Origin of the sequence: Pedobacter sp. GR22-10, from assembly GCF_026239715.1 — a bacterium.
Taxonomy (GTDB): Bacteria; Bacteroidota; Bacteroidia; order Sphingobacteriales; family Sphingobacteriaceae; genus Pedobacter.
Genome location: NZ_JAPIVR010000001.1, coordinates 1,499,459 through 1,557,129, shown reverse-complemented (window position 1 = coordinate 1,557,129; position 57,671 = coordinate 1,499,459). Strand labels below are relative to the sequence as shown.

At 37.9% G+C, this 57,671-nt stretch carries 52 protein-coding genes (1 of these 52 cut by a window edge); 30 read left to right on the top strand and 22 right to left on the bottom strand.

Annotated elements, in window-relative coordinates; genetic code table 11:
- From rpe to OQX64_RS06715, 4 genes are all read left to right on the top strand, one after another.
- Nucleotides 1–468, top strand: partial view of a ribulose-phosphate 3-epimerase gene (rpe, locus tag OQX64_RS06730; protein ID WP_265818140.1) — the 3' portion only. The gene continues 204 nt to the left of window position 1, outside the view; only the last 468 of its 672 coding nucleotides appear in the window; its start codon lies beyond the left edge, outside the window; its stop codon occupies nt 466–468.
- A gap of 74 nt (nt 469–542) precedes the next feature.
- Nucleotides 543–2,954, top strand: coding sequence for a TonB-dependent receptor (locus tag OQX64_RS06725; protein ID WP_265818139.1), 2,412 nt, complete (start codon nt 543–545; stop codon nt 2,952–2,954).
- Nucleotides 2,955–3,373: 419 nt separating this feature from the next.
- Nucleotides 3,374–4,447 carry a 3-phosphoserine/phosphohydroxythreonine transaminase gene (serC, locus tag OQX64_RS06720; protein WP_265818138.1) on the top strand — a complete coding sequence of 358 codons (1,074 nt, stop codon included), beginning with the start codon at nt 3,374–3,376 and terminating at the stop codon, nt 4,445–4,447.
- Between the two features lie 60 nt (nt 4,448–4,507).
- Entirely contained in the window at nt 4,508–5,458 is a 951-nt protein-coding gene (locus tag OQX64_RS06715; protein WP_265818137.1) for a D-2-hydroxyacid dehydrogenase, read from the top strand.
- Nucleotides 5,459–5,651: 193 nt separating this feature from the next.
- Here the strand turns inward: OQX64_RS06715 and OQX64_RS06710 are convergent, their stop codons facing one another.
- Nucleotides 5,652–6,167: a hypothetical protein gene (locus OQX64_RS06710; protein WP_265818136.1), complete on the bottom strand. Its 516-nt coding sequence runs from the start codon at nt 6,165–6,167 to the stop codon at nt 5,652–5,654.
- A gap of 105 nt (nt 6,168–6,272) precedes the next feature.
- Nucleotides 6,273–7,052, bottom strand: a complete 780-nt coding sequence (locus tag OQX64_RS06705; RefSeq protein WP_088301427.1) for an SAM hydrolase/SAM-dependent halogenase family protein — start codon at nt 7,050–7,052, stop codon at nt 6,273–6,275.
- A 103-nt stretch (nt 7,053–7,155) separates the two neighbouring features.
- On the opposite strand from OQX64_RS06705, the gene OQX64_RS06700 reads away from it, so the two are divergent.
- The 4 genes from OQX64_RS06700 to OQX64_RS06685 all read left to right on the top strand — a co-directional run bounded on the left by OQX64_RS06700 (nt 7,156) and on the right by OQX64_RS06685 (nt 10,545).
- The gene (locus OQX64_RS06700) at nt 7,156–8,115 is read left to right on the top strand and encodes a PhoH family protein (protein WP_265818135.1); all 960 of its coding nucleotides are present in this window, start codon (nt 7,156–7,158) and stop codon (nt 8,113–8,115) included.
- Between the two features lie 90 nt (nt 8,116–8,205).
- Complete coding sequence (locus OQX64_RS06695; RefSeq protein WP_265818134.1) at nt 8,206–9,150, top strand: phosphoribosylaminoimidazolesuccinocarboxamide synthase; 945 nt, start codon at nt 8,206–8,208, stop codon at nt 9,148–9,150.
- Nucleotides 9,151–9,193: 43 nt separating this feature from the next.
- The gene (locus tag OQX64_RS06690; protein ID WP_088301424.1) at nt 9,194–9,571 is read left to right on the top strand and encodes an STAS domain-containing protein; all 378 of its coding nucleotides are present in this window, start codon (nt 9,194–9,196) and stop codon (nt 9,569–9,571) included.
- 68 nt (nt 9,572–9,639) lie between these two features.
- A complete protein-coding gene (locus OQX64_RS06685) occupies nt 9,640–10,545 on the top strand; it encodes a ribonuclease Z (RefSeq protein ID WP_265818133.1) in 906 nt (301 codons plus the stop codon).
- Between the two features lie 212 nt (nt 10,546–10,757).
- Here OQX64_RS06685 and OQX64_RS06680 read toward each other — a convergent pair whose 3' ends face one another.
- The 3 genes from OQX64_RS06680 to OQX64_RS06670 form a co-directional block, all read right to left on the bottom strand.
- The gene (locus tag OQX64_RS06680) at nt 10,758–11,711 is read right to left on the bottom strand and encodes an MlaD family protein (RefSeq protein WP_029285558.1); all 954 of its coding nucleotides are present in this window, start codon (nt 11,709–11,711) and stop codon (nt 10,758–10,760) included.
- Between the two features lie 160 nt (nt 11,712–11,871).
- On the bottom strand, nt 11,872–12,651 hold the full coding sequence (locus OQX64_RS06675; RefSeq protein WP_265818132.1) for an N-acetylmuramoyl-L-alanine amidase family protein: 780 nt from the start codon (nt 12,649–12,651) through the stop codon (nt 11,872–11,874).
- 10 nt (nt 12,652–12,661) lie between these two features.
- The gene (locus OQX64_RS06670) at nt 12,662–13,570 is read right to left on the bottom strand and encodes an N-acetylmuramoyl-L-alanine amidase family protein (protein ID WP_253249016.1); all 909 of its coding nucleotides are present in this window, start codon (nt 13,568–13,570) and stop codon (nt 12,662–12,664) included.
- Between the two features lie 29 nt (nt 13,571–13,599).
- Between OQX64_RS06670 and OQX64_RS06665 the strand changes: the two genes are divergently transcribed.
- The 4 genes from OQX64_RS06665 (at nt 13,600) to trxA (ending at nt 19,311) form a co-directional block, all read left to right on the top strand.
- Complete coding sequence (locus OQX64_RS06665; RefSeq protein ID WP_265818131.1) at nt 13,600–16,263, top strand: putative LPS assembly protein LptD; 2,664 nt, start codon at nt 13,600–13,602, stop codon at nt 16,261–16,263.
- A 4-nt stretch (nt 16,264–16,267) separates the two neighbouring features.
- Nucleotides 16,268–17,521 carry a competence/damage-inducible protein A gene (locus OQX64_RS06660; RefSeq protein ID WP_088301419.1) on the top strand — a complete coding sequence of 418 codons (1,254 nt, stop codon included), beginning with the start codon at nt 16,268–16,270 and terminating at the stop codon, nt 17,519–17,521.
- Nucleotides 17,522–17,568: 47 nt separating this feature from the next.
- Nucleotides 17,569–18,906: a dihydrolipoamide acetyltransferase family protein gene (locus OQX64_RS06655; RefSeq protein ID WP_265818130.1), complete on the top strand. Its 1,338-nt coding sequence runs from the start codon at nt 17,569–17,571 to the stop codon at nt 18,904–18,906.
- Between the two features lie 108 nt (nt 18,907–19,014).
- Nucleotides 19,015–19,311: a thioredoxin gene (gene trxA / locus OQX64_RS06650; protein ID WP_088301555.1), complete on the top strand. Its 297-nt coding sequence runs from the start codon at nt 19,015–19,017 to the stop codon at nt 19,309–19,311.
- On the opposite strand, the gene pdeM is transcribed toward trxA, so the two are convergent.
- The 4 genes from pdeM to OQX64_RS06630 all read right to left on the bottom strand — a co-directional run bounded on the left by pdeM (nt 19,312) and on the right by OQX64_RS06630 (nt 25,209).
- Nucleotides 19,312–19,950, bottom strand: a complete 639-nt coding sequence (pdeM, locus tag OQX64_RS06645; protein WP_265818129.1) for a ligase-associated DNA damage response endonuclease PdeM — start codon at nt 19,948–19,950, stop codon at nt 19,312–19,314.
- An 82-nt stretch (nt 19,951–20,032) separates the two neighbouring features.
- Nucleotides 20,033–22,510: a ligase-associated DNA damage response DEXH box helicase gene (locus tag OQX64_RS06640; RefSeq protein WP_088301416.1), complete on the bottom strand. Its 2,478-nt coding sequence runs from the start codon at nt 22,508–22,510 to the stop codon at nt 20,033–20,035.
- A 48-nt stretch (nt 22,511–22,558) separates the two neighbouring features.
- Complete coding sequence (locus OQX64_RS06635) at nt 22,559–24,157, bottom strand: ATP-dependent DNA ligase (RefSeq protein ID WP_265818128.1); 1,599 nt, start codon at nt 24,155–24,157, stop codon at nt 22,559–22,561.
- Nucleotides 24,154–25,209 carry a ligase-associated DNA damage response exonuclease gene (locus OQX64_RS06630; RefSeq protein WP_265818127.1) on the bottom strand — a complete coding sequence of 352 codons (1,056 nt, stop codon included), beginning with the start codon at nt 25,207–25,209 and terminating at the stop codon, nt 24,154–24,156. Before OQX64_RS06630 ends, OQX64_RS06635 begins: the two co-directional genes overlap by 4 nt.
- A 154-nt stretch (nt 25,210–25,363) precedes the next feature.
- On the opposite strand from OQX64_RS06630, the gene OQX64_RS06625 reads away from it, so the two are divergent.
- Both OQX64_RS06625 and OQX64_RS06620 read left to right on the top strand, forming a co-directional pair.
- Complete coding sequence (locus OQX64_RS06625) at nt 25,364–25,972, top strand: SatD family protein (RefSeq protein WP_265818126.1); 609 nt, start codon at nt 25,364–25,366, stop codon at nt 25,970–25,972.
- On the top strand, nt 25,972–26,694 hold the full coding sequence (locus tag OQX64_RS06620) for a DUF3307 domain-containing protein (protein WP_265818125.1): 723 nt from the start codon (nt 25,972–25,974) through the stop codon (nt 26,692–26,694). The genes OQX64_RS06625 and OQX64_RS06620 overlap by 1 nt, the downstream gene beginning before the upstream one ends.
- Here the strand turns inward: OQX64_RS06620 and OQX64_RS06615 are convergent.
- Nucleotides 26,691–27,653, bottom strand: a complete 963-nt coding sequence (locus OQX64_RS06615; protein ID WP_265818124.1) for an alpha/beta hydrolase — start codon at nt 27,651–27,653, stop codon at nt 26,691–26,693. The genes OQX64_RS06620 and OQX64_RS06615 overlap by 4 nt on opposite strands.
- A 125-nt stretch (nt 27,654–27,778) precedes the next feature.
- Between OQX64_RS06615 and OQX64_RS06610 the strand changes: the two genes are divergently transcribed.
- Entirely contained in the window at nt 27,779–28,825 is a 1,047-nt protein-coding gene (locus OQX64_RS06610) for a metallophosphoesterase (RefSeq protein WP_265818123.1), read from the top strand.
- On the opposite strand, the gene OQX64_RS06605 is transcribed toward OQX64_RS06610, so the two are convergent.
- Nucleotides 28,818–29,942, bottom strand: coding sequence for a sensor histidine kinase (locus tag OQX64_RS06605; protein ID WP_265818122.1), 1,125 nt, complete (start codon nt 29,940–29,942; stop codon nt 28,818–28,820). The two genes, OQX64_RS06610 and OQX64_RS06605, sit on opposite strands and share 8 nt — an antisense overlap.
- A gap of 203 nt (nt 29,943–30,145) precedes the next feature.
- Here OQX64_RS06605 and OQX64_RS06600 point away from each other — a divergent pair, with 203 nt between their 5' ends.
- Nucleotides 30,146–31,618, top strand: a complete 1,473-nt coding sequence (locus tag OQX64_RS06600) for a glycoside hydrolase family 130 protein (RefSeq protein ID WP_088301408.1) — start codon at nt 30,146–30,148, stop codon at nt 31,616–31,618.
- 66 nt (nt 31,619–31,684) lie between these two features.
- On the opposite strand, the gene OQX64_RS06595 is transcribed toward OQX64_RS06600, so the two are convergent.
- Nucleotides 31,685–33,976, bottom strand: coding sequence for a glycosyltransferase (locus tag OQX64_RS06595; RefSeq protein ID WP_265818121.1), 2,292 nt, complete (start codon nt 33,974–33,976; stop codon nt 31,685–31,687).
- Between the two features lie 132 nt (nt 33,977–34,108).
- Here OQX64_RS06595 and OQX64_RS06590 point away from each other — a divergent pair, with 132 nt between their 5' ends.
- Complete coding sequence (locus OQX64_RS06590) at nt 34,109–34,879, top strand: Ku protein (protein WP_265818120.1); 771 nt, start codon at nt 34,109–34,111, stop codon at nt 34,877–34,879.
- An 881-nt stretch (nt 34,880–35,760) separates the two neighbouring features.
- On the opposite strand, the gene OQX64_RS22435 is transcribed toward OQX64_RS06590, so the two are convergent.
- The gene (locus tag OQX64_RS22435) at nt 35,761–35,946 is read right to left on the bottom strand and encodes a hypothetical protein (protein WP_323670584.1); all 186 of its coding nucleotides are present in this window, start codon (nt 35,944–35,946) and stop codon (nt 35,761–35,763) included.
- Nucleotides 35,947–36,074: 128 nt separating this feature from the next.
- Nucleotides 36,075–36,257: a hypothetical protein gene (locus OQX64_RS06585; RefSeq protein ID WP_088301404.1), complete on the bottom strand. Its 183-nt coding sequence runs from the start codon at nt 36,255–36,257 to the stop codon at nt 36,075–36,077.
- Between the two features lie 579 nt (nt 36,258–36,836).
- Between OQX64_RS06585 and OQX64_RS06580 the strand changes: the two genes are divergently transcribed.
- The 3 genes from OQX64_RS06580 (at nt 36,837) to dapB (ending at nt 39,533) form a co-directional block, all read left to right on the top strand.
- Nucleotides 36,837–37,736: an MBL fold metallo-hydrolase gene (locus OQX64_RS06580; protein WP_265818119.1), complete on the top strand. Its 900-nt coding sequence runs from the start codon at nt 36,837–36,839 to the stop codon at nt 37,734–37,736.
- Between the two features lie 100 nt (nt 37,737–37,836).
- Complete coding sequence (locus OQX64_RS06575; protein ID WP_265818118.1) at nt 37,837–38,712, top strand: AraC family transcriptional regulator; 876 nt, start codon at nt 37,837–37,839, stop codon at nt 38,710–38,712.
- Nucleotides 38,713–38,726: 14 nt separating this feature from the next.
- Nucleotides 38,727–39,533 (top strand): 4-hydroxy-tetrahydrodipicolinate reductase, encoded by an 807-nt coding sequence (gene dapB / locus OQX64_RS06570; protein ID WP_265818117.1) that lies wholly within the window; start codon nt 38,727–38,729, stop codon nt 39,531–39,533.
- Between the two features lie 178 nt (nt 39,534–39,711).
- Here the strand turns inward: dapB and OQX64_RS06565 are convergent, their stop codons facing one another.
- From OQX64_RS06565 to OQX64_RS06550, 4 genes are all read right to left on the bottom strand, one after another.
- Complete coding sequence (locus OQX64_RS06565; RefSeq protein WP_265818116.1) at nt 39,712–40,635, bottom strand: helix-turn-helix domain-containing protein; 924 nt, start codon at nt 40,633–40,635, stop codon at nt 39,712–39,714.
- Between the two features lies 1 nt (nt 40,636).
- Complete coding sequence (locus tag OQX64_RS06560; protein WP_265818115.1) at nt 40,637–41,002, bottom strand: hypothetical protein; 366 nt, start codon at nt 41,000–41,002, stop codon at nt 40,637–40,639.
- Between the two features lie 325 nt (nt 41,003–41,327).
- Complete coding sequence (locus OQX64_RS06555) at nt 41,328–42,275, bottom strand: alpha/beta hydrolase family protein (RefSeq protein ID WP_265818114.1); 948 nt, start codon at nt 42,273–42,275, stop codon at nt 41,328–41,330.
- A 1-nt stretch (nt 42,276) separates the two neighbouring features.
- Nucleotides 42,277–42,642: a DoxX family protein gene (locus OQX64_RS06550; protein WP_265818113.1), complete on the bottom strand. Its 366-nt coding sequence runs from the start codon at nt 42,640–42,642 to the stop codon at nt 42,277–42,279.
- 96 nt (nt 42,643–42,738) lie between these two features.
- Between OQX64_RS06550 and OQX64_RS06545 the strand changes: the two genes are divergently transcribed.
- Entirely contained in the window at nt 42,739–43,134 is a 396-nt protein-coding gene (locus OQX64_RS06545) for a winged helix-turn-helix transcriptional regulator (RefSeq protein WP_265818112.1), read from the top strand.
- A 47-nt stretch (nt 43,135–43,181) separates the two neighbouring features.
- Here the strand turns inward: OQX64_RS06545 and OQX64_RS06540 are convergent, their stop codons facing one another.
- Complete coding sequence (locus tag OQX64_RS06540; RefSeq protein ID WP_322974932.1) at nt 43,182–43,505, bottom strand: AraC family transcriptional regulator; 324 nt, start codon at nt 43,503–43,505, stop codon at nt 43,182–43,184.
- A gap of 1,346 nt (nt 43,506–44,851) precedes the next feature.
- Here OQX64_RS06540 and OQX64_RS06535 point away from each other — a divergent pair.
- The 4 genes from OQX64_RS06535 (at nt 44,852) to OQX64_RS06525 (ending at nt 46,468) form a co-directional block, all read left to right on the top strand.
- Nucleotides 44,852–45,244 carry a hypothetical protein gene (locus OQX64_RS06535; protein WP_265818111.1) on the top strand — a complete coding sequence of 131 codons (393 nt, stop codon included), beginning with the start codon at nt 44,852–44,854 and terminating at the stop codon, nt 45,242–45,244.
- A gap of 31 nt (nt 45,245–45,275) precedes the next feature.
- Nucleotides 45,276–45,413 (top strand): hypothetical protein, encoded by a 138-nt coding sequence (locus tag OQX64_RS22535; RefSeq protein WP_416240467.1) that lies wholly within the window; start codon nt 45,276–45,278, stop codon nt 45,411–45,413.
- Nucleotides 45,407–45,850: a sensor histidine kinase gene (locus OQX64_RS06530; protein WP_265818110.1), complete on the top strand. Its 444-nt coding sequence runs from the start codon at nt 45,407–45,409 to the stop codon at nt 45,848–45,850. The genes OQX64_RS22535 and OQX64_RS06530 overlap by 7 nt, the downstream gene beginning before the upstream one ends.
- Nucleotides 45,851–45,952: 102 nt before the next feature.
- Nucleotides 45,953–46,468, top strand: coding sequence for a response regulator transcription factor (locus tag OQX64_RS06525; protein ID WP_322974938.1), 516 nt, complete (start codon nt 45,953–45,955; stop codon nt 46,466–46,468).
- Between the two features lie 276 nt (nt 46,469–46,744).
- Here the strand turns inward: OQX64_RS06525 and OQX64_RS06520 are convergent, their stop codons facing one another.
- Complete coding sequence (locus OQX64_RS06520; RefSeq protein ID WP_265818109.1) at nt 46,745–47,236, bottom strand: hypothetical protein; 492 nt, start codon at nt 47,234–47,236, stop codon at nt 46,745–46,747.
- Between the two features lies 1 nt (nt 47,237).
- A complete protein-coding gene (locus OQX64_RS06515; protein WP_265818108.1) occupies nt 47,238–49,070 on the bottom strand; it encodes a hypothetical protein in 1,833 nt (610 codons plus the stop codon).
- 798 nt (nt 49,071–49,868) lie between these two features.
- Between OQX64_RS06515 and OQX64_RS06510 the strand changes: the two genes are divergently transcribed.
- From OQX64_RS06510 to OQX64_RS06490, 5 genes are all read left to right on the top strand, one after another.
- Entirely contained in the window at nt 49,869–50,141 is a 273-nt protein-coding gene (locus OQX64_RS06510) for a hypothetical protein (protein WP_265818107.1), read from the top strand.
- A gap of 23 nt (nt 50,142–50,164) precedes the next feature.
- Complete coding sequence (locus tag OQX64_RS06505; RefSeq protein ID WP_265818106.1) at nt 50,165–50,374, top strand: hypothetical protein; 210 nt, start codon at nt 50,165–50,167, stop codon at nt 50,372–50,374.
- A gap of 13 nt (nt 50,375–50,387) precedes the next feature.
- Entirely contained in the window at nt 50,388–52,028 is a 1,641-nt protein-coding gene (locus tag OQX64_RS06500; RefSeq protein WP_265818105.1) for an SIR2 family NAD-dependent protein deacylase, read from the top strand.
- Nucleotides 52,029–52,369: 341 nt separating this feature from the next.
- The gene (locus tag OQX64_RS06495) at nt 52,370–52,987 is read left to right on the top strand and encodes a hypothetical protein (protein WP_265818104.1); all 618 of its coding nucleotides are present in this window, start codon (nt 52,370–52,372) and stop codon (nt 52,985–52,987) included.
- Between the two features lie 445 nt (nt 52,988–53,432).
- Nucleotides 53,433–55,781 carry an alpha-L-rhamnosidase C-terminal domain-containing protein gene (locus OQX64_RS06490; RefSeq protein ID WP_265818103.1) on the top strand — a complete coding sequence of 783 codons (2,349 nt, stop codon included), beginning with the start codon at nt 53,433–53,435 and terminating at the stop codon, nt 55,779–55,781.
- Between the two features lie 250 nt (nt 55,782–56,031).
- On the opposite strand, the gene OQX64_RS06485 is transcribed toward OQX64_RS06490, so the two are convergent.
- The gene (locus tag OQX64_RS06485; RefSeq protein ID WP_265818102.1) at nt 56,032–57,642 is read right to left on the bottom strand and encodes a GMC family oxidoreductase; all 1,611 of its coding nucleotides are present in this window, start codon (nt 57,640–57,642) and stop codon (nt 56,032–56,034) included.
- Nucleotides 57,643–57,671: the final 29 nt, after the last annotated feature.

Sequence of the window (57,671 nt, the reverse complement as noted above, 5' to 3'; positions counted from 1 at the left end):
ATCGTCGATCCAGATAAATATGTACAGGAATTTGCAGCTGCTGGTGCAGACCGGATAACGGTTCATTATGAGGCTTGTACACATTTACACCGAACTATTCAATTGATAAAGGCATCGGGCTGTAAGGCTGGTGTGGCTTTAAATCCCCATACACCGGTTACTTTGTTGCAGGATGTTATTGAAGACCTGGATTTGGTATTGATCATGTCAGTAAACCCGGGTTTTGGCGGACAGGAATTTATCCATAACACTTACAAAAAAATCAGTGATTTAAAACAATTGATTCAAGGCATTAACGAAGATTTAATTATTGAGGTTGATGGTGGCGTAGGTTTACAAAATATTGTTACATTAGTATCAGCAGGTGCTAATGCTTTCGTGGCCGGAAATGCAATTTTTGCTACAGATAATCCTAAGGAAACCATTTCTAAAATGAAAAGTCTGACGCAAAATAGTTTAAGCGTTTAAGCATACCTTTGGCTTTGGTCAGGTTGATCGCTCGAAATTTCTAATGCCTGATAATTTCATCTTGATACTAAAAAATGCTCCAGATTAGGCTAACCCTTTTAATGTTAATGGCTTGTTGCGGCATTGCAGTTGCACAGCCTTTAGTAAGGGTTTCAGGGGTTGTTTATAATGAGCGTAAATTGCCTTTATCGCAGGTTACGGTTATTGTATTGGGGCAGACGCAATCAACAGTTACCGACGAATCGGGCAAGTATACTGTCTATTCAAAATCAGAATCATTTAGCATTAAATATTCCCTCTTGGGCTATTTGCCACAGGTTTTAAAGTTTAATACACATTCAGGTGTACGGCTAACACAAGATATAAACCTGTTTGCCAATATTAATGAGCTGGAGCAGGTAAATATCACAAACAAACAAAATCAGCTCAGCAATACCACCACCATCAATATCGCCGATGTAACTTCTATGCCAATGGTTTCAGGTAATTTTGAAACGATATTAAAAACTTTGCCGGGCGTTTCTACCAATAATGAATTAAGTGCGCAATACAGTGTGCGGGGGGGTAATTTTGATGAAAATTTAATATATATCAATGATATAGAAATTAACAGGCCTGTTTTAATTCGTAACGGGCAGCAGGAGGGCTTGAGCGCTATTCATGCCGAACTGGTAAGTAAGGCTAAGTTTTCTGCTGGTGGATTTGAAGCCAGGTACGGAGATAAACTTTCTTCAGTTTTGGACATCAGGTATGATAAGCCTGATAGTAACCAGACCATTCTGAGCGCCAGTTTTCTAAATACCTCATTAGCAACAAAACGGATTTTTAAACGGAGTTTTTTCCTAGCAGGTTTTAGGTATAAAAATAATTCAAGTGTGCTGACTAAGCAAGATGAAAAAGGGAGTTACAGTCCTCACTTTGCCGATGTACAACTCCTGTATCAATATGAGTTTTCTCCAAAATTAAGCATCAGTGTTTTAGGTAATTTAAATCTGGGTCGGTTTAAACTTTTACCTACCAACCGTGAAACCCAGTTTGGAACGTTGAACACAGCCCTTCGACTGGATATGGATTATACAGGCCAGGAAATTGATGACTATCAGACATTTGGTACCGCAGTTACGGCAACCTACGCCCCACAACCCAATCTGGTGATTAAGTTAATCAATAGTTACTTTAATACCATCGAGCGGGAACAGTTTGATATTACGAGCAACTATGTTTTTGGTAAAACTGGCCAGGGACTTTTTAATCACTCGGAGCAGAATAAAAGCACAGGAGTTTATTATAACTACGGAAAAAATAACCTGAATACACAGATTTTTGCTACTGAGCTTAAGGTTGATCAAAACTTTAATAACCATTTATTTTCCTGGGGTTTAAAGCTGGATCAGTCGCATTATAAAGATCAACTAAATGAATACAGTTATACCGACTCATCAGGCATCATCCAGCTAAACGCGAACAATAAGGCTTTCAATAATATAGTTAAGGGAGAAAATAATATCAGTATAAAAAATTATAGCGCTTATATTCAGGATAGTTATTCTCTTTCAAACTATGCAGAGTTACAGTTAGGCACCCGTGCTGGATACAACACCTTAAGCGGTCAATTGATCATCAGCCCGAGAATGTTAATCGCCTACCGGCCAAATTCCAACAACAAAATCCTGAGGTTTGCCGCAGGTGTATATAAGCAACCACCTTCATACCGTACACTCCGGGATTTTTCCGGGGAACTGAATACCAGCCAGAAAGCACAAAGTTCATATAATACATCACTTGGGTATGACTATGCATTTGATGCCTTTGGGGCTCGTTTAAAGTTTACTGCCGAAGCATACTTCAAGTATTCGGATCGGTTAATTCCTTATAAAATTGATAATTTAAGAATCAGGTATTTGGCTAATGAAGTATCAAAAGGATATGCTTATGGTGCTGATTTTAGTGTTGGAGGTGAATTTGTAAAAGATTTAATTTCCTATTTCCGGATGTCGGTCATGCAGGCCAGCGAAGATATTATCGGAGATCGTTATATACAGAACGGACAAATCATTTATCCCGGATATATGAAACGCCCTACCGACCAAAGACTGAATTTTTCCATTTTCTTCCAGGATCGGTTATTAAACAGCCCAACCTATAAAGTGCATTTAACTGCAATGTATGGTTCGCGTTTACCCATCGGACCGCCACAAACACCAAAATATCTGGATAAATTTTTTATTCCCTCATACAAGCGTTTAGATATCGGTTTTTCTAAAGATTTTCTAGATGATGTTGCCATACATAAGCCTAAATTTTTAGATCAGAACTTTAGTTCGGTGATCCTGTTTTTTGAAATTTTTAACATGTTAAATATTAACAATACCGCATCTTACCTGTGGTTGAATGATGTTGATAATGTACAATATGCAATTCCGAACTATTTAACCGGAAGGCAGTTTAATTTGAAGTTGATTGTGAAGCTGAAAAATAAAACTTAAAAAACAGCATTAAATATTGTAGAAATCCTGATAATATCGGATCTGATTAATTTAAAGAAAGAGCAGAAATACCTTTTATTTGTAGCAATTTTAAATTAAATTCATGTTGGGTAAAATCTTCGGCAAACGATGAAACAACTGTTTTTAGCAGGCTGAAGTTGCTTTTTGGTCAGCTGCACCAATCTTTGTAAAAGATTAACGCATATATGGCGGGATTGCTTTAACTCAACTGAGACTGCTTTCCTTTTCAAATTGTTAATACACCACTATTTTACCATTTTATATAATTGCAAAAACGTTAATAAAATCATCAATATGGCCACATTTTTTAACAATATTTAATTTTTTATGATACGATTTTATGGATATAACTCCTTTAAAAATTTTACATTTACGGCCATAAAACATTATATAATAAGATGAAGCATAATTTTGGCGCAGGCCCTTGTATTTTACCTCAAGAAGTGTTTAAACAAGCTGCACAGGCAGTTTTAGATTTTAACGATGGATTATCAATTTTAGAAATTTCACACAGAACAACCGAGTTTGAGGCCGTTGTTGCTGAAGCTGGAAAATTGGTGAAAGAGTTACTGAACGTGCCATCGGGTTATTCCGTTTTATTTTTACAAGGCGGCGCGAGTTTGCAGTTTGCAATGGTTCCCATGAATTTATTGGGTGATGGACAAACGGCCAGTTATTTAGATTCGGGCGTTTGGGCTACTAAAGCCTTAAAGGAAGCTAAATTTGTAGGAAATGTAAATGTTGTGGCTTCCTCAAAAGATGCAAACTATACATTTATTCCGAAAGATTACGAAATCCCTGCTGATAGTGCTTATTTCCATTATACCTCTAACAACACCATTTATGGAACAGAGCTTTTCGACGTTCCTGAAACGAAGGTTCCCGTGGTTTGCGATATGTCATCAGATATTATGAGCCGCATTATTGATGTTTCAAAATTCGATTTAATTTACGCCGGAGCACAAAAAAATATTGGTCCTGCAGGTTTAACTATCGCGATTGTAAAAGATGAAATTTTAGGTAAAACAGGACGCAAAGTGCCATCAATGCTTAATTATCAGTCTCATATTGATAATGATTCCATGTATAATACCCCTCCTGTTTTCTCTATCTACGTGGCTTTGCTTAATCTTCGCTGGTTAAAATCTAAAGGTGGTGTAGCTGAAATTGAAAAAGAAAACAAGCAAAAAGCTGAGGCACTTTACAGGGAAATTGACCGCAATCCTTTATTTAAAGGAACCTGTGCAGTTGAAGACCGTTCCAGGATGAATATTTGTTTTGTGATGGAAAATGCTGAATTGGAAAAACCATTCCTGAAATTTGCAGAAGAACAGGGTATAGTAGGTATTAAAGGTCACAGAAGCGTTGGCGGTTTCCGGGCATCAATGTACAATGCATTGCCTATTACAAGTGTACATGCCCTAATTGATGCCATGCAAACTTTTGAAGAAAAACAAGCGAAAGCAAATTAATTAAATTATAATCACAGATTATCAGTATAATCCTGGTAATCTGTGCAATCATAAATAACAATGATTAAGATACTAGCAAATGATGGAATAGATCCTATCGGTAAAGAACTATTAGAAAAAGCAGGTTTCCAGGTAGATACAGAAACCATTCCACAGGATCAGTTGGCGGAAGCTTTAAAAAATTATGATGCCATTACGGTACGTAGTGCCACAAAAGTCAGAAAAGAATTAATTGATGCCGTTCCGAATATCAAATTGATTGGTAGAGGAGGCGTTGGTATGGATAATATTGATGTGGAATACGCACGTAGTCAAGGTGTTGCGGTGGTAAATACACCTGCTGCCTCATCATTGTCAGTAGCAGAATTGGTTTTCTCTCATTTATTTACGGGGATCAGGTTCTTACAGGATGCTAACCGTAAAATGCCAGTTAATGGCTCTACAGAATTTAATAATCTTAAAAAAGCTTATGCTAAAGGGACTGAACTAAGTGGAAAAACCATTGGGATCATTGGTTTCGGTCGTATTGGTCGTGCAACGGCTAAAGTGGCTTTAGGATTAGGCATGAAAGTACTGGCCTATGATTTATATCCCTCTTCATCTGAAATAACTTTGGAATTTCAGGGAGGGCAATCAGTGAACATTCCCATTCAAACCGTTTCTTTTGATGAAGTAATTGCCGGAAGTGATTTTTTTAGTTTGCATACGCCTTTTGCTGATCAACCTATTTTGGGCGCAGAGGAGTTTGCTAAAATGAAAAATGGTGTGGGGATAGTAAATTGTTCACGTGGAGGAACTATTGATGAACCGGCGCTGATTGAAGCTTTAAACTCAGGTAAAGTTGCTTTTGCAGGTTTAGATGTTTTTAATAATGAACCAACACCTTTGGCAGAGATTTTAACACATCCTAAAATTTCTTTAACACCGCATATTGGTGCATCAACCAATGAAGCGCAGGAACGTATCGGTACCGAATTGGCGACTTTGATAATTGAGCATTTTAAGAAGTAATAAATTTTTCATCCTGAGCCTGTCGAAGGACAACTGTGTTTCGACAGGCTTAACATGATATTTTGATTAATCCAAAGCATTCGTTAATACCCAATAACGATAACCCAATATTGCTTTCTGAAAAGTGGTAAGCCTATTTGGATCTTTTTTAAACAAACTTGGTAAAACTACCTTGTTTATCTTTGCTAAAGTTTTAAATATTGCCTTTTTCATATTTTTGAATCTTCTTATTATAAAAATAAAACATAGTTACTAGGATTAGAATCAGCAGGATAATAATGTAAGTAGATATTCCGTAATTACTTTTATTCGATTCTTTTTGAAGTATTTCATTCTGATCCTGTAGCTTTTTAATGGTTTTCATATAACCCTCAATCCTTTCTTGAGAGTGATCTGCAACCGCAACCTTTTGTTGATTCTGCAGGTCTTTATATTCCATTAATACTTTTAATTCCTTAAAGATATTATTATCTGTCAATACCACCTCACGAAGAATTTCATTGGAATTTTTGATATCCTTTTTGGTTTGCCAGCCAAATATTCCGGTTCGTTGGTTTAAGCTCTCATCATATTGTCCGAATTTTGCACTTCGCTCTGCCAGTAAAGCATTTACTTTAACCCGTTGAGCAGCATAAGCCGTGGTATCCTGCTGGGCGTAAGTTTGAAAACTTACGGATAGGACGACAAGCAGATAAAAATATTTTTTCATGAGATATAAACGTGAAAATAGTGGAAGTTGTTTTATTTGCCACTGAAAGATAGAAAGTGTGGGATTAGATTATGAAATCAGGTGCAGCTTTCAGCTTAGCTTTTTTTAAGAATGAAACTCAACCCTCACAATATCGCCCAGATGCAGGCCCAATAAACCACTGGCTTTACCTTTGTTGATGGCAATTTCTAAATGGTTACTGATGCCGAACAAGCAAAGTTTTTCACCTTCCTGCACTTCATTATAATGCCAGCTCAATTGTGTAATGGTTTCACTCTTGCGGAAATATAAGGTGAAATCACGGTTTTTCTGGATGCGCGTAAAAAGATCTTTTGTGATATTGGTAATTACATTGCAGAATGTATCAATGTAAACCACACTTCCACGAATAATATCCCGTTCAATTACAGGGTGAAGTAGCATTTTCTGTTCAATTTGAGCTACAGGTAAACCAATATCCTTTAACCTGCCACCTTTAGCCAGATGCGTGGCCGCTTTAACAAAAATATCAACCAGGGGAAAATGAAGATATTTTAAATCCTGCATGATATTCAGTTCTACCACATCCTCAGGTATATCATCAAAAAGCAAAGAAAAGATACCATTATCAGCCCCTACAAAATAATGATCACGGTGCCTGATGGCAATGTATTTAGTGTTTTCACTGTAAACGGAATCAATCCCTATTAAATGTACAGTGTTCTTTGGGAAATATGGATAGGCATTCTTTAAAACAAATGCTGCATATGAAATATTGAAAGCAGGAACTTCATGGGTAATATCAACTAAATTAACATTAGGCATAAGACTTAGCAGACTACCTTTAAGGGCACTCTGGTAAAAATCTTTCGAACCTAAATCTGTTGTTAAAGTAATTATCCCCATTAAAAATTCATTATTATTGCTTATTCTTGCGTAGAGGCCTAAGCGTCTGCAAATATTCAAATTTTAATTAATATACCCCGATAACTTTTTAAAATACTATAGTTTGAACGAATTAAAATTAACTCTGGATACCGTAAATCCTGCTCACTTCTGGGGAGCAAATAATGAGAATTACGAAATGATTAAAGGTGCCTTCGCTAAGTTAAAGCTGGTGGCAAGAGGAAGTGAAATTAAGGTTCTCGGTGATGAACAGGAACTTAAGGCCTTCCAAGAAAAATTCAGTCAGCTGGTGGCACACCTGGAAAAATATAGTTCACTAACCAATAATGATGTAGAAACCATATTAGGCGCAAAGGCCAATGGTGTAGCAAAAAAAGATGCAGAACAGCCAACCGGCGGAGGTGGAGAGGTGATTGTTTTTGGTACTAATGGTCTTTTAGTGAAAGCCAGAACGGCCAATCAGCGAAGAATGGTAAGCAGTATTGCTAAAAATGATATCCTATTTGCGATTGGTCCTGCAGGAACGGGTAAAACGTATACCGCAGTAGCATTGGCTGTTCGTGCGCTTAAGAATAAGGAGATTAAACGCATTATATTAACACGTCCTGCCGTAGAGGCAGGGGAGAACCTCGGTTTCTTACCGGGCGATTTAAAAGAAAAAATTGATCCGTATTTACGTCCGCTTTACGATGCGCTGGATGATATGATTCCGGCAGAGAAGTTGAAATTCTATATCGAAAACCGAACCATAGAAATTGCACCCCTTGCATTTATGCGTGGCCGTACGTTAGATAATTGTTTTGTAATTCTTGATGAGGCACAGAATGCCACGGATATGCAGTTAAAAATGTTTTTAACACGTATGGGACCAACTGCTAAATTTATTGTAACAGGTGATGTGACACAGATAGATTTGCCTAAAAAACAGATGTCCGGCTTGTTCAATGGCTTAAGAATCCTGGAAGACATCAAAGGCATAGATATTATCTATTTAAGCGGAGAGGATGTGGTTCGCCATAAATTGGTGAAAGATATCTTAAAAGCTTACGGCGATATTCAGTAGGTGAGTCCTGAGTCGGTAGTCTATGGTCTAAATTGACTCTTGACTAAAGACTTTCCGACTTTAGACTTTTTTACTTATTTTTATCCCCTCATGAAAGCACTAAAAGAAACCCGTTTTAATTTTCCAGATCAAAGTAATTTCTATAAAGGTAAAGTACGTGATGTGTATACCATAGCCGATAGGTTAATGGTAATGGTGGTATCAGATCGTATCTCTGCATTTGATGTCGTTTTGCCTGAAGCCATTCCTTTTAAGGGACAGGTTTTAAATCAAATCGCTGCTAAATTTTTAGCCGCTACGGAGGATATTGTTCCAAACTGGGTTTTAGATGTTCCCGATCCAATGGTGACTATTGGTCGCATTTGTGAACCCTTTAAAGTTGAAATGGTAATCAGAGGTTATTTAGCTGGTCATGCCTGGCGGGAGTATAGTGCCGGTAAACGTTCAGTATGCGGTGTTTCACTACCTGATGGTTTGAAAGAAAACGATAAACTACCTCAGCCTATTATTACGCCAACGACAAAAGCATCAGTAGGGCATGATGAAGATATTTCAAAGGAAGATATTTTAGCCAAAGGAATTGTGTCCATCTCTGATTATGAACAATTGGAGAAATATACCTACGCATTATATGAAAGGGGAACTGAAATCGCAGCCAAAAGCGGATTGATTTTAGTGGATACGAAGTATGAATTTGGTAAGGCGGATGGTGTTATTTACCTAATAGATGAAATTCATACGCCAGATTCTTCACGCTATTTCTATGCAGATGGATATCAGGAACGTCAAAATGCTGATGAACCACAAAAACAACTTTCAAAAGAATTTGTAAGAAAGTGGTTAATAGAAAATGGTTTTCAGGGTAAAGATGGGCAAGCTGTTCCGGAAATGACACCAGATATAGTTAATTCCATATCAGCGCGTTATATCGAACTCTATGAACAGATTGTTGGAGAGTCTTTTATAAAAGCTGATGCCGATGCCATTTCCAGTCGCATTGAAGCCAATGTGATCAAGGCTTTGCAATCACTCTAAAAATCGATGGAATTTATACTTTAGTAAAACAAGAAGAACAGAAATGAAATTTTCAGTAGATAAACACGATAAATACGTTACTTTAAAGTTAGAAGAGCCTAAATTCACCAATGATAATGCACCTGGCGTAAAATCTGAATTGTATTTGCTTAATGCAGAAGGATTTAAAAATATTATTGTCGACCTGAGTGATGTACAGGAATGCAATGATGCACAGGATCTTAGCTGCCTCTTGGTTGGCGACAGGCTTTGTAAGTCGGTTGGAGGATTATTTATTGTAACAGGTATTAATGATCAGCTCGAACCGATTATAGAATTGTCAAACATATTTCAATCTGTAACGTTTGTTAATACAATAGAAGAAGCGACCGATTTTATCTTTATGGATGAATTGGAAAAAGAGTTCAGAGGCGATAAATAAACAACGTTTTAATTCAACATTTAGCCTCGTAGTACGAAAACCTACGAGGTTTTTTATATCATACCATTATGAAATTTGAAGTTACTATTCTAGGAAGTAGTTCGGCGACACCTGTTTTCAACAGGAATCCTTCTGCACAGCTTTTGAATTGTAACGAAAAGTATTACCTGATTGATTGCGGAGAAGGCACCCAGCAGCAGCTGACCAAATACAATCTTAAGGCTGCACGGATCGATCATATTTTTATCAGCCATTTGCATGGCGACCATTACTTTGGTTTGATTGGTTTACTTTCCAGCCTTCATTTAAATGGCCGGATTAAACCCATGCAGATTTTTGCTCCTGCACCACTTCTGGAGATTTTAGAAATTCAGTTTAAATATTCTGATACCAACTTAAGGTATCCTATCGAATTTTTTCCAATTGAGGCTGATCAGTCCAGACAAATTTTTGAAAACCAGGACCTGATTGTAAAAACAGTAATATTAAACCACCGTATTCCAACTACCGGATTTATATTTCAGCAAAAACCAAGACAACGTAAGTTAATCAAGGAAAAAACTGAACATATCCCCATGGCTTACTATGCAGCCTTAAAAAAAGGAAAGGATGTAGAGCAGGCTAATGGTGAAATTTTAAGAAGCGAAGACTTTACAACACCTGCCGAGCCACCAAGATCATATGCTTATTGTTCAGATACCATGTATGATGAAAGCTATTTTGCAACCATCAAGGGATGTGATACCTTGTATCATGAAGCTACCTTTATGCACGAACTGCTGGATAGGGCAAATGAGACCCATCATACCACCGCAAAGCAGGCAGGCGAAATAGCCAGTATCAATGGAATAAACAAGTTACTGATCGGCCATTTTTCATCGCGTTATAAAACGCTCCAAATGCTTCTTGAAGAAACACAATCTGTTTTTGAAAATACAGAATTAGCAGTAGAAGGTAGAACCTTTCAGCTTTAAATTTATTCTGCTTTAATCGTAAAGTTCTTGAAATTTAGCGGGTTAAACAAGTCTCTACTGCGGATTTGCCTGTTGATGTATTTTACTTTTTAATAAGTGCTTTTATTATTAATGATCCTTAAATCATTCCTTTATCACGCGCATAAGTAAAATTAAGGCATAAAAAAAGCCTTGCAATATCAATTACAAGGCTTCAAATTTATAAAATCAAATTACTTATCTTTTTTATTCCCACCGCCAAATACAGAGAAATGTACATAACGTTTAGGATTGGCTTTTAAATCGATCATCAACTCATCGAGATTTTTTGAAGCACTATTCAGGTTGTTATACATTTTATCATCATTTAACAATAAACCTAAACTGCCTTTGCCATCTTTAATACCGGAGATCACACCTTGCAAATCTGCAATGGCGTTATTGGCATTATCTAAGGTTTGTTTAAAATTAGCTGCTGCAAACTTATCAGTTACCGTATTAATATTGGTTAAAATATCACTGATTTTTTTGTTGTTATTATTCAGGTTTGCGGTAATGCCTTCCACATTTTTAAAAATAGCTTCGATACGGGCACTTTCAGATCCCACTAAACCATCAACTTTTTTTGAAGTTGTTTCCAATGAAGCAAGTGTTCCGGCAATACTATTGAAACTTTTATCTACATTTTTCTGAAAATTCGGATTTAATATCGAATTTACACTGCTCAGGATCGAATCCATTTTGCCTATGATCAGTTCAGCCTTCTTTTGAACAGGTTGAACCTGTTCCATCAAACCCTTTTCAACATTAGCATTTAAGGTAAAACCATCTTCAGCAATTTTCTTTGAATTTCCAAGCGACATTACGATGGCTTTACTTCCTAAAAGGTCAGTACCTTCTAACCGTGCAACACTATTTTCAGGAATATCATATTTGCTATTAATACTTAAGGTAGCCAGGATTGTTCCACCCGGTTCCAATTGTAGCTTCGCCACGCGGCCAATCTGATAACCATTGATTAAAACGGGTTTGGAAACGGTTAAACCATCTACACGGGTATATCTTGCAAACAAGGTTGTTTCACTGGAGAATATGGAATTTCCCTTTAAAAAATTATATCCGATAATTAATAAAGCAATAGCGAATGCAGCTAAAATACCGACTTTGGTTTCGTTCTTAATTTTCATGTGTTTCTATTTATTCGCTGCAAATATGATTTGTATTCATCATTTGCCTGAGCGCTATCATTTTTGTAATGCAAAGGTATTATAATTACATAATGTTTGCACCAACGTTTTTGTTTGGTATTTGTTATTATTTTAACAATAAGCTGAATAATATTTAATATTAATCAACTTCAACATCTTTCCTGTATTTTTTAATAGCAGCCAGTATGGAATCGGCAATTTCACTTTGTCCGCTACTGGAGTTGATGTATTTTTCTTCTTCCTGATTGGAAATAAATCCAACTTCAGTTAATATAGCCGGCATTCCGCAACGCTGTAAAACCAAAACGCCTTGTTCTTTAACGCCTCTGCTGCTTCTTTTATCACGGTTTACGTAACTGTTTTGCACCAGTTTGGCAAATTTAATGCTTTTATCTCTGAATGTGTTTTTAAGCAATGACATTAAAATAAATGTTCCGGGTTTATTTGGATCATAGCCATCATATTTGCTTTTATAGTTTTTTTCCAGCTTAATATCCGCATTTTCCCGGATGGCGGCATCTTGTTCTTTCAACCGGTGAGAACCAGCAACCAATGTTTCTGTTCCTTTTACATGTTTATTTCCGGATGGCATGGAATTGCAATGCACCGAAATAAATAAATCAGCATTTGCGTTATTGGCAATTTCAGCACGCCTGTACAGGTCAACATCCACATCTTTTGTACGGGTATAAATAACCTTGATCCCAGGCATATCTTCCTGAAGTTTTGCGCCTAGTTTTAAAGCCACCTTAAGTGCGATATCTTTTTCTTTTGAATAACTTCCTGAAGCACCGGGTTTTCTTCCGCCGTGTCCGGGATCGATCACAATGGTTTTGATTTTATATCCCTGTGCGAATAAAACCTGAACAGAAAAGAGGATTAAGATAAAAACTGATGTTATTGCACGTTTAATCTTCATTTATAGGATATTAGAATGAGGTTTCTGCTATGCGTTTATAGTTTTTAATTGCTTTAATAATACCATCAACAATTTCCTTCTGACCCTCAGGTGAATTCATGTAGTCTTCTTCATCAGGATTACTGACAAAACCAATTTCAGTCAATACGGCAGGCATTGCCGCTCTAGCGAGCACGGCCAGACTTTTCTCCTGTACACCACGGTTGATTCTGCCTGCATTTACATATTCCTGCTGAAGCAATGATGCAAACTTTAAACTTCTATCCCGGTTGGTTTGTTTCATGAGGGATAACATGATATCATTTTCAGGGGTATTGGCAATGAAGCCCTCATAGTTTTTCTGATAGTTATCTTCCAGGAACATGGATGCATTCTCCCGTTTGATCACCTCATCCTGTTCGCCTAAGCGGCCGGTTCCTGAAACAAATGTTTCTGTCCCTTTAGTTGAAGTGCTTTTGGCAGCGATGGTTTTGTAAACAGGAACACTTCTTCCTTTTACTTTTTTATAATAATCCACCACTCTTGACACCCTTACAGGCATATCATTTAAGTGAATAGAGATGAAAAGATCAGCTTTTGCATTATTTGCAATATTTATCCGCTCATAAAGAGGAATAAAAACATCAGTTTCCCTGGTATATACCACTTTGATATCTTTAATACTATCCTGAAGTGCCTTTCCTAAATTTAATGCTGTTTTCAAGGCAACATCTTTCTCTTTTGAATAAATGCCATGTGTGGCGCCATCTTTACCGCCATGTCCTGCATCGATTACAATTGTCTTAATTTTATATCCCTGTGCAATTGCCTGATTATCAATTGTATTAACAAGCGCAAAGTAAATAATGAATGTTAAAATGGTTTTAAGATACATCAATGGTATATTTTTCACTAATTTTGAACGTTTTTGATTAAACATCTGTGCAAAAATAACATTCAAATACGAATTTGAAACTTCTTAAGAGCTCTATTTTACTCATTTCTGTCATTTTATTAACACATAGTGTTGGTAAAGCTAACGCGTTTTCCCGTTTTTCATTGCAGCAAATTATTCAACAGGATACTTCTAAAAGGGATACTTCTAAAAAAGCAGCAAAAAACAACAGTGGACTGGATCAAAAAGTGGAGTACAAGGCAGACTCCATGAAGTTCAGTAAAGATAAGAGTATCATTTATTTATACGGAAACGCCAGGGTGCTTTATGGTGATTTTGAACTTGATGCAGATTATATCAGGTATGATTCTGAAAAGAAAGTAATTTTTGCCAGTGGCAGAACGGATCCGAAAACAAATAAATATGTAGGGAAGCCAATTTTTAAGTCTGGCCCGGAGGGATCTGCAATAGCCGATTCTATTTATTATAATTCAGAAACCACCCGAGCTAAAGTTTTCGGCGTATTTTCAGAGCAGGAGGGCGGATTTTTCTCTGGCGGACAAAGTAAGAAACAAATTGATGATGAACTGCACATTAAAAATGTAATGTACAGTACCTGTAACCTGCCCCATCCGCACTTTGGTTTAATGATATCTAAAGGTGTTGTAACAGAGAAGCAGATTATCACTGGTCCGGTTTATATGATTATTGAAGATATTCCTACTCCTTTAGGTTTACCATTTGCCTTTTTTCCAAAGCCCAACAAGCGTACTTCGGGCATTATTTTACCTTCACCCGGAGAAGATGCTACCAGGGGGTTCTTTCTGCAGAATGGTGGTTATTATCTGGGGTTGAATGATTACTGGGATGCCAAACTTTTAGGTAGTATTTACACCAATGGCTCTTATGAAGCCAGTGTTAATTCGCAATATATTAAGCGATATAAATATTCCGGTAACATTGGTATTAATTATGCCAGTGTTAAAAATGGCCTGGAAGGAACTGAAGCTTTCGATAATCCAAAAAAAGATTTTAGCATCAGGTGGTCACATTCTCAAAATGCCAATGCAAACCCTGGAACTACTTTTAGTGCGAGTGTAAATATCACTTCAAGCAGTTACTATAGAAATACGGCAGCCAATCAATCATATGATATCAGGGCAATAGCGAATAATACCACCAACAGTAGTATCAGTTATTCCAGAACGTTTTCTAATAATATGAACTACTCGTTATCGATGACGAGTAATCAAACTTTAAGTACCAGGGATGTTTCAATCAGATTACCTGAGTTAACTTTCAACGTACCGACTTTTAGTCCATTTGATTCTAAAACAAGGGTTGGTGAACAGAAATGGTACCAAAAGATTACCGTGGGATATGCTTTACAGGGAACCAATGCCATTGATACTAAAGATAGCTTATTGTTTCAGAATGATGGTTTAAAAAGATTGAAGTCTGGTTTCTCCCATAACATACCTGTTAACATGTCATTCACTGCGCTGAAGTATCTAAACTTCTCTTTGGGTGGAACTTATAACGAGGTTTGGAACTTTCAAACCATTAGAAATCGTTACACTACTTTTGCGGATAATAGCTTTACAATCAGATCTGATACAGTTAGCGGATTTAAAAGGGCAGGGAGTTATAACCTCTCCACCAGCATGTCTACAAAAATTTATGGATTAAAAGTTTTTAAAAACCTGGGCAATATTAAGGCACTCAGGCATGTAATGACACCGAATATGTCTTTCAGTTATTCTCCTGATTTTACAAAGGCAGGTAGTGGACCATTTCTGGCTGCTGTTTCAGAAAATGAATTTGAGAGTGATGGGAGCAAGAAAATCATCAGAGATGCGAATGGTCTTCCTTTAACTTATTCTGTTTTTCAGGGAATGGCTTATCAGGGCTCTTTCCCAGGTAAAACAGCATCTATTGGTTTTGGCTTAGAAAATACCGTTGAATTAAAGGTGAAATCCAGCAAAGATACTACCGGTACAGGCGAACGGAAAATTCCGATTATCCAGGGATTAAGCATCAGCGGTTCTTATAATTTTTTAGCCACCAGGAATAAGCTTTCAACACTTGGCTTCAGCGGACGTTCACAATTTACGGATAAGCTGGGCATTAACTATAATGGTACTTTTGATGCATATGCTTTGGATTATGATCCTGCTACAGGGATCTATACCAGAAGTAATACCTTCGTTTGGAAGAGAGGCAATCTAATTCCCCGATTAACTTCGATTGGCTTTTCATTCGATTACAGTTTAAATCCGGAAGCATTAAAAAAGAAAAATGAGGCAAATGATAAGCTTAATGAAGCGAAGAATAAAGGATTATCACCTATACAATCCGAACAACTTGCAGCCATCAGCCGTGATCCGAATGCCTTTGTAGATTTTAATATTCCATGGAACTTTTCATTCTCCTATAGCTTTCAGTACTCAAATGATTTAGGTATAAGCAGAACCAGTAATACCTTAAACTTTAATGGCGATTTAAATCTTACTCCAAAATGGAAGATTACCTATAATTCAGGGTATGATTTTCAGAATAATGGTTTAACACCAATGAACATTGGCATTTATCGCGATTTGCATTGCTGGGATATGAGTGTAAACTGGGTACCATTTGGTGCTTATAAAAGTTACTCTTTAACATTAAAAGTGAAGGCGTCTATTCTCCAGGATTTAAAACTGAGCAAGAGACAAGGTTTTTACAATACTTACCAATAAACTTATGTTAGCCGAAATTATAACCATTGGTGATGAAATACTCATCGGTCAGATTGTTGATACCAATTCAGCCTGGATGGCTAAGCAGCTTAATTTAACAGGTGTATTTGTCAAACAAATCACTTCAGTTTCTGATGATGAAGATCATATTCTGGCTTCGCTTGCACAAGCTGAAGAACGTGCTGATCTTATTTTAATTACAGGAGGTTTAGGTCCCACCAAAGATGATATTACCAAAAAAACTTTAGCGAAATATTTTGGTATGGGTTTCCGCAGGGATGAAGGCGCGCTGGAAATGGTTACATCAATTTTTAAAAAATATAACCGGCCTTTGCTGGATATCAATATTCAACAGGCTGATGTTCCTGATGGTTGTGAGGTCATTGTCAATAAAAACGGCACAGCACCCTGCATGTGGTTTGAGCGTAATGGCAAAATTTTCGTATCCATGCCAGGTGTTCCCTATGAAATGATGTATTTAATGGATGATGAGATTCTTCCCAGAATCAGATCAAAATTTACTTTACCATTCATTGTGCATAAAACTATTCTTACAGCCAATATCGGAGAATCCTTTCTGGCAAAAGAGATTGAGGAAATTGAAGACCGCTTGCCCAAACATATTAAATTAGCTTATTTACCCAAGTTAGGGCAGGTGCGTTTGCGTTTATCAGCTAGTGGAAGTGATGAAACAGCTTTAAAAATGGAAGTTGAATCTTACGCAAAACTGATGATAGCTAAAATTCCGAAGTTTGTGGTGGTAGATGAGGATATTCCTTTTGAAAAAGCTGTAATAAATATCATGAACAGCCGCGGACTTACCCTATCTACCGCTGAAAGTTGCACAGGAGGATACATTGCTCATTTAATTACGCAACATCCGGGTTGTTCATCCGTGTATTGGGGCGGGGCAGTAGCTTATGCCTATGAATTGAAAGAATCTATACTGGGTGTAAAGGAAAGTACTTTAAATAAATTTGGCGCGGTGAGTGAAGAAACGGTTTCGGAAATGGCAGAAGGCGCAATCAAACAATTTAAAACTGATTATGCCATTGCAGTAAGCGGAATAGCCGGACCAGATGGCGGCACGGCAGATAAACCCGTAGGTACGGTCTGGATTGCGGTATCAAATAAAAATAAAACGGTAGCTAAAGTATTTACTTTCAGTAACAAGCGCATTCAAAATATCGAGCGCTCGGCAGCTTCTGCTTTCACCATGCTTTTAAATCTACTTAAAGAAGACGGGTTGAAAGAATAAAAAGCGTATTTTTGTCGCAATACCAATATAATATACTTTAATTTAATATGGCTCAATACGAATTATTGTTACCAAAAATGGGGGAGAGCGTTGCCGAAGCAACGGTAATTAAATGGGTAAAACAACCAGGTGATGCAATCGGTTTAGATGATACTATTTTAGAAATAGCGACAGATAAAGTTGATTCTGAAGTGCCTTCTCCGGTTGCTGGTAAATTGGTTAAACAGCTATTTCAAGAAAATGATGTTGCCCAGGTAGGTGACGTGATTGCTATCATAGAAACAGAAGGTAGTGCTGATCCAAAGATTGAAGATAGTCATCCTGACGCTTCAATTCCTGAAGAAAAGGCTGAATCCATTCCAGGTATTGCACAACTTCCGGAAGAAAACAAAGCAACTCCATCTGATTTTTCATCTTCAGTGCGTTTCTATTCTCCGCTTGTTAAAAGTATTGCTTCTCAGGAAAATATTTCTATTTCAGAACTAAATGATATTAAAGGCACGGGGGCTGATGGTCGTTTAAATAAAGATGATTTATTAAGTTATATCGCCCATAAAAATTCCGGACAGCAAGCTGTGAAAACAGAGGTTGCCGCTGCACCAATTGAAAATAAACCTGTAGCTGCTCCGGTTGTATCCTCAATACCCAATAAAACATCAACCACCTCAGTTTCTGGCGGAGATGAAATCATAGAGATGGACAGGATGCGTAAACTGATTGCCGACCATATGGTGATGAGTAAAACTACGTCACCGCATGTTACTTCCTTTGTTGAGGCTGATGTAACCAATATGGTGTTATGGCGCAATAAGGTAAAGAATAGCTTTGAAAAGCGGGAGAATGAAAAAATAACCTTTACTCCAATTTTCGTAGAGGCTGTGGCAAAGGCGATCAAGGATTTTCCTATGATTAATGTTTCAGTAAGTGGCACACAAATTATTAAAAAACGTGATATAAATATTGGTATGGCAGCTGCCTTACCTAGCGGAAATCTGATTGTTCCGGTGATCAGAAATGCCGACCAGCTAAATTTAGTCGGTTTAACCAAGGCCGTTAATGATCTGGCTTTGCGAGCAAGAAATTCAAAGTTAAAACCTGATGAAACACAAGGTGGAACATTTACGCTTACCAATGTAGGTTCATTTGGAAATGTGATGGGTACGCCAATTATCAATCAACCGCAGGTAGCCATTTTAGCTGTTGGCGCCATTAAAAAGAAACCGGCTGTTTTAGAAACAGAGCATGGTGATGTGATTGCCATTCGGCATATGATGTTCCTTTCCCTTTCTTATGATCACCGGGTTGTAGATGGATCGTTGGGCGGAATGTTTGTACGCAGAGTGGCTGATTACCTGGAGAACTGGGATTTTAACAGAGAGATTTAATCGTAATCAATATTTACTTACAAAGAGTCAGGCTTTTAAAACCTGACTCTTTTCAGTTAAAACCAAACTTATCATCACTTGTTTCTTAATAACATTAATATTAAAGTTATGGCTAAGTTTTCAGAATTAATAAATGGCGATAAGCCTGTTTTGGTCGATTTTTTTGCCGAATGGTGTGGTCCTTGTAAAATGATGAAACCTATTTTGTCACAATTGAAATCGCAGGTTGGCGATACTGTTTCGATTATCAAAGTGGATATTGATAAGAATCAGGCCGCAGCCGCCGCTTATAGTGTTCAAAGTGTGCCAACATTAATGCTATTCAAAAATGGAAAGCAGGTATGGCGGCAAAGCGGGGTATTACAGGCTTCACAATTGAAACAGATAATTGATACACATGCATAATTATACCTCAACAACGGTATTTGGTGTTACGGCAAAAATTTGTTCATTTGTTTTAGGGTAGATATTGTATAACCCTGTGAAGGTGCTGAAAGCAGGTAATATCGCATAGTCCTTTCCGAAATAAAAACATGGAAATTTTAACCGTTGCTTTGCCTTTCCAACTATGGTAACCCCAGGATGAATATGTCCGCTGATCGGGTATAACTCTTCTTCTGTACATTTCGGTGCATCATGTATAAAACAGAATGGGCCAAGGCAATAACTGGTGTCATGTATCTTAATATTCATGGAAGCATAATCGGCATCAGATAACCTGTCGTGATTTCCTTTTACCAGGAGCAGGTTTACATGTTGATACTGCTTTTGCCATTCCGAAAAATCATCAACATCGGTATTCAAGCCATGATGAAACATATCACCATTAATCAGCAATGTTTGAGGTTGGTATTTTTGAATCAATAGGCCTAATCTTTGCAAATCATTTTGCGCTATAGTAGATGGTACCTGAACGCCTGCCGAACGAAAATGAGCCGACTTACCCAAATGCAAATCGCTAATGGCTAAAAGTTGATGTTTCGGTAAATATAAAGCCCTTTCTTTATCTAATATCAGTTCTTCTCCGTGGCTTGTAATGGTCATTTGTATCTATAAAGTTTTACTATATAAGACATGTGAATTATTGGGTTTCAACCCTATAATTCTTCATATAGTCAGGGATAAATTATTTTATTTTCTCTGATTCTGCTTTCATCCGGGCAATGCGATGTTCCAATTCTTCTGAACTCATATTTTCACGTAAACTATCAACCTTTATTGGGAACGAAAGTGGCGTAAAGCTTTTAGGATTGGTGATGATGACCGCTCCGTTTTGAATACGTTCCAAGGCAGCAGCCAATCTGGGTTCTTCTAATTGCTGGTAGAAAACTTCATCATAGGCCTGACGCAAAAGTAAATTATGTTTGTCATAATCGCTAAAAACGTTAAAAAACAAACCTGCAGATGACTGGAGGTGTTTATTGGCGACATATTTACCCGGATACCCCTGGAAAACCAGACCAGAAATACAGGCAATATCCCTGAATTTCCTGCGTGCCATTTCGGTTGAATTAATACTTAAAGTAATATCTTCGGTTAAGTTTTTTGGTGAAAACACTTCGTAAGCTATGGATTCGTCCATTGGAATTTCGGTTTCACTGAGCAGTTCAAAACCATAATCGTTCATGGCAATAGAAAAACTGATAGGCAATAACTTACTTAAGCGGTAAGCCACCAATGCGGCCAGAACTTCATGGACCAGTCTTCCTTCAAAAGGATAAGCAAAAAGATGGAAACCTTCTTTATTGTTGATCAGTTCAATTAATAACTCATCATTTCTGGGTACATGAGAACGCTTTTCCTGCAATAAGAACAGCGGATAAACAGCATCCAGCTCTTCATCCTGATGCGTTTTATCCAGCGCTTCATTGTATTTCTTTCTTAAAACAGAACCCAAATTTGAAGAAAGTGGCAATCTGCCACCGTTCCAGCTTGGTGAAATGGCATTATGCTGTTTACTGTTTCTCACAATCACCGTCATGTCTTTTACATGCACAAATTCTAAAACGCGGCCTGCCAATCTAAAATTATCGCCTGCTTTTAAACGGGTAACAAAATACTCTTCTACCATGCCGATGTAGCCGCCAGACAGAAATTTTACTTTTAGCATCGCATCACTCACAATAGTGCCGATATGCAGGCGATGCCTCATGGCCAGCTGCCTGCTTTTTACCTTCCAAAGACCATCTTCATCTTTGGTAACCTTTTTGAACTCATTGTAAGCACCTAAACTGTCGCCACCTGAAGTGATAAACTGCATCACCCAGTTCCATTCTTCAGGCAGGATTAATTTAAAAGCATGTGTATTTCTTATTTCTTCATAAATAATTTTATCGTCGAAACCGTCGCCAATGGCAAGGGTAACAAGGTATTGTACCAGGGTATCAAAAACCATAATAAAGGGTTCTCTGCTTTCAATGTTGTTGGTTTTTGCCGCTTCTTTAATTGCTGCAGCTTCAACCAGTTCAAGCGCATGTGTGGGTAAAAAATAGATTTTTGAAACCTCATGAGGAGAGTGGCCTGAGCGTCCGGCGCGTTGAAGAAACCTGGCTACGCCTTTGGGAGATCCTACCTGCACCACTGTATCAACAGGTTTAAAATCCACACCTAAATCTAAAGATGAAGTTGCAATTACAGCCTTCAGCTGCCCCGTATGTAAAGCATCTTCAATCCAGTTTCTCAGTTCGAAATCTATAGAACCATGATGAATGGCAATCCGGCCTGCCAGCTCAGGTTCTATATTTAACAAATGCTGGTACCACATTTCAGACTGGCCGCGTGTATTGATGAAAATTAAAGTCGTTTTACTTTTTTCAATAATGGGTAAAAGTTTGTAGGCTAGTTTTAAACCCAGGTGACCGGCCCATGGTAAGGTTTCAATATCATCCGGCAGGACAGACTTGATGATAATTTTCTTTTCCAGATCTGCCTTTACTATAATTCTTTTGGCTTCCTCATCGGGTTCTAAAACATCCAGTGCCTGTTCTATATTGCCAATCGTTGCGGAAATCCCCCAAACTCTTAAAAACTGATTTTTTTCAATTTTCTGCAGACCTTTTATTCTGGATACGGCAAGTTCTACCAATACGCCACGTTTACTGCCCAACAGTTCATGCCATTCATCTGCAACAATACATTTTAAGTTTTTAAATAAGGTTGATGAGCCTTTCTGCGCCAATAGCAGGTGTAGGCTTTCAGGTGTAATCAATAAAATTTCAGGCATTGATTTCTTCTGCTGAACTTTCTCGGCTTGTGAAGTATCGCCGTTTCTGACTCCAACATGCCAGTCTAATTCCAATTCCAGTAAGGTTTCACGCATTGCCCTCGCTAAATCTTTAGCCAGTGAACGTAAAGGTGTAATCCAGATGAGCTGCAAGCGGTCTTTTGCTTTCTTATTACTGGCTTCTGATGCATTTAAAGCTTCAATTACCACAGCAAGAAACAAAGAAAAAGTTTTTCCAAAACCAGTTGGTGCATTTACTAAACCGCTATAGCCATTAAGATAATTTTGCCAGGCATCTTCCTGAAATTGAAAAGGCTTACGCTTATTGGCTTTAAGCCATGCTTTTATCTTTTTATAACCTTTGGTTTTGGTTTGATCCATGTATAATTCTGTATTATTATAAAAGGTTTTGAAAAAACTTATAGGTATCTAACCATTTATAAATGTCGATTCCAGCAGTTGGCGTAAATCTTCCAATGTATTAATTTCTATTGCTTTTTTGTCTTTTCGCCAGCGTAAAATCCTCGGAAACCGAAGTGCCAGGCCAGCTTTATGTCTTTTACTTTCGGCAATGCCCTCAAATGCAATTTCAAAGACAAGTTCAGGTTTTACCGTGCGTACCGGTCCGAATTTTTCTATTGCATTTCTGGTGACAAATGAATTTACTTCTTTTATTTCCTTGTCGGTTAAACCCGAATAAGCTTTGGCAATGGTAACTAAATTTTCTCCGTCGCGAACGGCAAAAGTATAATCGGTAAAGAAATTTGCTCTTCTGCCGCTACCTTTCTGTGCATAAATCATGACAGCATCTACCGTGTAGGGATTAATCTTCCATTTCCACCAGTCGCCGCGTTTTCTGCCACTATGATAATGAGAACTCAGTTTTTTAAGCATAATACCTTCACTATTAATGGAACGCGAGGTTTGCCTTAAATCTGCTAGTTCTTTCCAATTCTTGCACTTGATAACGGGTGAGAGGATAACTGCACTTTCGTCCAGATTTTCAAATAACTGCTCTAAAACGGCTCTTCGCTCACTTAAAGGATGATCGCGAAAATCACGGGTTTCATATTCGAGAATATCATAAACAAAAAAGCCGATTGGTGCATCCTCCAGCTGTTTTTTATTAATCGTTTTACGGTTTAATCGCTGTTGTAGTGTGCTAAAAGATAAAACCTGTTTATCTTGTACGGCCAGAATTTCTCCATCTAGTACAACCCCGTCAGGCAAAACATCAATTAAAAAGTGGAGCTCCGGAAATTGTTCTGTAACCAGTTCTTCTCCACGGCTCCAGATAAAAAGCTCACCATTTCTTTTCACTATCTGCCCACGAATGCCATCCCATTTCCATTCGGCCTGCCATTCAGATAGATCACCTAATTTTTCCGGTTCCTGCTCCAAGGCATAAGCCAGGCAAAAAGGATAAGGCCAGGAATTATCGGTATTGACATGAACACCATTAATCAGCTCATGGAAAGTAATTTCATAAGGATTCCACTTCCCCATAATGCTATGCATGATTTGTACACTATCTAAACTGCTTTGTTTAGCCAGGGCATTCACCAGCATTTTATTTGAAACACCAATTCTAAAATTTCCTGAAATAAGTTTGTTAAAAATGAAACGTTCCTGGGTTTCCAGATGGTTCCAGGCATTTAAAATAAACCCTTTTTTAGTTTCATCATCTTTGCCTTCCAGATCATGCAGGTCTTCAATCCATTTATGCAATTGAAAATCAGATGTGTTTTCGGCAGGGGGCAGGAGCAGTGCAATGGTTTCACTTAAATCACCAACGTTAGAATAACTTTCTGAAAATAACCATTCAGGTGTTTGTGTGATGTCAATTGCCCAATATTTGAGTAAAGCGGATTTGATCGGGCGCTTAGGTTTTTTACCTGTAAACAAAGCAATTACCCAGATTTTATCTTTATCGTCAGCATAATTAAAGTAATCTACCAATGCAGCAATTTTATCATTGGTTTTATTGCTCAGTTCGAGTTGCTGAATCAGTTTTGAGAAACGTTTCATTCTGACTTTTTATTTTCTGTTTCAACATGATGATTTTCAGCATCGGCCAAATCAACTTTATTTTCCTCATCATCTTCCTGCCCAAACTTGGTCATTACTTCTTCTGATTCAATCCCTTCGTCATTTAAAAACCGACTAAAAGCAGCAGTGAAGCCATGTGTAACATAAACCTTTTCTGCACCTGTTGCGGTGATGGCATCCATTAAGCCCGTCCAATCGGCATGGTCACTCAAGGCAAAACCTGCATCGGCACTTTGCCAGCGTCGATGTGCGCGAACCTGCATCCAGCCTGAACAGATTCCTGTTACAGGATGAGATAAGTTCTTAATCCAGCGGCTATCCCTCATGGCTGGCGGAACAATAACAATTCCTTTTTGCAACTCATCTTTTGTAGTTTCTGGTGTAATTCTAATGGTTTCAGGAAGGTTTACACCAGCATCAATAATTACTTCATTTAAATTCGCAATACTGTTATGAACATAAATAGGAACGTCGCCCGCAAGGTTTTTGATCAGGCGCTGTGCTTTACCAAGGCTATAGGCAATTAATACACTTGTTTTTTGCTGCTGAATATTATCATTCACCCAGCTTTTAATTCCATTGAAAACCACTTCTTGCTTTTGCCATTTATAAACAGGTAAGCCAAAAGTGCTTTCTGATACAAAAGAATGGCATTTAACAGGCTCAAATACATCACTAATGCCATCATCTTCGGTTTTATAATCACCTGATATGACACATATTTCCCCTTTATATTCTAAACGGACCTGAGCAGAACCAATAATATGACCTGCCGGATAGAATGAAATGCTTACACCATTCCGGATGATATTTTCATCATAATTTAGTGTCTCTACATTTAAATCTTCACTGATGCGCCTCTTAATGATTGGTTTGGTTAATGTATGACATAAATAATGTTTATTACCAAAACGAACATGATCGCTATGCCCGTGTGTAGTTACGGCATAATCTACAGGCCACCAGGGATCTACATAGAAATCTCCCTGTTTGCAATAAATACCCCTTTTCGTAAATTCGATTAGTGCCATAGTAGGTAAACAATAAATCAGAATTTAAGTTTTGAAACAATATCGGCTAATTGTCCGATAAAATGAAATATCGGGTAATTAGCCGATAAAATGAAATATCGGGTAATTACCCGATAATTTTGTTAAATTGAATAATTTCAAATATCTTAGTATTATGATTTGCATTATAACGGGTGATATTGTAGGTTCCAGAAAAGTGAAGGATAGTTGGTTGTCAAACTTAAAAAGCGCACTGAAAGTGATTGCAGGACAATATAAATGGGAGATTTACCGGGGAGATAGCTTTCAGATAGAAGTTGAACCTGAAAATGCAATCAAAGCAGCAGCTTATTTAAAAGCCTGCATCAGGATTAATAAACCAGCTGATGTTAGAATGGGCATAGGAATTGGTGAGGTTAAAATTAAACGTAAAAAGCTTTCTGAATCAAATGGGGATGTATTTGTGAATTCAGGAATTGCTTTTGATAGCTTAAAACAGGCAAAAGTCAATTTGGCTATCAAAACTGATTTTCCAGGATTTGATGAAGATATTAATATCATGATTAGGCTTGCCTTAATTGCGATGGATAGCTGGGGAATTGTTGCTGCAGAGATGGTAAAACTTGCATTGGAACATGAAAATCTATTGCAAAGTGAGTTGGCTACACTTTCAGGTAGAACACAATCATCTGTTAGTGAGGCTTTAAAGCGTGCGCATTATGCTGAGTTAATGGATATGGATAAACTGTATCGTAAAAAATTGAATCAAATATTTGCTAACTGATGGACATCTATCTAATTAAGCTCATCCTTGTACATTTAATAGGCGATTTCTTTTTGCAACCAAATTCTTGGGTGAAGGATAAGGCGACTAAAAAACTAAAATCAGGAAAACTATATATACATGTAGCAGTACATATAGCATTGATTTTTTTCGTCTTTTTGAGTTTTAGTATATGGAAGATAGCACTTTCAATAGGATTATTACATTTGTTTATTGATGGAGCGAAAGGTCTTTTCCAGACTCGAAAAAATGCCCGCGCACTATTTTTTATTGATCAGATATTTCATTTTTCATCCATTATTTTAGTCTGGCATCTTTTTTTCAAAGGACACCTGGATGTGAGTTATCTTCATGATATTAGGTTCTGGATTTTAATTTCCTGTGCTTTGTTTTTAACTATGCCCACTTCCATTATTATGAAAGTAATTATTGCAAAATGGTTACCCGAAAGTGATGATGAAAGCCCTAAATCGTTGCAAAATGCCGGAAAGTATATCGGAATTTTAGAACGGTTATTAATTTTTATCTTTATTACAACCAATCATTTTGAAGCAGTAGGATTTTTACTTGCAGCAAAATCCATCTTTCGTTTTGGTGATTTAAAAGAGGCGCATGATTTAAAGTTAACAGAATATGTTTTAATCGGAACCTTATTAAGTTTTGGTATAGCCATTATTGTTGCACTCACCATAAACACCTGGATAGGCCGGCTTCTGCTTTAATTCAAGGGTTTAAACTGTTTGTCTAAAAAGTTAATCATGAGGGTATGAACTTGTTCAAACCAAGGGTTAAATAGCCAAAAAGGATGGGGTGTATCAGGCAATGTATGAACTTCTGAATAGATTCCGAATGGTTTTATTTTGGCAATTAAATCGTCTCTTCCGGCATGAAATCGTGGTAAAGAACTATTTATAAATAACATGGGGACTGTTTGTTTACCGGCATGATAAAGTGCAGAAGCATTGTGCCATAATTCAGGGGCTTGTTTTAAATCAGCACCAAGCCATATCGCAGCAACAGATTTCCGGTTTGGATCTGTACTGACTTCAGCAGACTCAGGGTGGTCAAAAGCCAATACGCCATCTACATCTATTACAGCCTGAACATTACTAGAGTGTTTATTAATTTTTTCCTTTTCAAATTGAGGATCATTATTTGTAGTGCCAATTAAAGCTGCCAGCTGCCCGCCGGCCGAAAATCCAGTTATGGCAATTTTGTTGGTATCGATATTAAACTTTGAAGCATTCGCTTTTATCCATCGAATGGTGTTTTTCAAATCATACACAGCGGCAGGAAACTGTGCATGTGTAGATAACCTGTAATCGGCAGTAATAGAAACATAACCACCTTGGGCGATTTTCTGTGCCAATGGAATGTTTTGGCTGCGATGACCTGATCGCCAGCCTCCGCCAAAAACAAATAATACCGCCGGTAATGGTTTACGGTTGTGTTTTGGATAAATAACATCAAGAGATAAATCACCTGTTGGATATTTAGCGTATACCATGTTACTTTTGATTTTGAAATCACCTTTAACCAATGGTTGTGCTATACTGATGTATGGCCGCTTTTTATGCTCCTTAAGGTAGGTAGTATATACACTAAAGGAGGTATCTGGCAGGATTTTTTGAGCCTGAGTGCTGGTATAAAAAAATAATAGAAAAATGACAAGGCGTTTCATTCAGGTAAATATATAGAATAGTTAGTCGGGGTTTGATCTTATATTTGATTAATTTTAAACCTTCATGCATAACACGATTAATGCGAAAATTTTTACAGCACTTATTTGGGGATTGGGTAATTCGAATGTCAAACAAATTTGGTTCAAGACCTGATCTTCACCGTATTCATGAAGCTTTAAGTAAGCTTTTTAACACTATAAGTAAGGAGCCCGGAAAACGTGGACTGGTGTTTGAAATTTCGGAAAAAGATAAATTTATTATTTTTTCGGATCAGCATAAGGGTGCGCGTGATGATGCCGACGACTTTACGCTGGCGGAAAAAAACTATCTGCAGGCACTTGAATACTACAATGCCAGTTTTTTCCATTACATCAACCTGGGAGATAGTGAAGAACTTTGGGAGAATTTGCTGGAATCTGTAATTCAGCATCATAAGCAAACCTTTGAAAGAGAAAAATTATTTATTCATCGCAATGCTTTCACAAAGGTTTTTGGAAATCATGACCTCTACTGGGACAATGATCCGTTGGCCGGTTTTAACCTGAATCGCATTTACGGTAAAAAGATTCCGATTTATGAAGGCGTAATTTTAAAGGTAAAGTTACAGCATAAAGTGCTGAATATCTTTCTCACCCATGGTCATCAGGGTGATTTGCAAAGCGATGGGAATTGGTTTAGTAAATGGTTTGTCAGCACTATATGGGCACCACTGCAATCATTCTTAAAAATTAATCCCAATACACCGGCTTATGATAACCAGCTAAAAACCATGCACAACAGCATGATGTATAGCTGGCAGGCAGAACAAAAAGATACGGCACTAATTACTGGCCACACACACCAGCCTGTATTTGCATCGCTTACTCACCTGGAAAGAGTTTATTTAAAACTTAAAAATGCAACTATTGCGCATGATCAACCTGTAATGGATAAATTAAATGAAGAACTAAAAAAAAGAGTAAAAAAAGGAGATGAGGTACCTGAATTTAAAGCATACAAGCCTGGTTATTTCAATAGCGGCTGTTGCTGTTTCAGCGATGGTGATATTACAGGTATCGAAATTGAAAATGGTATGATCCGGTTAATTAAATGGTCTTTTCAAAAATCAGGTGATCCGGAAAGAGTTTTACTGGAAGAAATGAAGCTGGCTGATTTACTGGATGCTATTTAAGGGGCAGTTCTATAAAAAAAGTTGTTCCTTTATCTTTGCCCTCACTTGTTGCCCAGATGCGGCCTTTATGCATATCCACAAACATCCTTGCGGTAATTAATCCCAAACCATTAACATTTTCATGTTGGGTTGGCGCAGAACTTAATCGGGAAAATTTCATAAATAAGCTTTCCAGATCCGATTCATTCAGACCTACGCCATGATCTTTTATGGCAATGGTTACCCTGTTTTCTGCCATTTGATGAGAAATCCGGATTTCGCTATCTGCATAAGAGAATTTAACCGCATTATGAAGCAATTGGAAAAATAGCTCCTGCAGTTTAATCTGATCACCAAAAATTTCTACCGGTGTATCAATATTGATGGTAAATGCCTGGTTTTTATTTTTAGAAATAACATTCAGATCTTTTACGGTTTTAGATAACAATTCGCGGAGATTTATTTTATTTTTCTGCGGTTTGAAAGACCCGGTCTCCCTTCTGGCTGAACTTAGTATCTGGTTTAGATTGTCAACCATCCTTTTAGATTGACTGTTGATTTTTTCTGCGATAGTTATAGTTCTTTCATCTGCACCAGGCATTCTGCTTACCAATTCAGATTGAAGGGATATGGTGGTCATCGGATTTTTCAGGTCGTGGATAAGCACATGCAGGCGATCATCCTGCGCCCTCAGCGTTTTTCTGAAGGCCATCCGCGTTTCCAGTTTTTCTGATATCATCACGGCCAGCCTGTTTAACATGTTCAGTTGGTTTTGAGTAGCAGTTTGAAAATGCTGGCCATGTACAATGATGGCACCCAGATTTTGTCCTTCTGCAGATTTAATCACTGCTCCGGCAAAAAATTGGAATAAAAAAGATTGATCATTGGCATGTACAAATTCCGATGCATTGCCGGTAACCACATCTTCATCCGTTGTTTTAATCAGGTTAAAAAGATATGGATTGATTTCTGGCGCTGCATGCTTACCAATTAAAGCTTTTATGAAAGTACCGTGCTTGTCAAAAAATCCGATAGCGGCATCAGTTACTTCAAAAATCTCAGCGGCCAGTTTTGCAAAGTTGTTAAAGCTTTCTTCAGCAGGTGTATTTAAGATCTCATATTCATATAATTTTTGCATATGCAATTCTTCATTAAAACATATATTTTGATCTGAAACCTGATGTAAATGCATTTAAAGGTATGATTAAAGTGGGTAATGGATTAAAGGTAAAGATTCTCATTAAAAGGATAAATAATATAAACAATTAAGTTGTAACTTTAGTTACTATAGCTAATGTCATCGTAAGATGAACATTTTAATTATCAAAACATTATTCAAAAATGAGATTATATATAGAACGTAAGCCCGTTAAGGTTAATCCAGATACGAAACGTGTAATTGCCCGTTTTTTTTTTAACGGAGAAGAAAGAGCACTGGAAGTGATCAGAAAAGTTTTGGAGTTTTCTGATGATAAAGTATTTTCACTCATCTCTCCGATTTTACAGGAGTATTCTAAAAGACACCGTAACATTACGAAAATTTTAAACCGGCATTGTAAAAAGCTGAAAAAGCAATTTGCTGTACTTGGAACGGATATAGAAGACCTTGATCCATATACCAGATTACTTATTGGTGCGTATTTTACGCATGAATATTCTATTGAATCGGCGGCGTTTTTTAATCCAAGTATTGTTGACGATCCCGATCAGACTGATCTTGTAGAAGGAGAGAAAAGGGTGATCATCAGTTTCAGGGCAGTAGGTGAAGGACACATTTCATCTATCGTTTTCCGTCGGGCATTGATTGATAAGAATAATAATATACAGGTTTTGCCGGTAGGCAATTATGTGGATGAGGCAGAGGTAGTGAAGAATGCAATTTATGTAAAGAAATTGTTCTTTAAGAAAGCTGCCTATGCACAGATTGATCCATCTGTTATTGAAGAAATAGAAGCAAAACTGGATGATCGTTTTGAATACACCAGTTTGAGTAATATTATTAAAGATTCAAAAAGCCTGCATAATGAAAATCCCTCACGCCTGGTAGAATATGATAAAGTGCTTTGGTTATCAGATACTTATCATACCATTTCTTTTTCTAAAGATACCGATATATCAGACCGGGTAATTTTTCCAATTTCGGAGTTCGAACGCAAGGGGATTGAAGATGCACGCTTTGTAAAATTTGTTAAAGATGACGGGAAGGTATTATATTATGCCACCTACACTGCTTTTGATGGTTCGCTTATTATACCAAAGTTGGTGCAAACAGAAGATTTCTATGAGTTTAAAGTAATCCCTTTATATGGAGATGGTGCCCAAAATAAAAACCTTGCTCTTTTTCCCCGCAAAATAAATGGAAAATACGTGATGATGAGCAGAATTGATGGATGGAACAATTACCTGATGTTTTCTGATAAGGTAAATGTTTGGGAAAATCCTATTTTGCTGAAACAACCGCGTTACGACTGGGAATTGGTACAGATTGGTAATTGTGGCTCACCAATAGAAACTGAAAAGGGATGGTTGGTAATTACACATGGGGTTGGTCCAATGAGACGGTACTGTATTGGAGTGGTATTGCTGGATCTGGAAGATCCGAGCAAAGAAATCGGGCATTTAAAAGAGCCGCTGATTATTCCAAACAATGATGAACGTGAAGGTTATGTGCCAAATGTAGTGTATTCCTGTGGTTCGATTATAAGCAATGGCGAACTGATAATTCCTTATGGATTATCTGATTACAGTTCGTCTTTTGCCACTGTAAACTTGGAATTGTTGCTAAACAAATTGCTTGAAAACGGGAAGGGATAAATAGGATAAGATACTTTTCTATTATGAAACAAGAAGGGCTGATTCATTTGAATCAGCCCTTCTTTATTATTTTGAATTTTGATGTTTTACAAATTCTTCTTCCTCTTCAAATAGCGAGGGGGAAAGCGTTTCATATTCAGCCTCTGCCGCTTTCAAAACAGTAAGATGAGAAACAAAATAGGCTAATGTACTTTCAGCACCCTGATTTCTGTTTACACTATTAAACTGTAAGCCATCCGCACAGCCATGTGTTTCAAAATCATATAAAGGAATGTGCATACTGTTTTTGCCTAAAAACCACTCATAACTGGTATACATTAAACTCAGGTATTTACTGTCTTTGGTAATTTCATAAGTTTTACCGTAAAGCAGTACCATTGCCATGGTTTCAATGGCTTGCTGGTCATAAATTGGATTTTTTCCATGCTTCCTCATCCAGCCCGCATTTCCAACAGGGTTTAAATAACCATTTTCAAAAGAAAAACTATTCAGGAAATTAATGCTTTCCATCGCTATCTGGTAAGATTCATTGTCGCCAGTTGCTTCATAGTGATGTAATAATGCCAAAGGTAAAATCGCATTATCGTAAGTCAGTATATCTTCAAACCAATGCCAGTCTCCATCTTTATTGGCTTGATAAGATAGCTTCAAACTTTCTGCCAGCTGGTTTCCCTCATTTATAATCGGTTTATCGCCGGGATGCGCAAGTAAATAATAGGAAATTCCGATGAGTGTATTTGCCATCCCACGCAAATGCTTTAAGCCCTTAAAATGAGGTACTGCATTAAAGAAAAGTTCCCTTCCAAACTCACGGTATGAATTATTAGGCGCAACACCAATTAAATAACCTAAAGACCATATTGTTCTGCCGAAAGCATCTTCAGAACCAATTTCGTCCAGATAATTGCGGTTAAAACTTAAGAAATTTCTAAAGTTTCCATCTTCTGTATGCATGTATTGAATAAAGCTCAGGTAAACAGGCATCAACTTTAATGCTGCCTGATTTTTATTTTGCTCATAAGCCATTAAAGCCATAATTAAGGCTCTGGCATTATCATCAATGCAATAACCTTCTTTCAGATTCGGAATGCCAAAACGTGCATGTTGAATAATTCCGGTATCATCTGTAAGCAAGCTAATATGACTCAAGTTGAGTGCCGGCATGCTTTCCACATCTATAATAGGAGGGGTTACCCTTTCAGGTTTTTCTCCGTCTGCTATGGCTTGCTGTAAAGTAGAAAGATATACATTGCCTATTGCTGGCCATCTTAGTTTTAAGCCATATTGATAAGCATTTGATTTAAGCTCTTGATGTTTAGCTTCATCTGATAGCAATTCATTTACAATGTTGGCCAGGGCCTTATCGTTTTTAAAATCAAATAATTTGCCCCGGTTATCTGCCAGTAATTCTTCTGCATGCCAATATGGTGTAGAGACAACAGCAGCACCTGCACCAACAGCATATGATAATGTACCACTTGTAATTTGTGCTTCATTTAAATAAGGCGTTATATATAAATAACAAGCCGTTAAATATTGGTGAAGTTCATTTTCAGATACAAACTTATTGACGAAGGCAATATTATTTTCTACGCCTAAATCTTTAGCCAGTGCTTTTAAACTATCACGATATTCTTCACCGTTATGTCTAACAACTCCGGGATGTGTATTGCCCAGAATCACATATAAAACATCCGGATGTTGCGAAACAATGCTTGGTAAGGCTTTAATCACTGTTTCCAGGCCTTTATTGCGGCTAATTAGCCCGAATGTAAACAGTACTTTTCTGTTTTTAAACAATTCGCTTCGCGAAATTTCATTGTTCGCAATAGGTTCCAGGTTAGGAACACCATGTTCTATTAATTTGATAGAGGTTGAAGGAATTTGGTAAATGCTGGTTAAAAATAACACCGCTTTTTTACTCATTACCACAATTTTTGACGATTTTAATGCAATTTCCTTAATGATGGTCTGTTGCATAAAATTTGGTTCCTTTAATACCGTATGCAAAATGGTAATAAAAGGTTTTTTGAGCTTATTAATGAGCGAAAGCAAAAAAACGCCGCTATTGCCACCATAAATTCCAAACTCATGTTCAATGATACAAGTATCTACATCACTATCATTAATAAAATTAGCAGCTTCAATATAATCCTGCTGATTCTGTTGCCTGATGATGAATTTTACTTCTGAAGGATAAGCATGTTCATTAAGATCATCAGATTCGTTCATCGCAATAACAAAACTTTTATCTGCCTGGTAAGATGGATTGATACTTAACGCATTGATTAAATTGTAATTGAACGTAGCTAGACCGCATTCGCGAGGAGGATAAGTTGAAATATATGCGATTTTCATATTAATATATAAGTTAATGTCCTATTATAACGCACGGATAGCTAAAATGGTTTTGGTTCGGCATCATTTATGAAATTTTGAAACAAACAATATCAATTAAGGGCTTGTTAGTCTGGATAAATAAATGACATAATGAGATCAATTTGGAAAGGCGCAATAGGATTTGGTTTGGTTAATATACCCGTTAAATTATTCTCGGGTGTACAAACTACCCATTTGGATTTGGATATGCTTGATGAACGTGACCATGAAAAAATCCGTTATCAGCGTGTAAATGATAAAACGCACAAAGAGGTACCGTATGAAAAGATTGTAAAGGGGTATTTTCTTAAGGATAAATATATTATTCTGGAAAAACATGATTTTGAAGAAGCTGCGCCTGAAAAAACCAAAATTATCGAACTGGAGAACTTTGTTGATATTAAAGACATTAATCCCATTTACTATGAAACCTCTTATTATACCGAACCAGAAAAACAGGGTAAAAAGGCCTATGCATTATTACTGAAAGCACTCCAGAAATCAGGAAAAGCAGGTGTAGCCAGGTTTGTATTAAGAAATACCGAAAATCTTTGTGTTATACATCCAATGGAGAATGTTATTATTATCACGAAGATCAGGTTTGAACAGGAAATCAGGAGCTTAGATGAGATCAATAAGGCAGACGATATTACCATAACCAAAAAAGAGATGGATGTTGGTTTGGCGCTGATCAAACAATACAGTTCTAAATTTGACCTGAGCTCATTTAAAGACGATTACAGCAATGAATTGCTTAAAATTATAAAAGCCAAGGCAAAAGGCAAGCGGGCAACGGTGAAAAAAATGAAGCCACAAAAGGCATCAAGTGATGATTTGTATGATCAGTTAATGCAAAGCCTCGGATCTAAAAAAGGCGCTTAACATTTATAGATGATGTGACTAGTCCTGAAAATTTGATACAGGATTAATAATTAAATAAAATTACAATTTAAATAGTAGTCAGTTCATTCCGGCTGCTATTTTTTCATTTATAAGTCCTGATTTTGATTTTACTCTGTCTGTGCATATATTTAGGTGTATTCATTAAACATGCATGGTGTGGCCTAATATTATTGTAAATATTAATGCTTTCAGAAACTATTTTTTCATCTCTGAGAGTTTGACCCCTTCTCTTATTGTAAGTAACTCTTGCTTTGGAATTCCATTACACGCTCAGCCACAGGTACTTGTGTTTGCGAAACCTATGGTGAGAATTTTATGGTAATATGGTAACTGCGCTTTGGTTTAACTAAAAAATGATTCGCTTTTAATATCAGAAAGAGATTATCTCTTCAAACCGATAGGGGTTCAAGTGATTCTTTTAATATATGATAAAGTTTCCTGGTTCCAATGCGGGGCATTTTCATGCGCACATCCATCACCAGTTTTATAATCTTTGCAGATAAATCCTGTTTCTTAATCCTTCTCTTCTTACTCCGGGAATAGACCTATCTACTAACCCCGTACAATCCACAGATAGCACTTAAGCTTTCCTTGTAGGTTTTTTGGCATTGTTCAACTGTTCGGGTGAGGAGTTTTTTCGGATTTCGATATTATATTCCTCCTCTGCAATATCGATCATCATATCGAATATAATTGCTTTTTTATCAGCTCCTGTATTCTGAGCAGCTAGAAAGGCCTTTGTTTCTCCAGAAGCTTAATTTTGGCTTCTAACTCCAGTATTTTCTGTTCGGGTATCTTAGGCATATGAGACGGGGTTTGATTCTCCCAATCAAATTTACCATATTTTCTCAACCAGCCCACTATGGTCGAGTGAGACTGGAGGTGTCGTCCTTAATAGTCAGCCGTTTAAGCCGCTTGGAGAAATCAAAGCATTTGGATACGATCACTTGTACCACTTTGCCTTCTTTTTGCACCTTTCCCTCAACCATCAACAGGCGTGAATGAAGGATTTCTTTTCTGTATGTTTCAAAGAGCTTCTCGAACATTACAAGATTTGAAAACCCGGTCTCGTCCTCGGTGGTGATAAAAGCAGACACCACCAGCTGTTCCAGGTCGCTGTCTGACGATCACCAGCCGCTACTTTCGCCATTCTTCCGTTTTCGATATTGTGAATTTACTGCGAGAATTTGACGTTGGAGAGTTTCAGCTTTTCACGGACCAAACTTAACGGATGTGCTTTCAAAGAAAATGGAGTAGAGGCGTAATACTGCATAATGTGTTCACCTTTGCTCATCAGCGGAAGCTGGATCTGTTGTTCTTTGTCCGATTCTGAGGGCTGGCCTTCAAACAGTGCCATAGGTCTGTCTTTTAGTACAGATACTTTCCAAAGCACTTGTCTGCGATCTAATCCCATCGACCTAAAACATCTGCACCGGCAGGCCTTTCCAGAGCGCTCAAAGAAACTCTTGCATCCAATAACGAATGGAGGTTGTGATCGCCAGAGCCCCGCCCTAGGTCCAATGCTTCCTCATCATCTTCCCTAATGCCTGATATTTGCCTAAAGCCCAGTCTTAGCGCACAATGTCTAAATTGGTTAATGAATTCTGAGTAGGTTTTCCATTTAACAGTTCAATGGTCAATCGTTAGCAACGATATATTCTAAACAACTTGTACCTCAAATTATCGAGTGTTGGCCAACTATCATTCAGCCTCCCAAATAGTGCTGCAACAAAGTTATATTCCCTTATGACATAAAATTCTCAATTACATGTTAATAAATAATTGTTTTCTAACCAATTCTATATCCTCCTCATTTAACGGCGGAAAAGTATCATTGAATCGCCGGTTTCAACCTTTTTCGGAAAGGCATTATGATGCAATTTTGTCTGGTTAAAACAATAACAAGATGAACATCAATATTTTAAATCCTTTCATAATGAAAACATTTAAAAATCTGTCTGCAACGTTAAGCTTGGTCGCAGGCATAACCTGTTTTTCAGTTCAGGCACAAACTGTTAAAAGCTTTAATCGTAAAGACTTGAAGCTTACCTACTATAGTGCTACCGAAGCCAATTTTGGTGTTAGCTCCGTACTTGTCAGCGGTAAAACTGATGCGATCCTGTTTGACGCACAATTTTCGGTGCCCGATGCGGAAAGGCTGACCGCTGAAATTAAAAAAAGCGGTAAGCACCTAAAAGCGATTTTTATCACTTACGGTGACCCCGATTATTATTTCGGTCTTGAAGTCATAAAAAAGAGTTATCCTGATGTGCCTGTTTATTCAACAGCGCCGATCATTGAACACATTAAAGCTACTTACAAAGAAAAGTTAACCTACTGGGGAAACTTGTATAAAGATGCCGCACCCAAAACAGCCATTATTCCAACAGTCTATACCAAGGCCGAACTGACCCTTGAAGGTAAAAAGCTGGAGATCGTTAAAGTGCCAGGTGCGCCTGACCGCAGCTTTATCTGGATTCCATCGGAAAAAGCAGTGATCGGCGGCATCAACGTATTTGGTAATGACATTCATGTTTGGACCGCCGATGATGCCACGGCTGCTAAGCGTGCCCTTTGGATAAAAGCATTGGATCAAATAGCGGGTTATAAGCCGGTAATCGTCATTCCGGGACACTTTGGCAACAAAGCGGAATTAAATTTAGCTTCGGTAAATTTCACGAAGGCTTATTTGCAAACCTATAACCAGTTATTAAAATCAAATAAAACTTCGCAATCGTTGATTACCGCACTCGAAGCAAAATACCCAAATCTGGAGAATAAAAGCGCGCTGGAACTGAGCGCAAAGGTGAGCACAGGCGAAATGGAATGGAAATAACCGCAGTGGTAAGCCTTCTTTAGCATAAATTATTTATAATGATGTGAAAAAAACATCCTGCCGGCTATCTTTGATCAAAGATTAAAAGGAATCCCGATCAATGCCGGCAACTATAAAAAAATATGAATTCAAGGAAGGCTTACCTCATGAATTTGAAATTCTGGATTTGGAAACGGTATTCCATTTTGCATCTGATACATTAACCGTACCGCACCGGACTGGTTTCTATCACATCATTTGGTTTGAAAGGGGTGAGGCTGATCATTTGATTGATTTCAATCCTGTTCATGTTTCGGCTAATACCATTTTATTTCTCAATAAAGATATTGTGCATTGCTTTGATCCTGAAGGAAACTTTGTGGGAAAGATGATCTTATTTACGGATGGTTTTTATTGCAGAAACGAACAGGATGCCAGATTTTTAAAAAGTTCAGTACTTTTTAATGCCATTCATGGCACAACCCAGATCCATATTGAGGGTAAGCTGGTTGAGGTGTTAAACGAGCTTATTGTTTTAATGAACGAAGAAGCTGAAAAAAGTAAAGACTCCAGACAATCAGAAATTATACAAAATTTTCTGCATAACTTCCTGCTGCTTGCGGAACGTGAACAGAGTCATCAACCTACCAGTGAAAGGGCTAAGGGCCCGGATTATGAACTCGTATTGTTGTTTAAGGATCTCTTGGAACATGGATTTCTGCAACGCAGATTGATTAGTGATTATGCCAGGGAAATGTTTGTAACCGAAAAACGGTTGAACCAGGCCACATCAAAAATATTAGGGAAAACGGCAAAAGCTGTTACCAACGACCGCATGGTTCTGGAAGCTAAGCGCTTGTTATCGCACACTGCTAAAAGCATTAAAGAAATTAGTTACAGCCTTGGCTTTGAAGAGCCTACGAATTTTATAAAGTATTTCCGGAAACATAATGGTCTGACACCTGTTGAATTCAGGGAGAAATATGCAATTAAATAAGCAAAAAGGACATCATGATTAAAGTATTTATAGCAGGAGGAACGGGCTGGGCTGGTTCTGAACTCAGCAAAGCGGTATTCAAGCACCCAAATATGCGATTGACCGGTGTACTATCTCGTACGCATGCAGGAAAAAATCTGGCAGAAATGCTTGATTTGGGTACAGCACATATCCCTATTTTTGATCATATGGAGACCGCACTTCAAGAAGTCGAATTTGATGTTCTTGTAGAATATACCACACCGGCGGTGGCTAAGATCAATATAACCGCAGCAATAAAGAAAGGTAAAAGCGTAGTGATAGGAACGTCAGGATTGATCGCCGATGACTATGTCGAGATTGAAAAAGCAACGGATGAAAACAACGCTTCTGTGTTGGCCGTAGGAAACTTTGCAATTACCGTTGTCCTGCTGCAAAAATTTGCGGAGATCGCAGCCAATTATATTCCAAACTTCGAAATTCTTGATTATGCACACGAAGACAAAATTGATTCCCCAAGCGGTACGGCCAGGGAATTAGCACATCGTTTATCAACGCAACGCAGACCGAATGTTCATGTTTCCGAAGACGAATTGGTCGGGGAAAAAGCAAGCCGGGGCGCTGATCTGGAAGGCGTGCAAGTGCATTCCATCAGGCTTCCAGGTCATGTGATATCAATTGAAGCTATCTTTGGATTAAAAGATGAAAAATTAACCCTAAGACATGATTCTGGAACTAGTGCAGAACCATATGTTAAAGGCGCACTACTTGCGATTGAGAAGGTTGGAACTTTCAAGGGCTTTAAAAGAGGGCTTGATTCCGTAATGGACTTAAAACTATAGCCTTTGCAAGATTGAAGGTATAGTTGTATGTTTTGTTAAACTGGTCCGTTAATATCCAATTAAACTGAACATCCAAACTGGTCATTTGGCTCTGATTGGGGATCAATGATCTGTCATTACAGCAGGCTGGTGAAGGGAAAATGGTGGAAGTTATTGCAATGGCAAATTGTAGAACACCTCAATAATTAAATGAGTTTCGGAACTGCAAAGGAGAAAGGTTGGTTTTTGCCTTGAATAATTTGGTGAACGATTGTGGATGGCCGAAGCCGAGTTCATAAGCAATCTGGCTTATTGATAAATCGGTACCTGATAATTTTTCTTTTGCTTTTTCTATCAGTTTACCATGAATGTGCTGTTGTGTACTTTGGCCGGTCAATACTTTTAATACATCACTTAAGTAATTGGGTGAAATATTTAACGCATCTGCAATGAACTGAACAGATGGTAATCCCTTTGCAATCAGATCATCATTACTGAAATATTTTGAGAGCGCATTTTCCAAGCGACTTAAGATTTGATGATTCTTTTTTTTCCGGGTAATAAACTGCCGGTGATAAAACCTTTCTGAAAAATTGAGCAGTGTCTCAATTTGCGAAATGATAATTTGCTGGCTGAACTGATCAATATTAAACTGATATTCCTGCCGGATGCTCCTAATTATATTTACAATTTTTTTCTCTTCCTTAATGGAAAGATGTAGAGCCTCGTTTACTGAATAATTGAAGAATTCATATTGCTTTATGATTTTAGCCAAAGTCGTATTCCATATGAAATCAGGGTGAATCAGTATGATCCAGCCCGAAGGTTTGAGTGATTCACCTCTTTCTACCTCAATGCTGAAAACCTGACCAGGTGCCATAAAAAATAATACGCCTTCATCAAAATCACTCTCCAGTTGGCCATATTTGAATTTTGCATTGGAGATTCGTTTAAGATAGATGGAATAGAAATCGAATATAAAACTTAACGGTTCATTAAAGGGCCTTTGTATAAAAGCATCAAAATTGGTTACACTTAATAATGGATGTTCAGGTCTTTGCAGTCCCGTCAAGCGATGAAATTCGGATATACTTTTAAGAACATGCAGTTTTGAATTGTTCACGCTATCGTTTTATAAAAAATGTTGAAATAAGAACCAAACATAAAAATAGCTCTGCCACAACTGAACGGATAACACCCGTATTAACCCGCCCGGTCAATAGATCTAAAATACCAGAAATAGCCAGGAATCCTGAGATCGCAGAAACCCCAATTATAATGGTCCGTTCTTTTGACATCTCTGTCAATGATAGAAATAATAAAACTGAAAGTCCAAGGTAAATGGCACCAAGTCGCCGGGCTAAAACCCCGGTTGAATCTATTGATTCCAGCCCCCATTCCTTGAGTATAGCGTCACTTGCAAATATAAAACGGCATCCCAGACCGATAATAGCTAAAGCGATAATGATTACAACATATTTATAATACATAAGATGGATTTTTTAAAGGGTTAAGGTGTTCTTTTTAATTATTAAAATCTGAAAAAAACTACTATTAAAAGATCGCGCAAATACAATTACTAAAAGAGGTAATATTCTGTAATCCCTCCTTTTAAGACGAATCATATAATCGAAAACATGATCAAAGGAAAACAACTTCATTACTGTTAAATGCTTGTGGTAATTAAAATATAAAAATAAATAATAATAAACCGGATGTATTAACCGATTCTCCGAATGACTTAGCCAAAAAGGGGAATAATGTAAAAAGGCTTGATTACAGCACTTGGTTTTGTTTATCAAAAATACCAAACTGCTATTTTTCTTCAATTTTCCCAAGTTTATCTGAATCTTCTGAAAGCGCTTTAATTGCATCACGCCAGAATGTATCTTCAGGATAAAGTTTTGACCTGAAATAAGCGTAGCTCATTTTTTGAACTAAGCGAACTCTTTCCGGGTTTTCATCGGTTGTCTCCTGGGCACCGTATCCGGTGATACCGCCCAACATATGCTCGCCATCTGTCAGTGTTAGCAGGGCATCAGCTCCCGGGCTAAGATAGTAGGCTTCCGTAAACCATTCAGGGCCTAACACCGTAAGGGGCGAATGATCATTGTCACCAGCAATTACAAACGTTGGGGTCAAAAGTTCGTCATAGTTCTGATCCAGGTAAGTAAAATGTTTCTTGGCAAATTCGCTGAGTACGTCGCCGCCGCGACCACCCGCGCTCAGCAGTACTCCAGCCCTTATACGCTCGTCACGCAAGTTCTCACCCAATGCTCCGTCTAGACCGTTAACCCTTGAACCCAATAGTAGTCCTACGGTATGCGCGCCAAATGAATGGCCTGCCGCAAAAACCTGGTTCCTGTCAAAGTGCCCCTCAATGCCGGTCATCGCCTTTTCAATGGTATCCAATTGATCAAGGACAAGTTTCATGTCAGTCAGTCTTTGCCGCCAAATGAAGGATGATGCGGGATTGGCCAGATAGGCGTTGATCGCATCCTGGTGGCTGGCATCCGGTATACCCAATAATGTTTTGGAATCCAGGAAAGTTGGCTGAATGACTAGGAATCCCCGCGCAGCCCAATAATTTACCAAGGGATCATACCCGTAAGCAGACGAGCCAAAGCCATGTGCAAAAAGAATCAAAGGCAACTCCGTACCGGTAACAGGTGCGGTTAACCGCACCTCAAGCGGATGTTCGCGTCCAGGAGCAGCTAAAATGAGCGCATTCGTCATTTGAGTATCAAATATTTGTTCTTTCATATTACTTATTATTTAACTTATGAAAACTGATATAAGACACTAATACCAGTGAAAGAAATAGTAATGGCGCGATTAAATTGAATACCGGATCATGGACAAAGAAGTGCGCCAGCAATGCCGAAAAGAAATTGACGAAAAAACCGAAATAAGCCCATTCTTTAACCCGGGCAGGGATTACAGGTATACCCAAAGCTATTGCGCCAAGCAATTTGGCTATGCTCAATTCTACACGGAACCAGTCAGGAAAACCGATGTGTGCGAAGGCAATTTTTAGTGCCGGATTAGAAGTGTAGTTAATCACGGATGCCAGCATGCCTAGAACGACCAGGCCTGTGGAGATCCAATAGATTGTTTTTAGTGACTTCATTGATATTAGTATTGATTTACCAAGGCAAAACTACAGCCATAATAGTATATATTTGTAATGGGTTTACTAAAAGAAACCAGTTACCCGGAGTAAACTATGTCAATCAAATTAAATAAAGAAGATTTTGATCATGAGAAATGCGGAGCACACCATATGGCCATACGTGATACCATGGATATTTTGAATGGTAAATGGAAGATCCGTATTATCGGTATGCTCAGCTTCGGCTCAAGAAGGTTTATGGAACTCAAGAGTGGCATTGAGGGTATTGCAGCAAAGATGTTATCCAAAGAATTGCGGGATCTCGAAGTTAACGGTCTGGTTACACGAACCGTATTGAATACTAAACCGATCACTGTAGAATATGAACTGAGTCGTTACGGATATTCCCTTAAACCTGTTATTGATGGAATTGCCGCCTGGGGAATCGAACACCGAAAAACAATCATTAATATGACCAAAGGAAGGGTATCTGAACATAACAAATGTTAGCTATGACAAATAGCTGGATAGAAGCAGCCATTGGTATTCCCACGTCTTTAATTAAATGACTGCCTGAACTCAAGAGGTGAAACGTTTGTCTTTGTTTTAAAAACTTTGCTGAACGACTGTGGATGTTCAAAGCCTAACACATAAGCAATTTCCGAAACGGATAAATTTGTAGTTGACAATTTTTCTTTGGCTTTTTCTATGATTGCATGCTGAATGTATTGTTGTGTATTCAGCCCCGTTAATGCACTCAACATATCACTTAAATAGCGTTGGGATAGCTTTAATGTTGTGCTGATATATTTCACGGATGGTAAACCGTTTTTCAGACTATTTTCGCCTTCAAAATACTTGCCTAGAGGATGGTTATCCACCTGTTGAAATAAGAGGATAATATCGACTGGCTATAATTCCCTAGCTCCCTTTACCTGAGTTTTTGAAAAGGTCAATGAGTATGTATTTTCAAATCCTTGATCGTAGAATGCCCAAGCGGTGCCATTATCCGCTTCACGCTTTTTACGAAATTAATATCTGTCGCTTTGATCATGATATGGGTTCTTTGTTATTACTTTTTCTGGCGCTCCGAAAATCTCCCAGCGATTCTGGGATTGTTAATCCCTAAATAATATTTTATAATCCAGGTAAGCCCGCTTTTCACCTGTGGCGTCTCCATCAATGTAAAAATCTGATTCGTTGAATTTCAACTATGACTTAAATCAAAGTCAGGCTCCATTTCAATCTGACTCTTTATAAATTCTGCAGGAGATTCACTTTCCTCCAATTCTTTAATGAGGGAATCTTTCAATACCCAGGAGAGTTGTTATAACGTCGAATTTATATTTCTTAAGCTTCTATCCTGATCTTTAATGATTTTTTCAGCTTCAGCATTTCTTTTTTTACCGAGGTTGCTTTGTTCTTTCTCAATTTTGGTTTGGTAATCAAAAATTTCCTTTTCTTTCTTAGCAATCTTAGATTCTATATCTGCTATTTTCTAAATTTGGCAATTCCCTAAAAGCAAAAACCATGCAATCATTTGATTTGCAGGGTTTTATACATTTTGATACTCTTTGGTGTGATCCCGCTGGGATAATGACTTATCAATCCAATCGGTACTAAATGAGCAAGTTGTGAAAATTATACAATCATCATTTCAATGTGGGTACCAGTTATTTTGATATGATATGACTAGGTTTGAAAGAACAATTTCTTATTAAATAAAGTTAACAAAATTTCAGAACGAGCAAAAAAAAAAGTTTAAAAAAGCAGTATGAAAATAGGGAGTTTTTTTTCTTACCAGAGTTTATCACATTGTTGATGTAAGTTTCGAAAGGTTGACAGATTTCAATGAACTAAATCATTCCATTGAGTGAATCGATTGGGCATTTCGGCAAAAATGGCCAGCCATTCCGCATTTAAACTGTCACCCCATTTCGCTTTAAAGTGACCACCTGTTTCGGGGCAAACTGGCCGTTCTGATCTTTCGATCAGCTTTTTTCGCAACTGGCTTTCGGGAATAATTTTTCAATTTCTGCATAAAATAAAGGCTCCTGGGAGCATATCTACTATTCGGGATGGACTACGGTCACTTCGCTGTTTTGAAGGGGGTATGGCGTTTTTTTACGCGTTCCAGTACCTGCGAATGGATTTTTATCGCTAGAAAGGTCTGAATTGAGGATAAATCCGGCAGTAAGATAGATTAAACCGAAAAGTCCTGAGGAAAATGGATTTGGATCCGAAGTGTGTATTTGTTCAGAGGGAAAGGAACTTAGATGTGCATCATCCGGTAATCAATTTGGTGGCCAGTTTGGCCCGAAACAGAGGGGTCACTTTCACCGAAATACACAACTATGCTGAATGGAAATACCGGACAGCATTGAAGGAAAAGGAAATTGCCGAAAAGCAGCTTTTGCTAAACCGGCAGCACCAACAGATAAACAGTAAAAATTTAGTTATTGTCGGTGTAAGCATAGGTTGTGTTTTGCTATTATTATTACTTGTTTTCATCTCGCGCAGCTACCAGCAAAAACAGGCTATCCAAAAACAGGGAACCGAAATTAGCGTTTGGAAGGCCACACTACAAGGTGAGGAAAAGGCTGGCCAGGGAACTGCATGATAATATCGGCGGCTCACTATCGAATGTAAAGATGTGGTTTGGCAGTATCCGGGAAAAACATGAAGACCTGCTGAATGAACAGGATTACACGGAGGCCATGCAACTCCTTGACCATACCTTAAACGAAGTCCGTAATACCGCGCATCATTTGATGCCGGACTATTGCTGAGGTTTGGCCTTGCAGAAGCTGTTAGTATATTCTGCAAAAATGTTCAGCGTGCATCCGGATTGGTTATCGACTACCAGTATATCGGTTACATCGAAAAACTCGAAGCAGGCCTTGAACTGCTGATCTACCGAAGTATACAGGAGCTGGTTCAGAATGTTGTGAAACATGCTGCTGCCGGTAAATGCCTCGTACAGCTGAGCCAGCACGACAGGATGCTTTCCATTACTGTAGAAGACAATGGAAAGGGCATGGATACCACCTTGCTGGAATCAGATCAGGGTATGGGCCTGCAACATGTGAGACAGGGAAGTATCCACCTGAATGGACAGTTCGATCTCCAGTCTTCACCGGGCAGGGGTACTACCATCAACATTGATATTGCACTAGGAACCCAACAGGCAGCCACCACAACTACAACACATGAAACTGAAAGTTAGTATAGCAGACGACCATAGCATTATGACCAGCGGGATAGAAAAGATCCTTAAAGACCACCCGCTGATTGAACTTGATGGCATTTACCATGAAGGTACTGCGCTATTGAAAGGATTGGAAAAAAACTGCCGGACGTGTTGCTCCTTGATATCCAGATGCCGGGCATGCAGGGCGATGAGCTTGCGCAGGCCATCACCGCTAAATACCCTGGTGTTGCGATACTGGCGCTGACCAATATGGATATGCCTTTTCATGTACGCAATATGTTTGCAAGTGGTGTAAAGGGCTACCTGCTTAAAAGCGCCACCAAAAATATCCTGGTATCGGCAATAGAAACGGTAAGCCGTGGGCAGCAGTATATCGACATCAGTTTGAAAGAACAACTTGCATTTGAACTGGTTGAAGGCCGCAGATCGGGAATGGTGCCTGTGCTTACCCAACGGGAAAAGAAAATACTGGAAATGATTGCAGAGGAAAAAACAAACCCACAAATTGCAGGCGAACTATTCATCAGCCTGAGTACAGTAGAAAATCACCGCACCAACCTCTTTTTCAAGCTGGGCGTTAAAAACGCTGCAGGACTTGTCCGCAAAGGGATACAGATGGGACTCATCAGGTAGTGAAAAGAACTTGAGATCTATCGCTTAATCTTTTTTTCTTTATTTAAGAAATAATCACACTAGGATTACAAAAAACATACTTTAATTATTTTTACATTTAATAATGAACTTTGGGTTTTTGAAACTTCATGATTACCTGTAATTAATATTGTAGATTATATAATCTGTAATCCACCAGCATATTTGAGTTGAAGGGAAAAATGTTTTAAAGACTAAAAATATCAAAGGCTGCCTAGATTATAGAGGCAGCCTTTGATGATTAAAACTTGTTTTAAGTTAAGGATGAATAGAAACATCAATTTTAGGTAAACTTTTCTTTAAATTATTCAATTGGGCATCTGACACAATAGCCGCCATCAAAAATATAGCTTTGAGGCGTTTGCAGGACCTTAAAACTTCTATAATTTCAGGTATGGAACTTGCATTGCCAATTGAAAAAGAAATATTCTCCAAATTTGGTAACTCCTTTAATTCCAGAGGTAGTTGTTTAACGAATAATCCAATAAGATGAAGGTTCTCAACTTTTTTGTAAAACTTTATCGAACTTGGAACCATATAGTACGTAGCATCTGGGGGCATCTTATTAAATGGAGGATAAACTGTTGTTTTTTCATTTCTAATCAACATTGTTGTCGCATCAAGAGACCCTGGATTTGTTTTTTCGTATCCGTCCTTGAAGTTATTTACTGAAATGTCTAGAACCATAGATTTATTGCAAGAAGTACAAAATAAAATTACAAAAATAACAAGAACGCTAAGCTTTTTCATATTATAAATTTTTTATTCTATTCTTTAAATCAAAATATACTTTCTGTGCATCTCGGCTTAATCCTTCTTCAATTTTTAAATAGATTATCTGTTCACCATGTAAATTGGTTATCGCAGTTATTTCATTCATAGTTGTGATAACCTGCGCACCATAAGATGAATTTTTGAGCTTGCTCCAAGCTTTATCATCAAATACTAAAACAGCAGCGCCTATACCAGGTAGATTGGCTCTATGTTTTACCTGTTTAACTCCTTCTGTAAATGCTTTAAATAAACTTTGTGCAGTATTTTTATCAGCATTATATGTTTTTACTTCATAAGCAACAGCTGTTGTCGTTTGACCGGCAAATGTTAATCCTTTTGGATGTGAAATCTTATTAACAGCAGGGGAACCATCCACCGTATTGTAATTTATAGCTATCTCAAACCCTACATTGCCAATTGATGGTAAGGTTCTTTGAAGGAATACATCAATATGTGTCGTACCTACATATTTACCTATTACCACATCAGCAGGAGGAAATGTTGGGACACTGGTTAATCTCTTAACAAACAACCCTTCACCAATTGCACCAATAGCTTTGCTGTACCCATCAATACCAGACATTCCTTTCGCTGTTTGATGAAAATGTTTTATGCTAGTGTTATTTGCCCCTGCGAATGCCCAATAAATCCAAGGATTGTAATTTTCGATTACTTGAGAGACTGGATGATTCTGCGGATAATCTGGCTCAACCTGATTTTGAAAACCGAAAAACTGAATGTTATTCCAGTTAAAAGAAGCATTTCCATTATTATTTATATCGAAATTTAAATTACTGCTATCAAAATCGCTATCACTAATAAACTCCTCAATACCCAAAATATCATTGATAAATGAATTGGATTCACTTGGGTTCTCATTTAAATATCCAACCGCCCATTTGCCAAATTCTTTGTTGTCTTCTGAAAAACCATTTGAAATCAGATAATTGGCAAGTGTTTGACTTATCTGTTCATTAGTCCGTAGAAAGGAGATCTCTGCAAAGTTTAGGTGAAGATTATAACTTAATAAATCTATGGCTCTTATTTCTTCCCCTTCCTCATTTTCTGTAACCGGGTTTATACATTGCTCTTGATGATTTTGCCCTTCAGGTGTTGGAGAGGTATTTGGCCCACTATATTGATTGGGATCCACACAAGCACCAGATGGTGGATAGACATTTGGGGGAGGACCGCCACTATAATCTAAATCTATCGGAACAAAAAAAGGATCAAGATTTTTCCCCGGTGGGCGTTCTAAAATCGGGCCGTTGCCACCTCCGCCTCCTCCACTACCTTCAAATACAACACAGTTAGCATCGTAACCAACCAGTTTATTCTGTGTCGCACCGGGTACTGAACAGGTTTGTCCATTACTTGGGCTGGTTTGAACTACTGGAACGCATTGGTAAACGGGTGTATATGTGCAATAAATCTGGTAATTTGAACCATCTATTTGTAATTTATTACCAGTTGTCATCAGCTTTCCACTGCCACCTGATGTTTTAGATGTAATTTGATTTTGCAGCTGTTCAGCCTGCATGTACATCATGGGGCTCTTTGCCGGTTTATATTGTATTAATTTCTTTAATTTACCATCCCAATCTTTAATCAGAATGTCACCCATGAACTGTTTTCTGCTACCGTATGCCCATGCGGAATCAGGATATAGTGCCACCCATTCTACCTTAGTATTTTGCAGCGAATCTTTATAAAATAGCAGGTAATTAGATTGATCGTAATTTATCCTACCCCTATGCGACTTACCAATGCCCCATGAAATATGATCAAAGGATATTGGTACTTTGACCATTAATTTTCCTTTGTCGTTATAATATTAGGCTCTATCCCAATTGGGCTTTTTAGTCTTCAGATAAGGGTTTAAATCAGGATCGTCCTTAACTTTGGATAAGTTGCTGTTAAAATAATGTTCGGCTTCTTTAAACGAGATAGATGTTTGTAGAACGTTAGAATTTGGCTGTAGGAGGTCTTTTCTACAACCTTGCGCCAGGAGTAGGCACATGAGAACCAGGCAAGCCATAGCTATGCCTTTAAAGAGAGTTAATTTTTTCATTGTTAATTTAAATATCCTAAGTGAGAAAACGATTTCCCAAACATACAGGGATGAACCAATGGAATAAAAAGGGAACTTTAAATTTTACACAAAACCATAAAGCATCTCTGTTTATGTCACCTTGAAAGCATATTCTAAAATTATAAATTACACATCTTGCCTTATCTGGGCATTTCGGCAAAAATGGCCAGCCGCTCCGCATATAAACTGTCACTCCATTTCGCTTTAAAGTGACCACCTGTTTCGGGGCAAACTGGCCGTTCTGATCTTTCGATCAGCTTTTTTCGCAACTGGCTTTCGGGAATAATTTTTCAATTTCTGCATAAAATAAAGGCTCCTGGGAGCATATCTACGGGAATTTAACAATTACCGGAGAAACAAATATCTCCCTCATTGTAGCAGGATCAATGATTGAGATTACAGCTGATAAAATTTCCTTATTAAGCTCCAATATTGAAATTAGTGGAAGTGATATACAAATAAAAGGAAAAGGTAACTGGGCAGGGGGAAAAATTATAATCAATTAAAAAAAAGAATATGAATGAACCAAATGAAAAGAAATTCAGCTTTCTATTTTTTGATGATAAAGATGACCAAAATACCGACAATCTTCCGGGAGATAATGCATCTAAAAAATCTGAAAGCGATGTTTTAAGAAAAACAATAAATTTTTGGAAAACAGGAATCCAAAAGTACAAAATCACTCTAGTAGGAGAATTGCAGATTAACTCCATGAACACTAAGAGCAAGGTTGAAAATAATCTAATCTTCCACTTGAAAGACGTTTATACTAATGGAGAATTCTTTTAAACCTGATTAGTTATGATAAAGAAATGATTTTATGTAACAATCAGGGCTTCAAAGAAATGTTTTTGGTCACCAGACAACTTGAAAAGTTATATGATGAGTTTGAAGCTGTTGTTAATCAGTCTGGAGAAATACTGGAAATTAAAAACATTGACTTTTTACAACAAAAATGGAAAAGGATTAAAAATGAGCTGGTAAACTATTTCGATGAGGCACCTAACCAATTATTTCTATAAAAAAACGCAATCAATGAACTCAGAATATAAATACCTTAAGTTTTTTCCTAGACCTTTCTTAGAAGTCCTTATTTATGGTCGTGTTTTGCCAATTATTGGCGCTGGATTTTCTAAAAATGCTATATTTCCAACAGGTAAATCCATACCTGATTGGGATCAGTTAGGCAGAGAGTTCGCGGATTCAATCTCTGGCTACAATTACAATGGCGCAATAGATGCGATTTCTGCCTACCAATATCAATTTTCAAGAGTAAGAATGATTGAGAAGCTAACAGAACTTCTATTAACCAGGGAGATTAAACCCGGGGATGCACATAAAGCGTTTTGCAGATTGCCATTTCAGACGGTTGCTACCACAAATTTTGATTTTTTGCTTGAACAGGCTTACAGTTTATTACAGAGATATTGCAGGCCAGTAATAGAAGAGGAGCAGTTAGCCATTGCCAACGGTGATAGTAACGAGATTGCTCTTTTTAAAATACATGGTGATCTTCACCATCCTAAAAGAATTGTTGCGACCGAAGAGGATTACGATGGTTTCTTGAATCGATACCCAATGCTTTCAACGTATTTAGCTAATCTATTTATTTCTAAAACCATCATATTTATTGGTTATAGTTTGGATGATCCAGATCTCAGACAAGTATTTCAAATGGTAAAAGATAGATTAGGTAGCTTAAAAAGAAAAGCTTATACATTGCGAATCAGTAGCTCTGGACAAGATACAGCTAGATTCAACCGCCGTGATGTACAAGTAATTAACATTCCCCTTCTACCAGGTAAATCATATTCTACCGTTTTTGAAGAAGTATTTGAAGAGCTTCGACATTATTGGGTGGCCAATTTTCCAGCTATTGCAACAATAACAGAAGAAGATCCACTGATGGAATTTTCAGCAAGTCGTGATGGATCCATAAATGGTCGATTAGTTTATTTTTCGTTGCCACGTGATCTAATTTCAATTTATAAGAAATATATCTTTCCCATTGTTGAAGCTGCAGGGTTCGCGCCGATTACATCAGATGATATCTTAGGCCCAAACGCACAGAACAATGCCGCTAAAGTTGTTGCACTCATAGAACGTTCAAGTATGGTTGTTGTTCACATAGACAATTTCAATCCTTCATTTGAATTAAATATGGCATTGTCAATTAGAGGAACGGGAAAAAAGATCAGAGTGATTGTAGTATCAAACATAGCTTTTCCAGATTCTCTAAGATCCAAACAGATGGATTTTATCCTTGAAAACATTGATATTTTCAAAAATATTGATGAGTTTTCTGAACAATTCGAACAGGCGTTTGAAGTGATGTCAAGTGAATTTAAGGAGGACTTTAAATCAGAATCGCGTCGCCTGCTTGATAAACGTGAGTACAAAGCTGCAATCATATCAGCAATTACTCAATTGGAATCCCGTTTAAGAAACAATATTGACATCGTTTTAAAAATTCCGATTAGGACAGTACCACTAACCCAATTGTTAAAATATGCCACAGAATACAATTTGCTTGATCAGAATGACTACATGAATATAAAAAATTGGATGTCGGTTAGAAATCAGCTTGTCCACTTAGATGGAAAAAAAATGCCTAGCCAAGCAAAGCTAATCGTCGATGGGGTTCACATAATTTTAGAAAAAATGGATCCTAATTAATTAAACTATATTTTATTCAGAGGCCTGTTAATTGATTTTCTTGTGGACATGTCCTGAAAAATCCATAGGGCCTAAAAGAAAATTTTCCTGGCATCATACAGAAGGCAAAAAGAAGCTGCCAATCTGTATTCATAAAAAATGCTTAATTTCTTATGATACTAAATTAACATAATGGCGTAAATTATCAATATATATTAAGAATAAGCGCCAAAATTTTGTTCAATTATGCAGAATCTAGCGAATTTTTTAACTCGTTTACGAACCTTTAATCTCCTTCTCATTAACAAAGTGAACTGAAGAGCCCAATAAACCAAGATGGAAATAAGCCAGCTTACAGCCTTGTGCACGAAACCCACTATTATGATTCTTTTACCTATAAAAGTGAAATCAGGGTATTAAAAGAAATGGCTTTAATTGACCTGCTGTCCCTTAACGACACCAGTTTAAAAAGAGAATTTGAACAGATCAAAAAATTAAAGGAAATGTTTAAGCTAATATGGACAAATTTCCATGAGCATTATAATGAGTTTAAAGATGAATATCCCAGAAACTTTATTTTTTCGATACAGCTTCAATATTTGTTTATCGTTAACAACCTGCAATCAGACTACAAAGATATTTATATAGGCGATGAGTTTGTAGAAAGCCTGAATGATTCTCTGAAAATCAGGGACAAGTTCTTAAGCGAGCTGGTCAATGAAATTGATGAAATTCTACATCCCCGTGAAACTTTCGAGGAATGGAAGGCCAAACAGAAAAGCCCTGACCAAGTTGAAGATGCTACGGCATTGCTATCCCCAAAAATCCCATATAATCCCGATGCGGGCCGGCCAAAATTCAATCCTCAGTTTACAGGTGATTTTCTGAAACTGATAAAGACATATTTTTCAGAAGAACATTTCTCCCAGCTTACTGCGCTTATAAAATCGGATGAACAACCTGCAAGCCAGATGATATAAATGAGCAAGTTATAAATAATAGCTAATAATCATTTTATATTGGGCACCAGTTATTTTGACATGATTTAACTAATTTTGAAAGAACAATTGTTGTATAAACATGTATAAGTTATTGATTTGATATTTAATAGCATATTATATTTCAGTTGAAGTCACTGAAGTACTAATATAAACAAGTGAAAAATTTCTAAGTTCGTTTCCTATATGTAATGATATTAGTTGAATCCAAAGATTCAGGTTATTGCTTCTAACCCCGAATACGGAAATGCGCCTTAATCCAAAGTTGGCACAGCATGCAGGCTATAAAATAAGTAACATGCATTCCCATTATACTACTTATATTTACTGTTTCTTTAAATAGTAAATATAAAAAGTAATTCTTAATGCCATGCCGGTAATCAAATGAACGGCGGGTGTTCGTCCGTAGAATTACCAGAATCATAATATGAAGAAAAATAAGCTAAAATCGCCATCAAAAAAACTGATAACCAGGGTTTATAGAAATTATTTATTTATTGCTTTTCTACTGATCATGGTAAGCCAACCGGCATTCGCGCAGGAAAAAGGAACATCAGGTTATTGGATTTCTAAAGCACAGCAGGGGATAAACAAACCCAACACCTGGATGGCGTTTCGCCGGGATATCATGATCAAAAACAAACCGCTACAGGTCTTAGCTACCATTGCTGCCGATACCAAATATTGGCTTTGGATAAACGGCAAACTTGTGGTATTTGAAGGTGGGCTAAAACGCGGGCCTAATCCTAATGATACCTATTGCGATAAAGTAAACCTTGGGACCTACCTAAAAAAAGGCAAAAACCAAATTGCTGTACTACTTTGGTACTTTGGTAAAGATGGTTTTTCGCACGTAGGCAGCGGGCGTGCCGGGCTTTATTTTAGTATGAATGCAAAGCAGTCAGAATTAAATAGTGACGATAAATGGTTGTGCCGTATTCATCCTGCTTACGGGGACACAGATATCCCTTTACCCAATTTCCGCCTTGCGGAATCAAATATTCGTTTTGATGCCCGCAAGGATATTGCAGGCTGGCAAACGGCACCGTTAAATTCATTGGAAGGCTTTAGCGCTGCAGAAAAAATTGGCCTCCCGGGCGATGCACCCTGGAATAAACTGGTTGAACGCCCTATACCCCAATGGAAGGATTTTGGTATAAAGGAAATTAAATTTGAACGCCATGAGGGGGCCAGCGCAGATACAATTGTAGGCGCTTTGCCGTACAATATGCAAATGACCCCGATAATCTCGGTTCTGGATGATAAAGGAGGGCATTTAATTAAAATTAATACTGACCATAGTGTAGCCGGTGGAACAGACAATATAAGGGCGGAGTATATCACTGCAAAAGGTTTTCAGAAATATGAATCTTACGGATGGTTAAACGGCGAGAACATACTGCTCATTGTTCCGAAAGGCGTAAAGGTAATATCAGTTAAATATCGCGAAACCGGCTATAATGCAGAACCTGAGGGTGCTTTTGCTTGCAGTGATGAGTTTTATAACCTGTTTTGGAAAAAGGCTAAGCGTACTTTATACCTTAACATGCGCGATAATTATTTTGATTGCCCTGACAGGGAACGTGCACAATGGTGGGGAGATGCTGTTTTGTTGATGGGCGAAAGTTTTTATACCTATTCAACCTCCACACATGCATTGATGCGCAAAGCTATACGTGAACTGGCGGCATGGCAGCGTCCCGGAGGTGAGTTATTTGCGCCAATTCCGGGTAATTTTAATCAGGAACTGCCCGACCAGATGCTTACGAGTATTGGCCATTACGGCTTTTGGAATTACTATATGAACACTGGCGACCGCAAGCTTATAGAAGACGTTTACCCGGCTGTAAAAAAGTACCTGGATTTATGGAAAACGGACGAAACCGGCCTTACCGTTTTACGTAATGGCGGTTGGCTTTGGGGAGACTGGGGCGATAACAAAGACTTGAGGCTGATTATGGCCGGATGGCATTACCTTGCTTTGGATGGCGCCTCCAAAATGGCAGATGTGCTTGGGTATAGTGAAGATGCCGCAGATTATCGGCAGGTTATGGACCGGGTGAAGGCCGGATACAATAAATGCTGGAATGGGCACGCTTACCGCCATCCTTTGTACAATGAAAAAACCGATGACCGGGTGCAAGCCTTAGCAGTTATCGCGGGTATAGCCGATTCGTCAAAATACGCTGATATTTTATCATCGTTGAAAACAGAATTACATGCAAGCCCCTATATGGAAAAATATGTAATGGAGGCACTGTTTGTTATGGGCGAGGGAAAATATGCCATGGACAGAACCAAAAAACGCTTTGCAGAAATGGTTAACAACCCTAACTATAGCACCTTATTTGAAGGTTGGGGCATTGGCGAAAATGGATTTGGAGGTGGCACAACCAACCATGCCTGGAGCGGGGGGGCTCAAATCGTTATTGCGCAATATTTGTTTGGCGTTAAACCCCTTGATGCCGGTTATAAAACTTTTTGGATAGCACCTCAACCCGCCACTTTTACCTCAGCAAACCTTACCGTACCAACGATTAAAGGGATGATCAGTACCTCATTTCAAAATAATGCCGATGGCTTTCGGATGAATGTTACTGTTCCGATGGGTACAACAGCCATTATAAGATTGCCCTCGGATTCGAAGGTATATGTGAACAAGAAGTTACTGAATGAAAAAGACATGAATGTTGAAGAATTGCAGCAAAAAGAACGTTTCACCACGTTCAAACTCATTTCCGGAAAATATGTGATCAAACGGGAAAGATCTTTATGATGTTGTTAGCATGCCAATTACTGTAACATCGACCCAAGGCTTGACAACCCCTGACATAATCGAAGAATCCGTAATGAGGTATCCCAGAGACCTACTGTTCAATACAAACGTAAATGTGGCAGAAATATCCGGTCAACTGAATTTCAGTAACCAGTCTTTTTCGGTAATAAATAAACGTCCCTTCATTTGTTAGATTTTGAATATCTCAAATGGAAGGACATTTACAACTAGATAATAAACTAATTATATATTATTTATCATATAAAATGATCTCTGCTGCTCTGGAAGCCATTACCATCATCGGACCGTTTCCATTGCCTGATACCATAGTTGGAAGTATGGAGCAATCCATAATCCTGATTCCTTCAAAACCTCTCAGGCGAAGTTTTCCATCCACCGGATCGTCATCATTAGGACCCATTCTACAAGTGGAAATAGCATGGTATCCACAGAAACCTTTGTCAATGACCAGATTGATAAGATCCTCTGGAGAAACCATACCTACGCCTGGCAGTGTTTCATGATCAAGATAGTCTGCAATGGGCTGTGTAGCGAACAAGTTCCGAAGTCTGGAATAAAGGTTTACAAGAATGTCTTTATCGTGGTCAGTAGCACAGTAGTTGGGATCAATATATAATTCAGAATGAACATCTTTTCCAGTGATTTCCAGATATCCTTCTGAAGTTGGGCGCAAAGGATAACCTATAGCCTGTACGCCTCCCCATTTTTCTATTGTTGGTGATTGCCCCGGAGCATATTCGTTTACTGTAAAAGGCGATAATAGCATCTGCGCATCTACACGCTCCTTTTCTGGAGTTGATTTACAAAACCCCATTACCTGATAGGCAGGCTTCGCCATAATGCCCTTTTTTCCAGAGATAAAATATTTAAGTCCTGAAACGGCTTGTCCGAATAGATTATTAATATGTCTGTTCATTCCAAGGTTTTCCTTAAGCCTGTATTTTAAAATAAGATTTCTGTGCTCTACCAAATGTCGGCCGATATGCTGCTGATCAAGTCTTACTTCTACCCCGGCCTTCTTCAAAACTTCTGCCGGACCTATCCCGGAGTTCATCAGTATTTTAGGTGACTTTATTCCACCTAATGAAAGGATCACCTCTTTTTCAGCAAATATTTCTTCCGTTTTCCCTTTGTGTGATACTTGTACACCAATCACTCTGTTCCCTTTAAAAATTAATTTTCCTGCCACAGTTTCAGTAACAATAGTCAGATTTTCTCTATTTTGCACCGGATCCAGAAATGCATGGGCCGCGCTAACTCTTTGACCATTTTTGATGTTGCACATGGCATGCCCGATTCTTTCTTCATCAGATTCATTAACATCCACAAGCCTCTTCAATCCAACTTTTGTGCCTGCCTCAACTACAGCTTCCATCAATGGGTCGGGATCCGAGACGGGGCCGATACCCAAAGGGCCACCTTTTCCGCGGGTAAAGGTAGCTCCGAGACGATTGTCTTCTATTTTCTTGTAGTGTTCAACAATATGTTTCCAGGCGAAGTCATCTGCACCTCCGGCTGCTGCAAGGCCATCCCAGTCCGGCTGTGTTCCTCTGTTGTAAACCATTCCATTAATCGCGCTGGAACCGCCAAGCGTCTTACCACGAGCCCATTCCTCATAAATGTTGGCTTTTCCGAAGGTTTTGGTGCGATAATGCCAGGCATATTTTTCACTCCCCACGAGAACACCAAAACCCATAGGTATTTTAATGAACATCGTATTATCTTCGGGGCCAGCTTCAACCAGAAGTACCCTGTTGCTTTTATCCGCTGACAGTCGATTTGCCAGAACACAGCCCGCAGAGCCAGCTCCCAGGACTATATAATCATATTTTTGATCCATATTTTTAGATATATTAGTAACTACCTTTA

Coding starts and splice junctions, on each gene's coding strand:
- OQX64_RS22535 (WP_416240467.1), top strand. CDS start 45,276: ATGTGGTTTGGCAGTATCCGGGAAAAACATGAAGACCTGCTGAATGAA.
- dapB (WP_265818117.1), top strand. CDS start 38,727: ATGATTAAAGTATTTATAGCAGGAGGAACGGGCTGGGCTGGTTCTGAA.
- OQX64_RS06635 (WP_265818128.1), bottom strand. CDS start 24,157: ATGAAACGTTTCTCAAAACTGATTCAGCAACTCGAACTGAGCAATAAA.
- serC (WP_265818138.1), top strand. CDS start 3,374: ATGAAGCATAATTTTGGCGCAGGCCCTTGTATTTTACCTCAAGAAGTG.
- OQX64_RS06620 (WP_265818125.1), top strand. CDS start 25,972: ATGGACATCTATCTAATTAAGCTCATCCTTGTACATTTAATAGGCGAT.
- OQX64_RS06560 (WP_265818115.1), bottom strand. CDS start 41,002: ATGTATTATAAATATGTTGTAATCATTATCGCTTTAGCTATTATCGGT.
- OQX64_RS06585 (WP_088301404.1), bottom strand. CDS start 36,257: ATGGCACTGTTTGAAGGCCAGCCCTCAGAATCGGACAAAGAACAACAG.
- OQX64_RS06580 (WP_265818119.1), top strand. CDS start 36,837: ATGAAAACATTTAAAAATCTGTCTGCAACGTTAAGCTTGGTCGCAGGC.
- OQX64_RS06640 (WP_088301416.1), bottom strand. CDS start 22,510: ATGGATCAAACCAAAACCAAAGGTTATAAAAAGATAAAAGCATGGCTT.
- OQX64_RS06490 (WP_265818103.1), top strand. CDS start 53,433: ATGAAGAAAAATAAGCTAAAATCGCCATCAAAAAAACTGATAACCAGG.
- OQX64_RS06595 (WP_265818121.1), bottom strand. CDS start 33,976: ATGAAAATCGCATATATTTCAACTTATCCTCCTCGCGAATGCGGTCTA.
- OQX64_RS06500 (WP_265818105.1), top strand. CDS start 50,388: ATGAACTCAGAATATAAATACCTTAAGTTTTTTCCTAGACCTTTCTTA.
- OQX64_RS06520 (WP_265818109.1), bottom strand. CDS start 47,236: ATGAAAAAGCTTAGCGTTCTTGTTATTTTTGTAATTTTATTTTGTACT.
- OQX64_RS06545 (WP_265818112.1), top strand. CDS start 42,739: ATGTCAATCAAATTAAATAAAGAAGATTTTGATCATGAGAAATGCGGA.
- OQX64_RS06670 (WP_253249016.1), bottom strand. CDS start 13,570: ATGTTTAATCAAAAACGTTCAAAATTAGTGAAAAATATACCATTGATG.
- OQX64_RS06655 (WP_265818130.1), top strand. CDS start 17,569: ATGGCTCAATACGAATTATTGTTACCAAAAATGGGGGAGAGCGTTGCC.
- OQX64_RS06505 (WP_265818106.1), top strand. CDS start 50,165: ATGATTTTATGTAACAATCAGGGCTTCAAAGAAATGTTTTTGGTCACC.
- OQX64_RS06600 (WP_088301408.1), top strand. CDS start 30,146: ATGAGATTATATATAGAACGTAAGCCCGTTAAGGTTAATCCAGATACG.
- OQX64_RS06725 (WP_265818139.1), top strand. CDS start 543: ATGCTCCAGATTAGGCTAACCCTTTTAATGTTAATGGCTTGTTGCGGC.
- OQX64_RS06715 (WP_265818137.1), top strand. CDS start 4,508: ATGATTAAGATACTAGCAAATGATGGAATAGATCCTATCGGTAAAGAA.
- OQX64_RS06605 (WP_265818122.1), bottom strand. CDS start 29,942: ATGCAAAAATTATATGAATATGAGATCTTAAATACACCTGCTGAAGAA.
- OQX64_RS06575 (WP_265818118.1), top strand. CDS start 37,837: ATGCCGGCAACTATAAAAAAATATGAATTCAAGGAAGGCTTACCTCAT.
- OQX64_RS06610 (WP_265818123.1), top strand. CDS start 27,779: ATGTCAAACAAATTTGGTTCAAGACCTGATCTTCACCGTATTCATGAA.
- OQX64_RS06710 (WP_265818136.1), bottom strand. CDS start 6,167: ATGAAAAAATATTTTTATCTGCTTGTCGTCCTATCCGTAAGTTTTCAA.
- OQX64_RS06680 (WP_029285558.1), bottom strand. CDS start 11,711: ATGAAAATTAAGAACGAAACCAAAGTCGGTATTTTAGCTGCATTCGCT.
- OQX64_RS06685 (WP_265818133.1), top strand. CDS start 9,640: ATGAAATTTGAAGTTACTATTCTAGGAAGTAGTTCGGCGACACCTGTT.
- OQX64_RS06515 (WP_265818108.1), bottom strand. CDS start 49,070: ATGGTCAAAGTACCAATATCCTTTGATCATATTTCATGGGGCATTGGT.
- OQX64_RS06625 (WP_265818126.1), top strand. CDS start 25,364: ATGATTTGCATTATAACGGGTGATATTGTAGGTTCCAGAAAAGTGAAG.
- OQX64_RS06615 (WP_265818124.1), bottom strand. CDS start 27,653: ATGAAACGCCTTGTCATTTTTCTATTATTTTTTTATACCAGCACTCAG.
- OQX64_RS06485 (WP_265818102.1), bottom strand. CDS start 57,642: ATGGATCAAAAATATGATTATATAGTCCTGGGAGCTGGCTCTGCGGGC.
- OQX64_RS06535 (WP_265818111.1), top strand. CDS start 44,852: ATGGATTTGGATCCGAAGTGTGTATTTGTTCAGAGGGAAAGGAACTTA.
- OQX64_RS22435 (WP_323670584.1), bottom strand. CDS start 35,946: ATGTTCGAGAAGCTCTTTGAAACATACAGAAAAGAAATCCTTCATTCA.
- OQX64_RS06550 (WP_265818113.1), bottom strand. CDS start 42,642: ATGAAGTCACTAAAAACAATCTATTGGATCTCCACAGGCCTGGTCGTT.
- OQX64_RS06705 (WP_088301427.1), bottom strand. CDS start 7,052: ATGGGGATAATTACTTTAACAACAGATTTAGGTTCGAAAGATTTTTAC.
- OQX64_RS06660 (WP_088301419.1), top strand. CDS start 16,268: ATGTTAGCCGAAATTATAACCATTGGTGATGAAATACTCATCGGTCAG.
- OQX64_RS06510 (WP_265818107.1), top strand. CDS start 49,869: ATGAATGAACCAAATGAAAAGAAATTCAGCTTTCTATTTTTTGATGAT.
- OQX64_RS06555 (WP_265818114.1), bottom strand. CDS start 42,275: ATGAAAGAACAAATATTTGATACTCAAATGACGAATGCGCTCATTTTA.
- OQX64_RS06675 (WP_265818132.1), bottom strand. CDS start 12,651: ATGAAGATTAAACGTGCAATAACATCAGTTTTTATCTTAATCCTCTTT.
- pdeM (WP_265818129.1), bottom strand. CDS start 19,950: ATGACCATTACAAGCCACGGAGAAGAACTGATATTAGATAAAGAAAGG.
- OQX64_RS06590 (WP_265818120.1), top strand. CDS start 34,109: ATGAGATCAATTTGGAAAGGCGCAATAGGATTTGGTTTGGTTAATATA.
- OQX64_RS06690 (WP_088301424.1), top strand. CDS start 9,194: ATGAAATTTTCAGTAGATAAACACGATAAATACGTTACTTTAAAGTTA.
- OQX64_RS06630 (WP_265818127.1), bottom strand. CDS start 25,209: ATGGCACTAATCGAATTTACGAAAAGGGGTATTTATTGCAAACAGGGA.
- OQX64_RS06695 (WP_265818134.1), top strand. CDS start 8,206: ATGAAAGCACTAAAAGAAACCCGTTTTAATTTTCCAGATCAAAGTAAT.
- trxA (WP_088301555.1), top strand. CDS start 19,015: ATGGCTAAGTTTTCAGAATTAATAAATGGCGATAAGCCTGTTTTGGTC.